Raw genomic sequence first — 56053 nt, 5'->3', positions numbered from 1 at the left:
TGCACTGCGCACCGAGCGACGCAGGCCCGGGGTCAGGATCTGGTAATCGAAACGCCAGCCCAGATTGAGCATCTCGGCCTGTTCGTTATCCGGCCACCAGCTGTACTGGTCGCCTTCGCGGCTGACTTCGCGCAGCGCATCGACATAGCCCATGTTGCCGACAATCTCGTCCATCCAGGCGCGTTCCGGCGCCAGGAAGCCTGGAGATTGCTGGCTGTCGCGCCAGTTCTTGATGTCGAGTTTCTGCTGCGCAACGTACAGCGAGCCACAATAAATGTACTCGCGACGTTTGCGTCGCTGTTTGTCCAGGTACTTGCCGAAATCGTCCATGAGCTTGAACTTCTGGTTCAAGTCTTCATCGCCGTTCATCCCCGAAGGAAACAGCAAGGTGGCAATACTGACTTTGTCGAAATCTGCTTGCAGGTAGCGCCCGTAGCGGTCGGCCGTCTCGAAACCGAGACCGCTGATGACAGCCTTCGGTTGCAACCGCGAATACAAAGCCACGCCGCCTTGGGCAGGGACTTCAGCATCGCAGGCATAAAGGAAGTAGCCATCCAGTTGGAAGGCTGGGTCATCCAGTTCAAAGGCGGAGGCACGGGTGTCCTGCAGGCAGATGACGTCGGCATTCTGGGCTTGCAGCCAACTGAGCAAACCGCGCTCGACTGCCGCCTGAATACCATTGACGTTCACACTGATGATCCGCATAAATGGCCCCAAAAATCGCGTGCGTGTATGATACACGGCGTCAAGCTAATTAGCTAAATCCGTGGTATTTGGGGTTTTTTTCATGCAAGCGTATCAGCGCGATTTCATTCGTTTTGCCATCGATCGCGGCGTTTTGCGCTTCGGTGAGTTCACCCTGAAGTCCGGGCGCACCAGTCCCTACTTCTTCAACGCCGGCCTGTTCAACTCGGGTTCGGCCCTGGCGCAGCTGGGGCGTTTCTACGCCGCCGCCATCGCCGAGAGCGGCATTTCCTTCGACGTTCTGTTTGGCCCGGCTTATAAAGGCATTCCGCTGGCGGCCACGACCGCCGTTGCGCTGGCCGAACATCACGGCCGTGACCTGCCATGGTGCTTCAATCGCAAGGAAGCCAAGGCCCACGGCGAGGGCGGCAGCCTGGTTGGCGCACCGCTGACTGGCGAAGTCTTGATCATCGACGACGTAATCACCGCCGGCACCGCCATTCGTGAAGTGATGCAGATTATTGCTTCCCAGGACGGCGCCAAGGCCGCCGGTGTGCTGATCGCACTGAACCGCCAGGAGCGTGGCAACGGCGAATTGTCGGCCATCCAGGAAGTCGAGCGCGACTTCGGCATTCCGGTGATCAGCATCGTCTCGCTGAATCAGGTGCTGGAATTCCTCGCCGATGATCCGCAGCTCAAGCAGCATTTGCCAGCCGTGGAAGCGTACCGCGCGCAGTTTGGCGTGTGACCAATGTGGGAGCGAGCCTGCTCGCGAATGGCCGTCACCTGTCAGCGATGTGAGGCACATTACGCTTTCGCGAGCAGGCTCGCTCCTACAGAAAAAAGACCCGGTTCAGGCAGGCTGAGTTGGGTCTTTTTTGTTGGTGATCAACGCAGTTTTTGCCATTTCATCAGCAGTCTCAGCGCCAATGCAGCGTTCACTAGCGCAAACACCAGCAGCGCAACCACCACCATCACGTACAACGTGCGATCCACATCGAAATCCCAAAGGTCCAGCGTGCTGCTGCGCATGATCCCGACTGCTGCCGGCAAGTTAACGTAAAACAGCGCCACGAACGTGCACGTCAATGGCAATGCTCGCCAGTAGAAAGCAGCCATCACCTTGTCTCGACTGCGCTTGCGGCCCTGCGAACCTTTTTGAAATTCATCCTCAGCCAGCGCTTCATTGAGCGCCGGCCACGCCAGATTGAACATGAACGTGGTCAGGGTCAGCAGCAAGCCACTGACCGCGACGATGTCACTGAACGGCATTCAGACCCAGCGTTGCAGAGAGCAATGCGTGGGAATCTTCGCTGATCTCGAATTGTCCGGCGCTGCCCTTGCGTTTGGTGATGGGTTTGAAGGTCGGCTCGTTCTGGGTGATGAGCATGTTCAATTCATCGCGGATCACGTCCGAGCTGATCACCACCAGAAACACGTTTTGCGCATGCTCGGCGGACTGGATTACGGCGCGCATGCTGTGCTGCAGGATGTCGTCGAGCTGGTTGCGAAAACGCGAAACGGTGTTTTTCAACAGGGTTTTGCTTTGGCTCTGGGTCAGCTGAAAGATCGTCGAGATCTGCGATTCGGTCGGCAGGGTTTGCCCGAAGTAACTCTGAATCAGATACAGCAGGCGATCTTGCTTGGCTTCGTCGGCCCGGCTGGGCATGCCGCCCTCGACCAGCATTTTCAGGTATTCGGTCAGGCTGGCTTTGGCGATGCGCTCCAGCGCATGGGCGATTTCAGCGTCGCCGATGCGCAAGGTCTTTTTTACCGGTTCCTTTTGTTCCTGCTCGAAAGCATCGGCGTCGATCGTGAACGAGATCTGCATGAGTCGCCGCTCCGGTTATTTGACACTGGCGGCTGGGTAGGGATCCTGGGGTGCATCTCCTTGGCCGGTGAGTACTTTCCAGCCCTTGAGTGGGTGAGAGGCTTCGGTGAAGTCAGGGCAGGGCGGCATCGAAGTCTGCGAAGGGGCTGAATATTCTCGGCCGCAGTCCACGCAGGCGTAAGTGCCAGCCGAAATGTCACTGCCGTAAGGAACGCTGTTTTTTTGCATGGGAAGATCTCCGTTGGATGAGGGGAAGATCCTATGGAGATTTATTCTGAAGGGATGTCGGACGTTTCGCTGTGTGGAGTCAGGCTTTTCCTGCGCGCATAAAAAGATCGCAGCCTTCGTCAGTTCCTACAAAAGCGGATTCTCGCGTGTGCGAAATCCCTGTAGGAGCTGTTGAAGGCTGCGATCTTTTGCTTTCAGCTATTAGCGATCAAGGACGCTTGCGATTGCTGATCAGCGTGCCCACACCGGTATCAGTGAAGATTTCCAGCAGAATCGCGTTCGGTACACGGCCGTCGATGATCAACGAACTGCCAACCCCACCCTGAACCGCTTCCAGTGCGCAGCGGATCTTCGGCAGCATGCCGCCGTAGATCGTGCCATCGGCGATCAGGTCGTCGACCTGCTGCGTGCTCAGGCCGGTCAGCACGGTGCCCGACTTGTCCATCAGGCCGGCAATGTTGGTCAGCAGCATCAACTTTTCAGCTTTCAGTGCTTCGGCAACCTTGCCCGCTACCAGGTCGGCGTTGATGTTGTACGACTCGCCGTTCTCACCGACGCCAATCGGCGCGATGACCGGGATGAAGTTGCCTTTGACCAGCAGATTCAACAGCTCGGTATTGATGCCGACGACTTCGCCGACATGGCCGATGTCGATGATTTCTGGTTGGGTCATCTCCGGGGTCTGGCGGGAGACGGTGAGCTTCTTCGCCCGGATCAGCCCGGCATCCTTACCGGTCAGGCCGATGGCGCTGCCGCCATGGCGGTTGATCAGATTGACGATGCTCTTGTTGACCTGACCGCCAAGGACCATTTCCACCACGTCCATGGTCGCCGCGTCGGTGACGCGCATGCCGTCGACGAAATGGCTTTCGATCGACAGGCGCTTGAGCAGATCACCGATCTGCGGGCCGCCACCGTGCACGACCACCGGGTTGATGCCCACGGCTTTCATCAGCACGATGTCGCGGGCGAAGCCGGTTTTCAGCTCCTCGCTTTCCATCGCGTTGCCGCCGTATTTGATCACCAGGGTCTTGCCGACATAGCGTCGGATGTAAGGCAGCGCTTCGGACAGGACCTTGGCAGTGTTGGCGGCGGCTTCGCGTTCGAGGGTCATTCAGGGCTCCGGGTGGATCAGAACGGTAGTTGGAGATCAGGTGCAACGCGTTTCAGTTGGGCGTGGAACACATCCTTGATGCGCTGCAATTCAGCCTCGTCATCGGCCTCGAAGCGCAGCACCAGCACCGGTGTGGTGTTGGACGCGCGCACCAGGCCCCAGCCTTTGGCGTAATCGACCCGCACGCCGTCGATGGTGGTCAGGTCGGCGCCTTCGCCCCACTGAGCATCGTGCAGTGCATCAATGATGCTGAATTTGCTCTCTTCGGTCACATGGATATTGATTTCCGGCGTGGAAATATCGTTCGGGAAGGTCGCAAACAGCTCTTCCGCGGTGGATTTTTCCTTGCTGAGGATCTCCAGCAGACGTGCGGCGCTGTAGATGCCGTCGTCGAAACCGAACCAGCGCTCCTTGAAGAAGATGTGCCCGCTCATTTCGCCGGCCAACAGCGCGCCGGATTGTTTCATTTTCTTTTTGATCAACGAGTGACCGGTCTTCCACATTAGCGGCCGACCGCCGTATTCCTTGATCAATGGCACCAGGCGACGGGTGCATTTGACGTCGAAAATGATTTCCGCGTCCGGGTTGCGTGCCACCACATCGCGGGCGAACAGCATCAGCAGACGATCCGGGTAGACGATACTGCCGGTGTTGGTCACCACGCCGACGCGGTCGCCGTCACCGTCGAAGGCCAGGCCGATATCGGCGTTGGTTTCCTTGACCTTGGCGATCAGGTCGACAAGGTTTTCCGGTTTGCCCGGATCCGGGTGATGGTTAGGGAAGTTGCCGTCGACTTCGCAGAACAGCGGGATGACTTCGCAGTTCAGCGCTTCGATCAGTTGCGGGGCGATCACGCCGGCCGCGCCGTTGCCGCAGTCGACCACGACTTTCAGGCGACGAGCGAGTTTGATGTCCTGGACGATTTCGGTGTTGTAGCGGTCGAGGATTTCGACCTGAGTGACGCTACCCTGGCCGCTGCTCAGGTCATTGTTCTTGATGCGCTCGTGGAGCACTTGAATCTGCTCGTTGGCGAGGGTGTCGCCGGCGATGACGATTTTGAAGCCGTTGTAGTTCGACGGATTGTGGCTACCGGTGAGCATCACCCCGGACTTGCCGGCCAGCACGTTGGCGGCGTAATACAGCGCAGGCGTTGGCACCAGACCGACATCGCTGACGTGGCAACCGCTCTCGGCGATGCCGCGAATGAGTTCCGCGACCAGCTCCGGGCCGGACAGGCGACCGTCACGACCGACCGACACGTTCGGTTCGCCCTGTGCCAGGCTCTGCGAGCCGATGGCACGGCCGATCCAGTAAGCGGTTTCACCATTGAGGAATTCCGGCACGGTGCCACGAATGTCGTAGGCGCGGAAAATGCTGTCAGGCAGCTTCGGGGCGATCTTGGCGGGGGTGCTCATCTGTGGACATGCTCCATCTCGAAAAGGGCGGGACAGACCGGCGAATGATTCGACGGCAGGCTCAAACTGAAGGGTATGACGGCGTTTTCCACAGAGAGTTCGTGCTATGAAAGGGCCATGACGCCCCGGCTGGCGTGGCTTTGGGCCGGCAAAACCTTGATTTACGGTGTTAAAACCTGCTGCCGATGTAGCGCATTTTTTGTGGTGAGGGGATAAATCCCCTCACCACCATAATTTCTGTCCGGTTATTTGGTGCCAGTGTGGCCAAAGCCGCCGGTACCGCGCTCGGTCTCGACAAACTCTTCAACCATTTCGAAATGTGCTTGCACTACCGGTACCAGCACCAATTGCGCCAGGCGTTCGCCGACGGTCATGGTGAAGTCGCTCTGGCCGCGGTTCCAGCAGGAGACCATCAGCGGACCCTGGTAATCGGAGTCGATCAGGCCGACCAGATTGCCCAGCACGATGCCGTGTTTGTGGCCCATGCCCGAGCGAGGCAGGATCAGTGCGGCGAGATTCGGGTCGCCGATGTACACCGACAGGCCGGTGGGAATCAGCACGGTTTCACCCGGTTTGATCACGATGTCCTGTTCCAGCATGGCGCGCAGGTCGAGGCCGGCGGAGCCCGGCGTGGCGTATTGCGGCAGCGGGAATTCGGTGCCGATGCGTGGATCGAGGATCTTGGCTTGCAAAGCGTGCATGTAAATTAAACCTGGTTCAGACGTTCGGCGATAAAAGTGACCAGTTGGCGAGCGATCTTGCTCTTGCTGGTCTGGGCGAAAACCGTGGCGTGCAGCTCACGGTCGATGACGCTGCAGGCGTTTTCTTCGCTGTTGAAACCGATGCTCGGGTTGGCGACGTCGTTGGCGACGATCAGATCGAGATTCTTGTCCTTCAGCTTGCGTGCAGCGTAGTCGAGCAGGTGTTCGGTTTCGGCGGCGAAGCCGACACTGAACGGACGGTCGGGACGGGTCGCGATGGTGGCCAGGATGTCCGGGTTGCGCACCATTTGCAGGACGAAGCCGTCACCGCTCGTAGGATCTTTCTTGAGTTTATGCGGAGCTACTACTTCCGGGCGGTAGTCCGCCACCGCTGCCGACGAGATGAACACGTCGCAAGGCATGGCCGATTCGCAGGCGGCGAGCATGTCGCGGGCGCTGACCACATCGATCCGCGTCACGCGATCAGGCGTCGGCAAGTGCACCGGGCCGCTGATCAAAGTGACACGGGCGCCGGCTTCCACGGCTGCTTCGGCGAGGGCAAAACCCATTTTGCCGGAGCTGTGGTTGGTGATGTAGCGCACCGGGTCGATGTTTTCCTGAGTCGGGCCGGCGGTGATCACCACATGCTTGCCGGTCAATGCCTGGCGCTGGAAGCAATCGGCGGCGAGCAGTGCCAGATCGGTGGCTTCCATCATGCGGCCCATGCCGACGTCGCCGCAGGCCTGGCTGCCCGAGGCCGGGCCGAAAGTCTTCAGGCCACGGCTCTCCAACAGTTGCAGGTTGGCCTGGGTCGCCGGGTCGCGCCACATCGCCTGGTTCATCGCTGGTGCGACGGCAACCACGGCATCAGTGGCCAGCACCAGCGTGGTCAGCAGATCGTTGGCAATGCCTTGGGCCAGACGGGCGATCAGGTCGGCGGTGGCCGGGGCGATCAGCACCAGATCGGCCCATTTCGCCAGCTCGATATGGCCCATGGCGGCTTCGGCGGCAGGGTCGAGCAAGTCGAGGTGAACCGGGTGGCCCGACAGGGCCTGCATGGTCAGCGGGGTAATGAATTCGGCGCCGCCATGGGTCATGACCACGCGCACTTCGGCACCCTGGTCGATCAGGCGGCGAACCAGATCGGCGCTCTTGTAGGCCGCAATGCCGCCGCCGACGCCCAGAACGATGCGTTTCCGATACAGCCGCTGCATAGGTCTGCCTTTCATTTCGTTGATGACGGCGGTGCGATGCCCCTCCCCAGGGTTGAATCGACCGCCAAAAAGATGGGCTACGATATCACAGCGACCGCTACGGAACAGCGGCGCCCACAGACAAGGAGGTGCTATGAGTATTCGCGATTGGCCGGCGGCGGAACGGCCGCGGGAAAGGCTGTTGGAACACGGCGCAGGGAGTCTTTCGGACGCTGAGTTGTTGGCGATTTTTCTGCGCACCGGATTGCCCGGAAAAAGCGCTGTCGACCTCGCCAGACATCTGCTGACGCAATTCGGTGGCCTGCGTTTGCTGCTCGAGGCCGATCAGGACGCATTCAGCAAACAATTGGGCCTCGGCCCGGCCAAGTTCGCCCAGCTGCAAGCCGCGCAGGAAATGAGCAAGCGCCATCTGGCCGAGCGCTCACGGCAGAAACCGGCGCTGGAGAACCCTCAGGTCGTCCGCGATTACCTCAAGGCGATGCTGCGGCATGAGCCGCACGAGGTGTTCGGCTGCCTGTTTCTCGATTCAAAGCACCAGGTGCTGAATTTCGAGGCGCTGTTTCGCGGCTCGATCGACAACACCAGCGTGCATCCTCGGGAGGTGGTGAAGCGCGCGCTGGCCAATAACGCCGCAGCGGTGATCCTGTGTCACAACCACCCGTCCGGCAACACCGATCCGAGTCAGGCCGATCGGCTGCTGACCAAGCGCCTGCAGAAAGCGCTGGAGCTGATTGACGTGCGAGTGCTCGATCACTTCATCATCGGCGACGGCGAACCGCTGTCGATGGCGGAGTGTGGCTGGATGTAAAAGAGCAGCGGCAAGCCTCTAGCTGCAAGCGGCAAGCTGGAGCTGCGCGCGGAGTGCTCTAGCTTGCCGCTTGCCGCTTAGGGCTTGAGGCTGATCTTGGAGTAATCCTGGCGGCCGAACGGGCTGACGGAATACCCCTGAACATCCTTGCGCGTCAAAGCGTAGGCCGTCGGGTGCGCCAGTGGCAGCCACAACGCCTGCTGCTGGATCTGCGCCTGTGCCTGTTCATACAGCTTGGTGCGTACGCCTTGTTCGCTGGTGGTCTTGCCGGCGCTGATCAGCTTGTCCAGATCGGCGTTGCAGTACCGCGCGAAGTTGGTCCCGGATTTCACCGCCGCGCAGGAAAACTGCGGGGTGAGGAAGTTGTCCGGGTCGCCGTTGTCGCCGGCCCAGCCCATGAACAGCAGGTCGTGTTCGCCGGCCTTGGCGCGGCGAATCAGTTCGCCCCACTCGATCACGCGGATCTCCGCCTGGATGCCGATCTCGGCCAGATCCGACTGCAACATCTGCGCGCCGAGACTCGGGTTCGGGTTGAGCAGGCTGCCTGATGGACGCGTCCAGATTGTGGTCTGGAAGCCATCCTTCAAGCCGGCCTTGGCCAGCAGCGCCTTGGCTTTGGCCACGTCGTGTGGATAGCCCGGCAGGTTCTTGGCATAGCTCCAGGTGTTCGGCGGGTACGGGCCGTTGGCCGCTTCGGCGGTGTCTTCGAACACGGCTTTGATGTAGTTGGCCTTGTCGAAAGCGAGGTTGATCGCCTGGCGCACTTCCGGTTTGTCCAGTGGCGGATGCTGGCTGTTGATGCCCACGAAAGCGGTCATGAAGGCGTCAGTCTTTTCGACTTTCAGCGTCGGCTCCTTCAGCGCAGCCTGTACGTCCAGTGGTTTTGGCGACAGGGCGATCTGGCATTCGTTGCGCCGCAGCTTTTGCAGGCGAACGTTGGCGTCCGGCGTGATGGCGAAAATCAACGGGTCGATGGCAGGCTTGCCACGGAAATAGTCCGGATTGGCCTTGTAGCGAATCGCCGCGTCTTTCTGGAAGCGATTGAACACGAACGGGCCGGTGCCGATTGGCTGGCTGTTGAGTTTGTCGGTGGCGCCGGCCTTCATCAGTTTGTCGGCATATTCGGCGGAATAGATCGAGGCGAAGCCCATGCTCAGGGTCGCGAGGAAGGTCGAATCCGGATGGTCGAGGGTAAAGCGCACGGTCAGCGGGTCGAGGGCGTCGATCTTCTTGATCAGGGTCGGCAGTTGCATCGACTGCGCATGGGGGAAGCCGCTCTGGGCGACTTTGTGCCAGGGGTTGGCCGGGTCGAGCATGCGGTCGAAGCTGAACTTGACGTCTTCAGCACTTAGTTCGCGGCTCGGCTTGAAATAATCGGTTGTATGAAATTTCACCTGCGGGTGCAGCTTGAACACGTAGGTCAGGCCGTCGGTGCTGACTTCCCAGCTGTCGGCCAGGCTCGGGATGACCTTGCCACTGGCGGTGTCGAAATCCACCAAGCGGTTCATCAGTACGTCAGCCGAAGCATTGGTGGTGGTCAGCGAGTTGTACTGCACCACGTCGAACCCTTCGGGACTGGCCTCGGTACACACGCTCAACGCAGCGGCCTGGGCGAGGGGGCTCAGCAACAGCGGAGCGAGTAACAGGGGTAGGGCAGCGAGGCGCATGGTCGGTTTCCTTTACAGATCGAAGGCCCATCTGCAAGTGCAGTCTGGAAAAGTCCTACCCTAGAGCTCTGAATTGCAAATGACTATCCCCTTTTTGCATTTTCAGGCGCACTCTTGCGCGGTTTCGAGCGTGGGCAGGGGGATGAAAAGTCTGAATCGCCTGTAGGACGGGATTTCTGCGACGAGTGGTCAAAACTGGCCGCAGCCTTTGTCCAAGGCGTCTGCGGCGGAAAAAATCGCCCTTTTGCCGATTGATTGCACACCGATTGTTGTTGCACCCCGGTCTTTCTGGTATAAAGCAGCGCTCTTTTCTAGGGGCCCGGTTCCTTCACTGTAGGTGTAGCCGGTAAGACCTCTAAAGAAACGCGGCGCCTGGCGCCAAATGACTGAGAGATTAAGCGGCCAACCCATGCCGGGTTGGGCATGTGGTTTTAGAGGGCTGAGGCATGTCGAGAGTATGTCAAGTTACCGGTAAGGGTCCGGTGACTGGGAATAACATTTCCCACGCAAACAACAAAACCCGTCGTCGTTTCCTGCCGAACCTGCAGCATCACCGCTTCTGGGTTGAAGAAGAGAAACGTTTTGTGCGTCTGCGCGTATCTGCCAAAGGCATGCGTATCATCGACAAGCGTGGCATCACTGTCGTGCTCGCCGAACTTCGCCGCGATGGCAAGATTTAAGGGAGCTAATCATGCGTGAATTGATTCGTTTGATCTCGAGCGCCGGTACTGGTCACTTCTACACTACCGACAAGAACAAGCGTACTACCCCGGACAAAATCGAGATCAAGAAATATGATCCGGTTGTTCGCAAGCACGTGATGTACAAGGAAGGCAAAATCAAGTAATTGATTTTTCCTGACTGCGAAAAAGGCCCGTATCGTGAGATGCGGGCCTTTTTTGTTTGCCTCGGATTTGGTGTTGCCTGTCCTGCGCTCCCACAATGGAATGCGTTCGAATGTGGGAGCGAGCCTGCTCGCGAAGGGGCCGCTAAGGTCAGCGCGAAGACTCAAGCCTTCTGTTCAAAGATCACATAAACCTTGCGGCAAGCCTCCAGCACTTCCCAAGTGCCGCGAAACCCCGCCGGAATCACGAAGCGATCACCAGCGCGCAAGGTCTTGGCATTGCCATCGCTGTCACGCAATACCGAAACCCCCTGCAGAATCTCGCAGTACTCATGCTCGGTGTAATTCACCGTCCACTGACCTACCGCGCCTTCCCACACGCCCACGCCCATTTGCCCACAAGGGCTTTCGTATTGATGAAACACCGCCTGCTCAGGATCGCCCTTCAGCACTTTCGCCGGGTCCGGCCGATAGCGCTCGGCTTCGCTGCTGGCGAGGCTGATGTCGACGACGTTCTGGATGTTCATTGTTGTTTTCTCCGCTAATGACGGCGCGTGGGCTGGAATGGGCCAAAGTCTATGTTTATTAAAATGAACACCGCAAGGCCGTATGGCCAGCTTATGTCAAATATATTGAAACAAACCCGGCCGCTGGTTTAGGGTGGCGGGTGCCTCGGGCCGAAAGTGCAGGCTGGCCGGGCAGAATTCTTGAACAGCGCCGCAGCGCTTGCGGTGCTCGTATTCAATAAGAGGAGGACACCCGAATGACCACCCTGACTCGTGCCGACTGGGAACAACGCGCCCGCGATCTGAAAATCGAAGGCCGCGCCTTCCTGAATGGCGAATACACTGACGCCGTCTCCGGCGAAACCTTCGAATGCATCAGCCCGGTCGATGGCCGCCTGCTCGGCAAGATCGCCAGCTGTGACGCCGCCGACGCCGACCGTGCTGTAGAAAACGCCCGCGCTACTTTCAATTCCGGCGTCTGGTCGCGCCTGGCGCCGACCAAGCGCAAAGCCACCATGATCCGCTTCGCCAGCCTGCTGAAACAGCACGCGGAAGAACTGGCACTGCTGGAAACTCTCGACATGGGCAAGCCGATCAGCGATTCGCTGTACATCGACGTGCCGGGCGCGGCGCAGGCGCTGAGCTGGAGCGGCGAGGCGATCGACAAGATCTACGACGAAGTCGCCGCGACCCCACATGATCAACTGGGCCTGGTAACTCGTGAGCCGGTCGGCGTGGTCGGCGCTATCGTGCCGTGGAACTTCCCGCTGATGATGGCCTGCTGGAAACTCGGCCCGGCGCTGTCGACCGGTAACTCGGTGATCCTCAAGCCGTCGGAAAAATCGCCGCTGACTGCCATCCGCATCGCTGCGCTGGCCATTGAAGCCGGTATTCCCAAAGGCGTGCTCAACGTACTGCCGGGCTATGGCCACACCGTCGGCAAGGCGCTGGGTCTGCACAATGACGTCGACACGCTGGTGTTCACCGGTTCGACCAAGATCGCCAAGCAACTGATGGTCTACGCCGGCGAATCGAACATGAAGCGCGTCTGGCTGGAAGCCGGCGGCAAGAGCCCGAACATCGTCTTCGCCGATGCGCCGGATCTGCAGGCCGCCGCTGAATCCGCCGCCAGCGCCATCGCCTTCAACCAGGGCGAAGTCTGCACCGCCGGTTCGCGTCTGCTGGTCGAGCGCTCGATCAAGGACAAATTCCTGCCGATGGTGATCGAAGCGCTGAAAGCCTGGAAGCCGGGCAATCCGCTGGACCCGGCGACCAACGTCGGTGCGCTGGTCGATACCCAGCAGATGAACACCGTGCTGTCGTACATCGAATCCGGCCATAGCGATGGCGCCAAACTGGTCGCCGGCGGCAAGCGCATCCTCCAGGAGACCGGCGGCACTTACGTTGAGCCGACCATTTTCGATGGTGTGAGCAACGCGATGAAGATTGCCCAGGAAGAGATTTTCGGCCCAGTGTTGTCGGTGATCGCTTTCGACAGCGCCGAAGAAGCCATCCAGATTGCCAACGACACGCCATACGGTCTGGCCGCAGCGGTGTGGACCCAGGACATCTCCAAGGCGCACCTGACCGCCAAGGCCTTGCGCGCCGGTAGCGTGTGGGTCAACCAGTACGATGGCGGCGACATGACCGCGCCGTTCGGTGGCTTCAAACAGTCGGGCAACGGTCGCGACAAATCGCTGCATGCCTTCGACAAGTACACCGAGTTGAAGGCGACGTGGATCAAGCTGTAAGCCGCTGACGGGAGCCCGCTACTCCGGGCTTCCTGACCAAACAGAGATCCCCTGTGGGAGCTAGCCTCTGTGGAGAGGGGATTTATCCCCGTTCGGCTGCGAAGCAGTCGCTAAACCATTGCACGCGGTGTACCTGGTACATCGTGGTTGCAGGTTTTGGGGCCGCTGCGCGACCCAACGGGGATAAATCCCCTCGCCACAGGGGCTCGCTCCCACAGTGATTTTGTGGTGCATATAAAAATATCCACAGGAGCGTGGAACATGCGGTGGGCGACGTATTTCGCCGTGTTGGCGTCTGTCTTGAGTGTCGGTCTGGCCCTGGGGGTCAGCATGCCGCTGGTGTCGTTGCGCCTGGAAGGCTGGGGCTACGGCTCGTTCGCCATCGGTGTGATGGCGGCCATGCCGGCAATCGGCGTGCTGCTGGGGGCGAAGATTTCCAGCCATCTCGCCGCGTATTTCGGCACGGCGAACCTGATGCGACTGTGCCTGTGGGCCGGGGCATTGTCGATCGGCCTGCTGGCGCTGCTGCCGAGTTACCCGATCTGGTTGCTGCTGCGCCTGCTGATCGGTGTGATCCTGACCATCGTGTTCATCCTCGGCGAGAGCTGGATCAATCAGCTGGTGGTCGAGCAGTGGCGCGGGCGTCTGGTGGCGCTGTATGGCAGCAGCTATGCGCTGAGCCAGCTGTCCGGTCCGTTGCTGCTGGGTGCGCTGGGTACCGAGCATGATTACGGTTTCTGGGTCGGGGTCGGTCTGCTGACGCTCTCGCCTTTCCTGCTGCTGGGGCGCAGCGGCGCGCCGAGCAGCGAGGCCAACAGCGTCACGTTTGGTGATCTGTGGGGCTTCGCCCGTGAGCTGCCGGCGATTGCCTGGGCGGTGTCATTGTTCGCCGCGTTCGAAGCGATGATCCTGACGTTGCTGCCGGTGTACTGCCTGCAACAGGGGTTCACCGCCGAAATCGCGCTGGCCATGGTCAGCACCGTGGTGGTCGGCGATGCGCTGCTGCAATTACCGATCGGCGCGTTGGCCGATTACCTGTCGCGGCGCACGCTGTTCGCCGGATGCGCGGTGGTGTTGATGCTGTCGAGTCTGGCCATTCCGATGTTGCTCGACACGCTGCTGATCTGGCCGTTGTGGGTGCTGTTCGGCGCCAGTGCCGGCGGCTTGTTCACCCTGTCGCTGATTCTGATTGGCGAGCGTTATCGAGACGATGCGCTGGTTCGCGCCAATGCGCACATCGCGCAATTGTGGGGTGTCGGTTGTCTGGTCGGGCCGCTGGCGGCGGGGGCGGGGAGTCAGTGGATCAATGGGCATGCGTTGCCACTGTTGATGGCGGCTGGGGCGTTTGGTCTGGTGCTTTTGTTGTTGCGCCAAGGCGCCTTTGGCACAACAGCAGAAGCAGCCTGAGCGCATCCCACAAGGGATCATTGACAGACGGACTTACAACATCCGCTCCAGGCCGACGCTGGTGCTGAACCATGAGTTGAAGCGCCGCCACCAGCTCCCCGGTTCCTTGGTCAGGGTGTGCATCTGGCCGTTGTCCTCGGTGACCCAGACGACCTTGCCGTCCTCGAGTTTCGCCTGATAACTCAAGGTCGGCGCCATGCCTTGCAATGCCAGTGCGCGCACATGCTCGGCCAGTTCCGGGCTGTCGACGAGCACGCCGACTTCGGTGTTCCACAGCACCGAGCGCGGGTCGAAATTGAACGAGCCGATAAACGATTTGCGTCGATCAAAGATCATCGCCTTGCTGTGCAGGCTGGAATCCGAGCCGCGAAACGACTTGCTGTAGAACACGCGTGGCCCGCTGCCGTAGTTATCCCCAGGCTGGCGGCGCAGTTCATAGAGTTTCACGCCGTGTTCGAGCAACGCCTTGCGATAGGGCGCGTAACCGCCATGCACCGCCGGCACGTCGGTAGCCTCCAGCGAATTGGTCAGCAGGCTCACGGAGACCCCGGCATCGGCGCGCCCGGTCAGGTAAACCAGCCCTGGCTGGCCCGGCACAAAGTAGGCGGAAATCATGATCAGCTCTTTGCTGACGCCGGTCAGCTCCGGTGCCAGTTGCGTGGTCAGCAGCAGATGCGGATCCGGTTCGCCCTTGGACAGCACCTTGCTCGGCGCGTCCCACAAGGCCTGGTTCCAGGCCCAGATCAGCTCCTTGCGCCAGATGTCCATGCGCGGGTCCGTGGTGAACTTCATCAACTGCTGATACAGCGCGTGGTTCTGCTTGCGGGTTTCTTCCAGCGACTCTTCCAGGCGCGTGCGCGTGTTTTGCAGGTCGGCGGCGGTCGGTTGGCTGGAGAGGAATTCGTCGATCGGCTTGCTCAGCGCGCTGTTCCAGTACTGGTCGAAACTGTGCCCGAGCTGCTCGGCCACCGGGCCGATGCTGAGCATGTCGATGTCGGTGAAATTCAGGTTGGCTTCGGCATCGAAATATTCATCGCCCAGATTGCGCCCGCCGACGATGGCCGCGCTGTTGTCCGCCAGCCACAACTTGTTGTGCATGCGCCGGTGCTGCACGGACAGATTGAACAGTCGCCCGGCCGCGCGTGTTACGCCGGTGCTGCGCCCCAGGTGCAACGGATTGAACAAGCGAATCTGGATCTGCGGATGTGCCGCCAGCGTCGCGATGATCTGGTCGAGGCCGTCGCTGGTGGTGTCGTCGAGCAGGATGCGCACGCGCACACCACGGTCGGCAGCCTTGAGCACTTCCTCCACCAACATCCGCGTGCTGATGCCGTCGTGGACGATGTAGTACTGCAAATCGAGGCTGACCTGGGCATGGCGAATCAGCTCGGCCCGGGCGGTAAAGGCCTCACCGCTGTCCGAGAGCAGACGAAACCCCGATTGCCCTTTGTAGGGTGCGGCCTGAGCCTGGATCGAGCGGCCGAAGCTGGAGTCCGACGCCGGCAGGGCCTGGCTTGGTTCGCGCGGCACATCGAGGCTGGCGCAGCCGCTGAGGAACGAGGCGAGTATCAGTGAAGCGAGTAAGGGCTGTCTGAAGCTCACGTAGGATCGTTCCGGTTGGCGGCTGAGGTCGGCAATTTGGACGCCGGGCGCGCAAAAAAGGTCAGTCGGTCTCGGCGAGTAATTTGATTGCCGCAGCGCCGACCTTGCGCACCGCTTCTTCGATCTGCGCTGTTGGTTTGGCAGCGTAGTTCATCCGCAGACAATTGCGGTACTTGCCGGAGGCGGAAAAGATGCTGCCAACGGCAATCTGTACGCCCTGATCGTGCAGCGCGCGATTCAGTTTCAGCGTGTCGAAGCCCTCCGGCAGTTCCACCCAGAGCATGAAGCTGCCCTGCGGGCGACTGGCGCGGGTGCCGGCCGGGAAATAGCGCGTCACCCAGTCGATCATCGCGTCACGATTGCGTTGGTACTGCATGCGCATACGCCGCAAGTGCGGCTCGAAATGGCCGGCCTTGATGAATTCGGCGATGGCGATCTGCGGTTGTGGCGCGGTGGAGCCGGTGCTGATGTATTTCATGTGCAGCACCCGCTCGAGATATCGGCCCGGCGCCACCCAGCCGATGCGCAGCCCCGGCGCCAAGGTTTTGGAGAACGAGCTGCACAGCAACACGCGGCCGTCTTCATCGAAGGATTTGATCGTGCGCGGGCGCGGATAGGTGTAGGCAAGTTCGCCATACACATCGTCTTCAATGATCGCCACGTCGAAACGCTGGGCGAGCGTCAACAGCGCGCGTTTGCGCGACTCGGGCATGACGTAGCCGAGCGGGTTGTTGCAGTTGGGCGTGAGCTGAATGGCCTTGATCGGCCACTGCTCCAAGGCCAGTTCCAAGGCGTCGAGGCTGATCCCGGTGAGCGGGTCGGTGGGGATTTCCAGGGCTTTCATGCCCAGGCCTTTGAGGGTCTGCATGGCGCCGTGGAAGCTCGGCGAGTCCACCGCGACGATGTCGCCCGGCTCGCAGATCGCGTGGATGCTGGTGGACAGCGCTTCGTGGCAGCCAGTGGTGATGACCAGATCGCTGGCGCTTAACTGACAGCCGGAATCGAGCATCAGCCGTGCGATCTGTTCGCGCAGTTCAAGGTTGCCGTGGATGTTGTCGTAATACAGGCCGGGCATGTCCTGCCGCCGGCTGATTCGCGCCAGTCCGCGCAGCAGCGGCTTCATGGTAGGTGAGCCAACATCGGGCATGCCACGGCCCAATTGCACGACATCCTTGCGTGGCACCGCGCGAATGAGTTCCAGCACCTGATCCCATTGCGAAATCTCCACTGGCCGCTGCGCCGGGCGGCCTACGGCGGGGAGCTCCGGCAACTCGCGGCCGACTGGGACAAAGTAGCCAGACTTGGGTTTCGGCGTGGCGAGGCCGCTGTCTTCAAGCACGCGATAGGCCTGCTGCACCGTGCTCAAACTGACTCCGTGCTCGACACTCAAGGCGCGCACCGACGGCAAGCGATCGCCGGGGCGATAGAAACCTTGTTCGATGCGGGTGCCGAGCAATTCGGCGAGGTTTACATACAGAGTCATGGCAGCCTCGGTGCGTCTTGGTGGAAACCAGTACAGATTCGGCAAAAATCAGTCATTCAGTCGACGAATCGGCAAATCTGTATGGAGTTAATACAGGTTCGTTGAGTCTGTAATGGTTTTGCTCGCCCGCGCATCATGGAATCTCTGGCTACCCAAGTAAACAGGAGCAACGAAAATGAACGGCTTGAGCGATGTGCGGCTGACGTTACACAGTCAGGAACTGGCGGCAGGGCAGAAGGACAACGCGCGCAATCTGCTGCGTAACGCGCCGTCCGGCCTCAGTCGCTGGGGTCTGTTCTGGCATCGTCTGCACACGCGCAAGGCGTTGTTGGGACTGACGCCGGAGCAGCTCAAGGATGTCGGGCTGACGCTGGAGCAGGCAAGGGAGGAGGGGTTGAAGCCGTTCTGGCGGATATGAATACCACAGAGCGTTCCCACGCTCTGCGTGGGAACGCCGCCCCGCACGCTCTGCGTCCGCTGTGACGCAGAGCGTCACTGGATGCATTCCCACGCGGAGCGTGGGAACGATCCTGATTCGTCAGACCAACTCTTTCAGCCGATGCCACAACATCCCCAACGCCAACAACGGCGAGCGCAAGTGCTTGCCGCCGGGGAAGGTGATGTGCGGCACCTGGGCGAACAGATCAAAGCCGCCGCTGTGCTGCCCGCTGATCGCTTCGGCCAGCAGCTTGCCGGCCAAGTGGGTGGCATTCACCCCATGTCCGGAATACGCCTGGGCGTAATACACGTTCGGCTGCTCGGCGAGCCGGCCAATCTGCGGCAGGCGGTTGGCACCGATGCCGATCATTCCGCCCCACTGATAATCGATTTTCACCCCGGCCAGTTGCGGGAACACTTCAAGCATCTTCGGCTGCATATAGGCGCCGATGTCTTTCGGATCGCGTCCCGAGTAATGACACGCGCCGCCGAACAGCAAACGTCGATCCGCCGAGAGCCGGTAGTAATCCAGCGCCACCCGCTGGTCGCAGACCGCCATGTTCTGCGGCAGCAGGTTGTGCGCCTGCTCTGCGCTCAGCGGTTCGGTGGCGATGATGTAACTGCCGGCAGGCAGGACCTTGCCGCTCAGTTGCGGGTTGAGGTCATTGAGATAGGCATTGCAGCCCAATACCAGAGTTTTGGCCCGCACCGAGCCTTGCGCGGTGTGCACCTTTACTTCGGGGCCGTAATCGATGCGCGTCACGGCCGAACGCTCGAACAACTGCACGCCCAGTTGCTGCGCCGCTGCCGCTTCGCCCAGCGCCAGATTCAGCGGATGCAGATGTCCGGAGCCCATGTCGATCAAGCCGCCGACATAGCGCTTGGAACCGACCACGGTGTGCATTTCACTGGCCTGCAACAGACGGGTTTCGTAGCGGTAACCCAGGCTGCGGAGTTCTTCGGCATCTTCGGCGAAACCGTCGAGATCGGAAGGCTTGTTGGCGAGGTCGCAGTAGCCCCAGGTCAGGTCGCAGGCAATGCCGAAACGCTCGACGCGCCGGCGGACAATCTCCACCGCTTCCAGGCCCATGAGTTTCATCTCGCGCACGCCTTCGGCACCGATGACATTGGCGAACTGATCAAGGCCGTGACCGACGCCGCGAATCAACTGCCCGCCGTTGCGACCGCTGGCGCCCCAGCCGATCCTGTGCGCTTCCAGCAGCACCACGCTGAAACCGCGTTCGGCCAGTTCCAGCGCCGTATTCAGCCCGGAAAAGCCGCCGCCGACCACGCAGACATCCGCCACCACCTCGCCTTGCAGCACGGGATGGTCAGGCTGCGGCAGGCTGCTGGCGGCGTAATAAGAGGCAACGTGGGGTTGGCTCGCGGTGGTCGGGGCGCGGGCGGTCATGGGCATCATCCAACGGCTGAGTGTCGAGAAAATTTGACGGAGCATAAGCCGCCCGCCCGAACGTGGGCAACATCGGTCGGCCTGCGGTGTCTGGATCCGGGCTTTTGCGGCACAATCATCAGCCCGCCACTTTGGTCACCGTTTCGATGAGCTGCAACAGCCAGAAAATCCGCAACCTGCGTCAGCAGATCCCCACGTTCGACTGCGTGCCGGGCTGCCACGACTGCTGCGGGCCGGTGACCACTTCGCCCGAGGAAATGGCCCGGCTGCCGCGCAAGACCCGCGCCGAGCAGGATGCCGCGCTGGAAGAACTCAACTGTGTGCACCTGGGGCCGAATGGCTGCACGGTGTATGAAGAGCGGCCGCTGATCTGTCGATTGTTTGGTACGACCAAGACCCTGCCGTGCCCGAACGAGCGGCGGCCGGTGGAGTTGATACATCCACGGGTCGAGAAGCAGATTTTCGAGTACATGGCGGCGAATCGGCAGGTGTTGGTGTAAGCGATCGTTCCCACGCTCTGCGTGGGAATGCCTCTTCGGACGCTCCGCGTTCGGCCTTTGAGACGCAGAGCGTTCCGGGCTGCATTCCCACGCAGAGCGTGGGAACGATCATTGCGGTGATCAATCCGGAATCGGCAGGCACAGGCTCTCTTTCACCTCTTCCATGACGATATAGCTCTTCGATTCACGCACATGCGGCAGCTTCAACAGAATGTCGCCGAGCAGTTTGCGATACGAGGCCATCTCGGAAATCCGCGCCTTCACCAGATAGTCGAAATCCCCTGACACCAAATGGCACTCCAGCACATGCGGCAGCTTCAGCACCGCGCGTCGGAACTCTTCGAATGTGTCACCGGATTTGTAGTCGAGGCTGATCTCGACGAACACCAGCAGGCTACCCTTCAAATGCTGCGGATTGAGCCGGGCGTTGTAGCCCATGATGATCCCCTCGCGCTCGAGACGCCGCACGCGCTCGGTGCACGGCGTGGTCGAGAGGCCGACCTTTTCGCCCAGTTCGGTGAAGGAAATCCGCCCGTCCGCTTGCAGGATGCGCAGGATGTTGCGGTCGATCTTGTCCAGCTCACGTTTGGTCTGAGTGTTGGTACGCATAGGGGATGCGCCTCCGTGAAAAGGGTTTTTGCCGAGAATTGTCGCCAAATATAGGCGCTTATATAGTGAAAAGCACTGGCATTTCTTTTTTACACTGCGCCCATCATTGCTCTAACAAACAGTTCGGCGAAAAGCCGCGATGAGGGATTGAAAATGCGCGTCATGGTCTTGGGTAGCGGCGTCATCGGTACCGCCAGTGCTTACTATCTGGCCCGTGCCGGGTTTGAAGTGGTGGTGGTCGACCGGCAGCCTGCTGCGGCCATGGAGACCAGTTTCGCCAACGCCGGCCAGGTATCGCCGGGTTACGCCTCGCCGTGGGCTGCGCCGGGCGTCCCGCTCAAGGCCATCAAGTGGCTGCTGCAACGCCACGCGCCGCTGGCGATCAAAGCCACTGCCGACATCGATCAGTACCTGTGGATGGCGCAAATGCTGCGCAACTGCACCGCCAGCCGTTACGCGGTGAACAAGGAGCGCATGGTGCGTCTGTCCGAGTACAGCCGCGACTGCCTCGATGAATTACGCGCCGAAACCGGTATCGCCTACGAAGGCCGCAGCCTCGGCACCACGCAGTTGTTCCGTACTCAGGCGCAACTGGATAACGCCGCCAAAGACATCGCCGTGCTGAATGAATCCGGCGTGCCGTTTGAAGTCCTCGACCGCGCCGGCATTGCCCGCGTCGAACCGGCTCTGGCGGGCGTGACTGACATTCTCGCTGGGGCCCTGCGTCTGCCCAACGACCAGACCGGCGACTGCCAGATCTTCACTACCCGTCTCGCCGAAATGGCGCGCAAGCTCGGTGTGGAATTCCGTTTCGGCCAGGACATCCAGAAGCTCGATTACGCCGGTGATCGCATCAACGGTGTGTGGATCGACGGCAAGCTGGAAACCGCTGACCGCTACGTGCTGGCGCTCGGCAGCTACTCGCCGCAACTGCTCAAGCCGCTGGGCATCAAGGCTCCGGTGTATCCGCTCAAGGGCTACTCGCTGACCGTGCCGATCACCGATCCGGCGATGGCGCCGACTTCAACCATTCTCGACGAGACCTACAAGGTCGCGATCACCCGTTTCGACAACCGCATCCGCGTCGGCGGCATGGCCGAGATTGCCGGTTTTGACCTGTCGCTGAACCCGCGTCGGCGCGAAACCCTGGAGATGATCGTCAACGACCTTTATCCTCAGGGCGGCAATCTGGCCGAAGCAAGTTTCTGGACCGGCCTGCGCCCGACCACGCCGGACGGTACGCCGATCGTTGGCGCCACGCCGTTCAAGAATCTGTTCCTCAACACCGGTCACGGTACGCTCGGCTGGACCATGGCCTGTGGTTCCGGCCGTTTGCTCGCCGACCTGATGGCGAAGAAAAAGCCGCAGATCAGCGCTGAAGGCCTCGATATTTCCCGTTACGGCAACCAGACCCAGGAGTCCGCAAAACATGTCAATCCAGCGCCAGCTCACCAATGAGCGCATGAGTCAGATCGTCAGCCACAACGGCACCGTGTATCTGGCCGGGCAGGTCGGCGACGACTTCGACGCCGGAATTGAACAGCAGACCCGCGACGTGCTCGCCAATATAGAACGTCTGCTCGATCTGGCCGGGACGGACAAACAGCATCTGTTGTCGGCAACGATCTATTTGAACGACATCGAAGCGCACTTCGCCGGGATGAATGCGGTGTGGGACCAGTGGCTGCCAAAAGGCGCCGCGCCGGCCCGCGCCACCGTCGAAGCGAAGATGGCCAAGCCGAGCATTCTGGTGGAGATCTCCATCGTCGCCGCGCTGCCATAACGTTCCCAAGATCCCTCTCCCGGTGCTGTTGGCGGTTCACGTCGTCAGTCAGCGCCGGTTTTTCTTCCCATGACCGCCCAGAAGTCTGCCGCCATGCGTCCTGCCCGTGCCCTGATCGACCTTCAAGCCCTGCGTCACAACTACCGAATTGCCCGTGAAGTCACCGGCGCCAAGGCGCTCGCGGTGATCAAGGCGGACGCCTATGGCCATGGCGCGGTACGTTGCGCCCAGGCGCTGGAAGCCGAGGCTGACGGGTTTGCGGTGGCCTGCATTGAAGAAGCACTGGAGCTGCGTTCCGCCGGGATTCGCGCGCCGGTATTGCTGCTGGAAGGCTTCTTCGAAGCTGACGAGCTGGCGTTGATCGTTGAGCATGATTTCTGGTGCGTGGTGCATTCGCTGTGGCAGCTCGAAGCGATCGAGCAGGCAGTCCTGAGCAAACCGATCACGGTATGGCTCAAGCTCGATTCCGGCATGCACCGCGTCGGCCTGCATCCGAAAGATTATCCAGCGGCCTATCAGCGTCTGCTGGCCAGCGGCAAAGTGGCAAAAATCGTGTTGATGAGCCACTTCGCCCGCGCCGATGAACTGCATGCGCAAAGCAGTGCCGAGCAGGTCGCGGTGTTCGAAGCGGCGCGTCAGGGGCTGGCGGCGGAAGTCAGCTTGCGCAACTCGCCAGCGGTGCTCGGATGGCCAGAAATCCAAAGCGACTGGGTACGTCCGGGCATCATGCTCTACGGCGCGACCCCGTTCGAAGAAGCCAACGCCGTCGCTGAACGCCTGCAACCGGTGATGACTCTCGAATCGAAAGTCATCAGTGTGCGTGAATTGCCGGCCGGCGAACCGATCGGCTATGGCGCCAGATTCATCACCGACAAGCCGATGCGCATCGGCGTGGTCGCCATGGGTTACGCCGACGGCTACCCGCGCCAGGCGCCGACCGGCACGCCGGTGCTGGTGGCTGGCAAACCCAGCCGCTTGCTGGGGCGCGTGTCGATGGACATGCTCTGCATCGATCTGACCGACGTAGCGGAAGCGGGGCTTGGCTCGACCGTCGAGTTGTGGGGTAAGAACATCCTCGCCAGCGACGTGGCAAAGTGGGCCGATACCATCCCGTATCAGATCTTCTGCAACCTGAAGCGGGTGCCAAGGCTCTATTCCGAGGGTTGACGCCGCTGCGGGGGCCAGCTGTTGTAAATACTGAACGCTGTCGCCATGATAACGCTCAATATTCTTACAACATCAGGAGGCTCCCGCCTTGGACGTCGGTGAACGACTGCAATCGATCCGCAAGCTCAAAGGGCTTTCCCAGCGTGAACTCGCCAAACGCGCGGGCGTCACCAACAGCACCATTTCGATGATCGAAAAGAACAGCGTCAGCCCTTCGATCAGTTCGCTGAGAAAGGTGCTCGGCGGGATTCCCATGTCGATGGTCGAGTTCTTTTCCGAAGAGATCCTGCAGGACCAACCGACCCAGATCGTCTACAAGGCCAATGAGCTGATCGACATCTCCGACGGCGCCGTGACCATGAAACTGGTCGGCCGCGCCCACCCGAGCCGCGCCATCGCCTTCCTCAACGAAATCTACCCGCCGGGCGCCGACACCGGCGAAGAAATGCTCACCCACGAGGGCGAGGAAACCGGGATTCTGGTGGAAGGCCGCCTCGAACTGGTGGTGGGTCTGGAAACTTTTATCCTCGAAGCCGGCGACAGCTACTATTTTGAAAGTACCAAGCCGCATCGTTTCCGTAACCCGTTCGACGTGCCGGCGCGACTAATCAGCGCAGCCACGCCGGCGAATTTTTAAGCAGAAGGCGCCAGGCCGATATGGCAAAGGCCCCAGAACCGTTTTACCGATGGGCAACAAGACCCCTCTAACCATGGGGTTGTTTCAGTACAGCGGCCTACCCGCTATACTTGCGCCCGCCTGCGAACCGTGGCCGCAGGCGTGAATAGCCACCATTGAGGGTGAACGCGTGAACCTAATTATGAAAATGCTGGCTGCACCAGCAACCGTACTGGCCCTCTGGGCTGTCAGCGCTCAAGCTGCGACAAATGACGACATCGCCAAACGCCTCGAGCCCGTCGGCCAGGTGTGTGTTCAAGGGCAGGAATGCAAGGGTATGGAAGTGGCCGCGACGGCTGGCGGCGGTGGCGGGGCGAGAACCCCGGACGAGGTGATTGCCAAGCACTGCAACGCTTGTCACGGTACCGGCCTGTTGGGCGCGCCGAAAATCAAGGACACTGCAGCCTGGAAGGAGCGCGCTGACCATCAGGGTGGCCTCGACGGCATCCTCGCCAAAGCTATCACCGGCATCAACGCCATGCCGCCAAAAGGCACCTGCGCCGATTGCACCGATGAAGAGCTCAAGGGTGCGATCAAAGAGATGTCCGGTCTGTAATCAGCGCCGGCTTTGAAAAAAACCGTCTTCGGACGGTTTTTTTGTGTCTGTGGTTTCTGGTTTCCCGATTCATCCAGGCCTTGGTCCCTCCGAACCAAACGCTGTCCTTTGCAGCAAACTCAAGGCAATCTCGGTCTACCCCTATCAACGGAACGGGCGGGAGGCTTCAGATGGTGCAGTTGTGTTCGATCGAACAGGCGGTGGACGACGTGCTGGCGCGTTTGCCTGCGCACATCCACATGGGCCTGCCGCTGGGGCTGGGCAAGCCGAATAACTTCGTCAACGCGCTGTACCGGCGCATCCAGGACCTGCCCGAGCGGCAGCTGACGATCTATACCGCGCTGTGCCTCGGTCGGCCGAATCTGGGCGATGGCTTGCAGAAGCGCTTTATCGAGCCCTTCGTCGAGCGCGTGTTTGGTGATTATCCGGAGTTCGATTTCCTCGCCGATCTGCAGCGCGACAGCCTGCCCGCCAACATCCGTATCCAGCAGTTTTTCATGCAGCCGGGCAGTCTGCTCAACAGCGCGCCGGCGCAGCAGGATTACGTCAGCAGCAATTACAGCCATGCCGCTCGCGACATCAACGCAGCGGGTCTCAATCTGGTGGCGCAATTGCTCGCCAGCAGCAGCGAACACCCTGATCGCTTAAGCCTGAGCTGCAACCCGGACATCACCCTCGACCTGTTGCCGATGATCGCCAAGCGCCGCGAGGCGGGGGAGACCATTGTGCTGGTCGGCCAGGTGCATACGGATCTGCCGTACATGCCCGGCGATGCGGAAGTCGACATCGACACGTTTGATTTGCTGATCGACGAAAAGGACAGCAGCACGCTGTTTTCCACGCCGAACATGCCCGTGGGCTTTCAGGATCATTTCATTGGCTTGCACGCCAGTACGCTGGTGCGCGATGGCGGCACATTGCAAATTGGTATCGGCTCGATGGGGGACGCGTTGACTGCTGCGCTACTTGCCCGTCAGGCCGATAACGCCGGTTATCAGGCGTTGCTCGATGACATCAACCTCAGCCAATGGGCGCAATTGATCCAGCGCGAGGGCGGCACCGCGCCATTTGCCAAAGGCCTTTACGGTTGCAGCGAGATGTTCGTCAACGGGCTGTTGGTATTGGCGGATGCCGGGATCATTCGGCGCAAGGTCTATCCGGATGTGCCGACTCAGGAGCAGGCCAACGCCGGTACCCTCGACGAAGCCGCGCAGCCCGACGGTATCTCGGTGCACGGCGGCTTCTTCCTTGGCCCGCGCAGTTTTTATGAGCGGCTGCGCGAGTTGCCGCAAAGCAAGCTGCTGGAATTCAACATGACCCGCATCAGCTACATCAACGAGCTGTACGGCCAGGAAGAGCTCAAGCGCTTGCAGCGCATCGATGCGCGCTTCATCAACACCGTGTTCACCATGACTCTGCTCGGCGCCGGCGTGGCTGATCAATTGGCGGACGGACGCGTGCTCAGCGGGGTTGGCGGCCAGTACAACTTTGTTGCTCAGGGCCACGCGCTGGAAGGCGCGCGATCGATGTTGATCCTGCGCAGCTGGCGCGAATCGGGCGGCGAGGTCAGTTCCAATATCGTCTGGGACTACGGCCACTGCACGATCCCGCGGCACCTGCGCGACATCGTCGTCACCGAGTACGGCATCGCTGATCTGCGCGGCAAATCCGACGCGGCGGTGATCGAAGCGTTGCTCAATATCAGCGACTCGCGGTTCCAGCCGGGACTGATCGAAAAGGCGCAGACAGTCGGCAAGCTGCCGAAGGACTTCCGTCTCGATCCACGATTTGCCGACAACACACCGCAACGCTTGCAGGCGATTGCCGCACGGCATCCGAATCTGTTTCCGGAGTATCCGCTGGGCTGTGATTTCACCGCCATCGAACGGGATCTGCTGCGGGCGCTGAACTGGCTGAAGAGCAAGTTCAAGCTGACCGAGATTCTCGACTTGGGCAAGGCAGCGCTGGATGCGCCGGAGGCCTCAGTGTTCCCGGAACATCTTGAACGGATGCAACTGACGAATCCGGAGGGCCTGAAGGAGGACCTTTTCCAACGCCTGCTGCTCACAGGCCTGAAAGCTACCGCACAGTAACTGCCCCCACAAAACCGAATGCGGGAGCTTGCTCGCGATGATGGTGTATCAGAGCCGAATATGTTGGCTGTTACTACGCCATCGCGAGCAGGCTCATTCCTACCGTCAAATACATGCGCGTGAGCAGACAGGGATGACATTTACTCCTGGGCTCAAAAAGTCTATGTGGTAGCCAGATGAACCATCCCCGATAGCCAAGTGAACCCCGCTGATACCTTCATTCAGTTGAGAATTGACTCCGTAATCGATAACGCTTGAAATCGATTCGTTCACGCCGATAGCAAATTCCGTAAGTTTCAACCCACGAGTACCCGCCGCGAAATCCAGAAGCTTTATCTGCTCCGTATTATTTACTATTAGTGAAGTTAAGTTGTTTTCTCTGACTGTGAGCCTTGCTCCCTCTTCTGCTATCCGGTCACTAAGCCATTTCAGCGAGGTTCTTAGGCCCTCGGGAAGTTGGGGGTTGGGTTTTCGGAGTACGGTCAGTATTCCGGAGATTTTCAAAGTGCCAGAGAACTCAAACGGACAACGCTCTAGTGGATTCATATGTGCGTAATGAACTTCAAAAAACTCTGCGACAGACTGCACGAAGTTCTCAGTCACGTCTTCACTAAGCAGTGCGTAAGGCTGTGCCCATGAAGGAATGGATACGGTTGCATCTGATTCATTGCCTGATAAACAAAATGTCTGGTTTGAATTAAGCATATTCAATACTGCTCTCTGAGCAGACAGGGACTGCGTAAAATCGCTTCTAAGTAAAAGGTCGAGACTGTAGATTGCCGCTCTTACAGAGGGCTCAAATACTTGGGTCGCGCAGAAAATGATTTTATTGCGCAGCGGTTTCTTGGCGATTTCGAACGTTTTTTTCGCAGCCTCGTTAGTGAAAGAAAAAACTATACAGTTCGCAGGGAATTCCTTTAGCAGAGAAATATTTGCCGTGTCGAGACCCAAGAGTTTACATTCTTCAAGAAAGTCATCTGAATCGGCAATAATAGAATAGCGGTGATCGTCGAAGAGTGCGGAGATGTTGTTTGGCGGTGACATAGACCCTCCTTGTTCTGAAGTCCGCGGCAACGAGCGTTGCCGCGGACTGATAGGGATTAATCGTCTGTATATGCCCAAGCCAGAGGTGCCCATCCAAAGTTGTTTGGATCAGAAGCGATGCGGCTGAGATTTTCTTTGATGACTTTTTCAGATTTCATTTTTGGTTCCCTTTTTTTGATTTTTTTGTGAACCCCCATTTGGATGGAGGTGAGTGGATTAATGCATATGTAGATAACTGGTTGAATCGTTATTTTAATATTTTAAGAATTAATTCTTCTGTGGGTTTTGCCTGCTATGTGGTTCGGTTATTTGAGTGGTTTCTATCTGTAGTACTGTTCCGAAAATTGTAAAATTCATACTTCATCGGTTGTGGTTGCGAGCTCTAGTTGAGTAGGTTTTATTTATGGGCTCTATGTTTTGCGTGCTCATGCCAACTCTAATTACGGGAGAACAAAGTGCATACATCAAAGAAATATCTGACAGACGCGTCTGTCCACCAAGCATTGCTCCTGACTGATTTGACCGAAAAGAGCCAACCCGATCACGCTGTCCGGTTGTTGCTGAATGAAGTACTTACAGGGCTCGCAGAACGGGGGTGGCCCGAAGCACAACTGCAAATTGGACCAAGGATTGTGTCGGCAGAAGAAAACTACGGGTTGCTCGGTTACGACCCGGCCGAAATTACTCTCGGCAGTGAGCACACACGTTGGGTTGATGAGCACTCGCTATTGCGCACACAGACCACCAGCCAAATTCCTGCAGCGCTTCAGCAGGCCGCGAAGATTCGCCAGCCGGGGCAGACCATCTTGCTGGCAGCGCCGGGAATAACGTTCAGGCGTGACAGTCGCGACCGCTGGCATTGTGCTGAACCGCATCAAATGGATATTTGGGTACTCGGCGATCCCGATCTGGCCTCGCACGAGCATTTACTGCGTCTTGTCAGCGATATCTTGCAGTCAGCTGTCCCTGGCAAATCCTGGGTCTACGGCGACAGCCCGCATCACTACACCGAAGGTGGGATTGAAGTGAATGTGTTGAATGATGGCGTGCCGGTCGAGGTTCTGGAGTGCGGGCGTATCGCGAAGTCGCTATTACAGCGTTTGCAGATTGATCCGATGCGCCATGGTGGGCTTGCTCTTGGGATGGGGCTGGATCGCTTGACGATGTTGCGCAAAGGCATACCTGATATCCGTTTGTTACGCGATCAGAATGTGCGCGTGCAGGCTCAGATGCATGATCTGGACACTTGGACTGCGGTGTCTCGTTTGCCATCGATTGCACGCGACATCTCGCTGGCAGTGACGCCGGGATTGAGTGAAGAGGTATTGACCGAGAGGATGTTGCAGGCGGCAGGGGATTGCTCAAACTGGATCGAGGAGATGCGAATCAAAGGGCGTTGGCAGCGTTCGGATTTACCACCGCAAGCCATTGAGCGACTCGGAATGCTGCCGGGTCAGGAGAACGTGCTTTTACATGTGGTGCTGCGGGATTGTTCACGCTCAATTACTACCGGCGAGGCGAATGCCTTGTATGCGGAGATTCAAGCTGCGATGCATGAAGGGGTGCCGGGGGCAGGGTACAGAATGGATTTCTCGAAGGCTTGAGACTCACCTCTGGGAGCGGGCTTGCTCGCGAAAGCGCCGGATCAGTCAAAGATTATTTTGACTGACACAATGCATTCGCGAGCAGGCTCGCTCCCACAGGGGTAACTCGGTGCCGCTGGTTACTCGATGAAGGTGACGACGCCATCCTTCAGCGATTGCACGCGAGCCAGCGACTCGACGCGGTAGCCCTGCGAGTCCAGTTCGGCGCGGCCGCCCTGGAACGACTTCTCGATGACGATGCCCAGACCGGCAACGGTGGCGCCGGCCTGTTTGATGATCGAGATCAGCGCTTGCGAGGCCTTACCGTTGGCCAGGAAATCGTCGATGATCAGCACGCGGTCGCTGCTGGTCAGGTGGCGCGGGGAGATGGCCACGGTGCTTTCGGTCTTCTTGGTGAACGAGTAGACGGTCGCCGAGAGCAGGTTTTCAGTCAGGGTCAGTGACTGTTGCTTGCGGGCGAAGATCACCGGCACGCCGAGGTTCAGACCGGTCATGATCGCCGGGGCGATGCCCGAAGCTTCGATGGTGACGATCTTGGTGATCCCGGAATCCTTGAAGAGCGCGGCGAATTCGTCACCGATCAGCTTCATCAGGGCCGGGTCGATCTGGTGGTTCAGGAAAGCGTCGACTTTCAGGACCTGATCGGAAAGCACGATGCCTTCTTCGCGGATTTTTTTGTGCAGTGCTTCCACAACAGCTTCCTCTGTTGGCGCGATGGGCGCCGAAGGTAGATTAAAAAGTAGTCGATTCTAGCGCTTTAACATCGCGCGTATGTCGGCCAATGCGCTATTGCCACGCACGGCTTTGACTTCAGTCGGGGTGTCGTCGTTGCCTTCCCAGGCCAGATCGTCCGGCGGCAGCTCATCCAGAAAGCGACTCGGCGCGCAGTCGATGATTTCACCGTACTGCTTGCGCTTGGCTGCGAAGGTGAATGCCAGGGTCTGGCGGGCGCGGGTGATGCCCACATAGGCCAGGCGGCGTTCTTCTTCGATGGTGTCGGCTTCGATGCTGGAACGGTGCGGGAGTATTTCCTCTTCCATGCCCATGATGAACACGTAGGGAAATTCCAGCCCTTTGGACGCATGCAGCGTCATCATCTGCACACCTTCGGCGCCGTCCTCTTCTTCCTGCTGGCGCTCGAGCATGTCACGCAGCACCAGTTTGCCGATGGCGTCTTCGACGGTCATTTCGCCGTCTTCGTCTTTTTCGAGGGTGTTTTTCAACGCCTCGATCAGGAACCAGACGTTGCCCATGCGGTAGTCCGCCGCCTTGTCGCTGGAGCTGTTGGTACGCAGCCAGTTCTCGTAGTCGATGTCCATGACCATGCTGCGCAGCGCCGAGATCGGATCTTCGCCGGCGCACTGCTCGCGGACCTTGTCCATGAAGCGCTTGAAGCGCGCCAGACGATCGGTGAAGCGGCTGTCGAGATGTTCGCCGAGGCCAATTTCGTCGGTGGCGGCGTACATCGAGATCTTGCGCTCGGTGGCGTAGTTGCCGAGCTTTTCCAGGGTGGTCGAGCCGATCTCGCGACGCGGCACGTTGATCACGCGCAGGAAGGCGTTGTCGTCATCCGGGTTGACGATCAGGCGAAAGTAGGCCATCAGGTCCTTCACTTCCTGGCGACCGAAGAAGCTGTTGCCGCCGCTCAGGCGATACGGCACCTGATGGTGCTGCAGCTTCAATTCGATCAGCTTGGCCTGGTAGTTACCGCGATAAAGAATGGCGAAATCGCTGTACGGGCGGTCGGTGCGCAAGTGCAGGCTGAGGATTTCCATGGCCACGCGCTCGGCTTCGGCGTCCTCGTTGCGGCAGCGAATCACGCGGATCTCGTCGCCGTGGCCCATCTCGCTCCACAGCTGTTTTTCGAATTCGTGCGGGTTGTTCGAGATCAGCACGTTGGCGCAGCGCAGGATGCGGCTGGTGGAACGATAGTTCTGCTCGAGCATCACCACTTTCAGGGACGGATAGTCGTCCTTGAGCAGCATCAGGTTTTCCGGGCGCGCGCCACGCCAGGCGTAGATCGACTGGTCGTCGTCGCCGACCACGGTGAACTGGTTGCGCTTGCCGATGAGCATCTTCACCAACAGATACTGGCTGGCGTTGGTGTCCTGGTATTCGTCGACGAGCAGGTAACGGACCTTGTTCTGCCACTTTTCGAGAATGTCGGCGTGTTCTTCGAAGAGCTTTACCGGCAGCAGGATCAGGTCATCGAAGTCCACCGCGTTGAACGCCTTGAGCGTGCGCTGATAGTGGGTGTAGACGATCGCGGCGGTCTGTTCCTTGGGATTGCGCGCGTTTTCCAGGGCCTGGGCGGGCAGGATCAGGTCGTTTTTCCAGGCGCCGATCATGTTCTTGATCTCATCGACGCCGTCGTCGCCTGCGTATTCCTTCTGCATGATGTCGGTCATCAGGGCCTTGACGTCGGTTTCGTCGAAGATCGAGAAACCGGGTTTGTAGCCCAGCCGCGCATGCTCCTTGCGGATGATGTTCAAGCCCAGGTTGTGGAAGGTGCAGACGGTCAGGCCACGGCCTTCGCCGGCACGCAACAGGGTGCCGACCCGCTCTTTCATCTCGCGCGCGGCCTTGTTGGTAAAGGTCATGGCGACGATGTACTGGGCGCGGATGCCGCAGTTCTGGATCAGGTGCGCGATCTTGCGCGTGATCACGCTGGTCTTGCCGGAGCCAGCACCGGCGAGCACCAATAGAGGGCCGCCGACGTAGTTCACGGCTTCTTGCTGCCGGGGATTGAGTCGGGACATACGAAAATTCGGGAGTCGTTGACGAAATGGGCCGGCATTTTAACAGGCTCAGCGATTTCTGCTGCTCTGTCCGACTTGTGACGCAGCACGCGATTCAGATTTGCCGCTTTTGTTACTTTCACGCAGGATACGCGGGGATTTTGCGGCTAATGTTCTCATTCGTGACACAAAATAACGTTTCGATGCCGTTGTCATCAGACAACGCATTGGTCATTGTTCAGCACAACGGCATAATGCCCCGCCTACATCATTGCAGAGTCTAGGGAGTCAGCTTGTCTACGCCTGTCGAACCCTTGCGTTTGCTGCTACTGGCCGAAGAGCCAGCGTGGACAGCGTTGTTGCGTGAGTGTCTGGCTCCGATGGGGAGCGCGGCGGTGCTGATCAGCGCGCCGAACTGGGATTCGGTCAGCCGCCTGTTCGAGGACAACCGCCACGCGGTACTGCTGACCCTGCCAGCGTTGCAACCGCCGCCCGGGCGCTGCAGCCTGCCGACCGTTCTGCTGCTGGAGCACGAGCCGGCCACCGCGCCGGTCGGTGTCAGCGACTGGCTGGTGTTCGACGCCCTCGACGCCGGCATGCTCCAGCGTTGCCTGCGCCATGTGCGCGAGCGCGGCGTGCTGGAAAACACTCTTCAGCGCCTCGCCGAACAGGACCCGCTGACCGGTATCGCCAACCGTCAGGGCTTCCAGACCCTGCTCACGGCGCGCCTTGCCGAAGGCGACGGTCGCGGTCTCGCCCTCGGCCATCTCGATCTCGACAACTTCCGCCATGCCAACGATGCCCTTGGTCATCAGGCCGGCGATCGCTTGATCCTGCAAGTTGTCGCGCGGCTGAAAAGTCAGCTGGAGGCCGGCGATCAACTGGCACGGCTGGGCAGCGATGAATTCGCTCTGCTGATCGATACCCGTCGTGCACCGCAACGCGCCGAGTGGATGGCCGAACGCATTACTGAGGCGTTGGCCGAACCTTATTGGGTCGACGGCGAGAGCCTGCTGATCGGTTCCAGCCTCGGCATCGCCCATGCCCGCGCCAATGGCGGTGCCGATCCACTGATGTGGCACGCCCATATCGCCATGCAGCAGGCCAAGAGCACGCAGGGCTGCACCTTTCATATCTTCAACGAACGCATCAACCGCAACGCGCGGAGCATGGCCGACCTCGAAAGCGAACTGCGCCGGGCGTTGCGCCGCGATGAGCTGGAACTGCATTACCAGCCACGCCTGAATCTTGAAGACGGCCGGATTGTCGGCCTCGAAGCGCTGGTGCGCTGGCGTCATGGCGAGCGCGGTCTGTTGCCACCGAGCGAGTTCGTCCCGCTGGCGGAGCAGAGCGGTCTGATCGTGCCATTGGGTTACTGGGTGATTTCCCGCGCCTTGCGCGATATGCAGGCCTTGCGCGAGCAAGGTCTGCCGGCGCTGCACATGGCGATCAACCTGTCGTTCCGCCAGTTTCAGGACAGCCAGTTGCTGCCGACGCTCAGCCGCCTGATTGCCGAACGTGGGGTGGAGGCGCAGTGGCTGGAATTCGAACTGACCGAAACCGCCGTGATGCGGCGTAGCGATCTGGTCAAACAGACCATGGATGCGCTCGGCCGCCTCGGTGTGCGCTTCTCGCTGGACGATTTCGGCACCGGGTTTTCGTCGTTCGTGCACCTCAACAGCCTGCCGATCACCTTGTTGAAGATCGACAAGAGTTTTGTCGGCGGCATGGAACAGCGCGAAGAGAACCGCAAACTGGTGCACGCGATGATCAACCTCGCGCACAACCTGCACCTGGAAGTGGTCGCCGAGGGCGTCGAGACGCCGGAGCAACTGGAATTGCTGCGCGGGTTCGGCTGCGATCAGGTACAGGGTTATCTGATCAGCCGGCCGTTGCCGCTGGATGAGTTGGTGGAATATCTGACCTTTGGAGCCAGTCAGCAGGCTTCGGTGGAAGCCATTTAAAAGATCGCAGCCTTCGGCAGCTCCTACCTTGGAATGTGTTCCCTCGTAGGAGCCGCCGAAGGCTGCGATCTTTTGATCTTAATCCGCGCCGATGGCCTCGAACCTCTCTGCAACTGGCTCGCGCCGAATCATCCGCTGCATCTTCCATTCAAACGCCAGCGTCAGGCTCACCGCCGCGCAGGCCAGGCCCAACGCCAGACCCCACCAGACACCCGTCGGCCCCCAATTGAGATGGAACGCCATCCACCACGCCGCTGGCGCGCCAATCAGCCAATAGCAAGCGAGCCCCACGAGAAACGTAGTCTTGGCATCCTTGAGCCCACGAATACAGCCCATGGCAATCGTCTGCGTGCCGTCGAACAGCTCGAACCACGCCGCTACTGCCAACAGGCTCACCGCCAGACGGATCACTTCGGTAAACGCCGGATCGTTGTGGTCAAGGAACAGGCCGACCAACTGGTTCGGCCACAGCCAGAACACCAGGGCAAAGCCGAGCATCACCACCGCACCGAAAGTGATGCCGACACGCCCGGACATGCGCGCATCGACCAGTTGCCCGGCGCCATAGTGTTGGCCGACGCGCATGGTGATGGCGTAAGACATCCCGGCCGGGACCATGAAGGCCACCGACACGATCTGCAGGGCGATCTGATGCGCACCCATTTGCGTACTGCCCATGGTGCCCATGCACAGCGCAGCGAAAGCGAACAACCCGACCTCTACCGCATAGGTGCCACCGATCGGCAGGCCCAGGCGCCAGAGTTCTTTCAAGTATTGCCGGTTCGGCCGCGACAGGCCGGCGCGCAACGGATAAGCGTCATACGCCGGATGCCGACGGATATGCCAGGCCAGCGCCAGTGCCATGCAGTTGGCGACAATCGCCGTGACCAGACCGATGCCGGTCAGACCCAGCTGCGGCAGGCCGAACATGCCGGTGATCAGCGCGTAGTTGAGCAGGAAGTTGGCCACCGTACCGGCGAGGCTGATGACCATCACTGGCGTCGCCCGGCCGATTGCACTGGTAAAGCCGCGCAGAGCCATGAAGCTCAGATAACCGGGCAGGGCGAAAGGCAGGGCGATGAGGAATTGCCCGGCGGCGTTGACGTTGGTTTCGGTCTGGCCGAACAGCAGCAACACCGGTTTGAGGTTCCACAACAGCAGCCCGGCGCCGAGGGCCATAAGCCAGGCCAGCCACAACCCGGCCTGCGTCAGCCTCGCCGCGCCGATGATGTCGCCGGCACCCTGACGAATCGCCACCAGTGTGCCGACCGCTGCAATCACGCCGATGCAGAAAATCGACACGAACGAGTAGCTCGCGGCACCGAGGCCGCCACCGGCCAGCGCTTCGGGGCTGAGGCGCGCCATCATCAGGGTGTCGGTCAGCACCATCAGCATGTGCGCCAACTGCGAAGCAATCAGCGGCCCCGCCAGCCGCAGAATGGCCCAGAGTTCGGTACGCACAGGATGCTGCATGGTCATCACCACCCAAATATCAGAGGAAGCAGAAGAGCGTCGATTCTCGGCGCTTGGCAGGCTTTGCACAAAGGGATAAAAAGGATGGGTGGCATGATTAATACTCATCCTGAAACGTACCCGCCGGATTGGCTATATCCGCGCTATTGGAGCTTTTTGCATGTCCCGACGCCTTCCGCCGTTGTATGCCCTGCGCGCATTCGAAGCGGCAGCGCGACACAGCTCGTTCACCCGCGCGGCGGAAGAGTTGTCGATCACCCAGAGCGCGGTCAGTCGGCACATGCGCACCCTTGAAGAACACTTCGCCTGCCGGCTGTTTCATCGCAGCGGGCGCAACCTGCAACTGACCGAATCGGCGCGGCTGCTGCTACCCGGAATCCGCGAAGGCTTCGCCGCCCTTGAGCGCGCCTGCAATACCTTGCGCGCCGAGGACGACATCCTGCGCATGAAAGCGCCATCGACCCTGACCATGCGTTGGCTGCTGGCGCGGTTGAGTCGCTTCCGCCATTTGCAGCCGGGCAATGAGGTGCAATTGACCAGCGCATGGATGGATATCGATTCGGTGGACTTCAACAATGAACCGTTCGATTGCGCGGTGTTGCTCAGTGACGGGCATTTCCCGCCGGACTGGGAAGCGAGCCTGCTGTTTCCCGAGGAATTGATCCCGGTCGGCGCGCCGAACCTGCTCAATGACCAACCATGGGACGTAGCGCGTCTGGCGGCTGCTGAACTGCTGCACCCGACCCCGGATCGCCGTGACTGGCGCAGTTGGCTGGAGCGCATGGGCCTGTCCGATCAGGTCTCGCTCAAGGGCGGACAAGTGTTCGATACGCTGGAGCTGGGCATGATCGCCGCGGCGCGCGGCTACGGCGTTTCGATGGGTGATCTGTTGATGGTCGCCGAAGATGTCGCGCAAGGGCGCTTGAGCCTGCCATGGCCGACCGCCGTCGCCAGTGGCCTGAATTATTACCTGGTGTGGCCGAAACCGCGTCCGGGAGGTGAACGTTTGCGCCGTCTCAGCGATTTTCTCCAAGGCGAAGTCCGCGCCATGCAATTGCCGGCGGTAGAGCGCTTGAGCTGAAACGTTCGAGCCGGCACAATGCCACCACTGCGCCATACCCACGCAATGCGCTCAAGTATTCGGTTTTACCGCCGACTACGAGCTTGTGGAACCGTCGTGCCGGTTTCGCGTTACACCCCACTATTAGAATATTTTCCGGGCAATTACCGCGATCAAGGAGGATTCGGTGGCTCGGCCAGGAGCTGTTCATGTCTCAACCTCGTGCTCGGATCGCCTCGCAGCTGGGCCTTGCCCTTGCTGTGATACTGGCGATAGTCATCAGCGGCAGTACGGTGTTCGCCTTGCGTTCGCTGGATTCCGCCAACCTCGCCACCCGTGAAGAGCATCTGGCCAGTGAGGCCCGGCTGCTGGCCGATCAGCTGAGTACCTTCCACGGTACGCTGCGCGAAAGCACCCTGCGCCTGAGCGGGCTGTTCGAAAAGCGCTTCGGCGGTGGCTTGAGTGTGCACCCCGATCAGCCAGTGACCGTGGCCGGCGTGCAGACTCCGGGCCTGCATCTGGGCAACGAGGTGCTGAACAACAACTTCAAGGAAGTTGACGAGTTCAAGCAGATGACCGCTGGTGTGGCCACGGTATTCGTGCGCAGCGGCGAAGACTTCATCCGCGTCAGCACCAACGTCAGCAAGCAGGACGGCACCCGTGCCATCGGCACCGTGCTCGATCATGCCAACCCGGCGTACGCGAAGTTGATGGCGGGGCAGAGTTATGTCGGCCGCTCGTTGCTGTTCGAGCGCTACTACATGTCGCAGTACACCCCGGTGCGCGATGCGGGCGGCAAGATCATCGCCGTGCTGTACGTCGGCTTCGACTACACCGATGCGCAGAACGCGCAGTTCGCCAATCTCAAGCGCTTCCGCATTGGCAAGACCGGCTCGCTGGCGCTCCTCGACGAGCAGAACAAATGGCTGGTGCCGATTGCCGGCGTCGAAAACCTGGATCAAGCCGCCCCGACCATCAACAACCTGGTGAAAACCCCGGGCAAGGGTGAGTTCTGGAGCGACAAGGGTGAGGACTTCTACAGCATCGCCGTGCCGTTCGAAGGTGGCCCGTGGTCGGTGGTGGCGAGCATGCCGAAAGCCGAGATCCGCGCGGTGACCTGGAGTGTCGGTACGCAACTGGCGATCGGCAGCCTGCTGGCGATGTTGCTCGCGGTCGGTTCCGTGGTCTGGCTGCTGCGCAGCAAACTTGCACCGCTGGGCGATCTGGTGCGTCAGGCCGAAGCCTTGGGCGCGGGTGATCTGAGTGTGCGGCTGAACGTATCGAGCCACGATGAAATCGGTCAGCTGTCCCGCGCGTTCAACCAGATGAGCCAGGCGCTGTCGACCATGGTCGAGCACATCCGCCGCGCTTCGGAAGAAGTCAATAGCCGTGCGCAGGCGCTGTCCGGTTTGTCCGGTGGTGCTTACGAAGGCATGGAGCAACAGTCGGGCGAAATCACCAGCATGGCCGGTGCCGTGGAAGAGTTCAGCGCGACGTCGTTGAACATCGCCGACAACATGGGCGCGACCCAGCGCTTGGCGCAGGAAAACGCTCAGCAGACCCAGATCGGCCGCAGCTCGATGGAAGAAGCGTCGTCGTCGCTGGAGCAGATCGCTGGCGCGCTGAACAGCACCGCCAGCGTGATCAACACGCTGGGGCAGCGCTCTCAGGAAATCGGCGGGATTGTCGGCGTGATCACTTCGATCGCCGAGCAGACCAACCTGTTGGCACTTAACGCTGCCATCGAAGCCGCTCGTGCCGGTGAACAAGGTCGCGGTTTTGCCGTGGTCGCGGACGAAGTGCGCAGCCTCGCCTCGCGTACCCGTCAGGCGACCGATGAAATCTCCAGCATGATCCACAGCATCCAACAGGAAACCGGCAACGCGATCAGCACCATGGAACAGGGCAATGTGCTGATGCAGGAAGGCCTGTCGCGCAACGCCAATGTCGCCTCGGCACTGGCGCGGATCGATGAGCAGAGCCGTTCGGCAGGCCAGCAGTTCGCCGCGATCACCACCGCCACTCAGGAACAAAGCAGCACTGCGACGTTGCTGAGCAGCAATTTGCAGAGCATCGCACTGGCCAACAGTGAGCAGCGTGAGGTTGTGTCGAACCTGGCTGTCACCGCGAAAGAGCTGGAGAAGCTGGCGGCGGATCTGCGCTCCGAGGTTGATCGCTTCCGCTGATGTGTCGTTGAAACAGTTTTCGCGAGCAAGCTCGCTCCCACAGTTTCCACGGTCGTTCACAAATCGTGTGAGCAGCCGAAAATCCGGTGGGAGCGAGCTTGCTCGCGAATGCTCCGGCACAAACCGGTTTTTGCACTTGCTGAAACGTTTCCGCAGCGCTATAAAAATGGCACAACTCCAATAAAGGCTGCTGCCATGACCCCGCTCAAACTCCTCGTCGCCCTCGGCGCATTCTCTGCCGCTTCTCACGCCATGGCCTGGGACTATGTCCTGCTCGACGCCAATACTCCGGCAAAAAACCGGACGATCACCAGTGAGCAACTCGGCGTAAAAACCGCCAAACCGTTTTCCGTGACCCTGCGTACCCTGCATGGTGGTCGTCAGGAGGGCGTCAGCATTGTCGACATCGATAACGGCACGATGAAGCTGTCGGTCGTGCCGACCCGTGGCATGAATGTGTTGCAGGCTTCGGTGGGCGACGTGCGCATGGGCTGGGACTCGCCGGTCAAGGACGTCGTCAACCCGGCGTTCATCGAACTCAACGGTCGCGGTGGCCTGGGCTGGCTCGAAGGTTTCAATGAACTGGTCACCCGTTGCGGTTACGAGTGGGTTGGCCATCCCGGCATGGACAACGGCGAATTGCTGACCTTGCACGGTCGCGCCGCCAACATCCCGGCCAGCACCGTCACTTTGCACATCGACGAGAAGCCGCCGTATGCCATCACGCTGCGTGGCGAGCTGAAAGAGCAGGCATTCAAGAAAGTCGATTTCTCGGTAGCGACCGAACTGGTCACCGAACCGGGCAGCGCCAGCTTCGCCCTCAACGACACCCTGACCAACAACGGCGACTATGCGAAGGAATATCAGGCGCTGTATCACAGCAACTTCAGCACGCCGTTTCTTGAGCAAGGGGCAAAATTCGCTGCGCCGGTGAAGCAGGTGTCGCCGTTCAACGAGAAGGCCAAGGGCGATCTGCCCGACTGGCAGACCTATCGCGGGCCAACCAAGGACTACGACGAAACTGTCTACAACGTCGTGCCGTATGCGGACGCCAAGGGTGAGACCCTCACCGTGCTGCACAACAAGGCCGGTAGCCTCGGCGTATCCGTTGGCTTCAACACTCAGCAGTTGCCAGTGTTTTCGCTGTGGAAAAACACCGACACCCAAGGGCAGGGCTACGTCACCGGGCTGGAGCCGGGAACCAGTTTCTCCTACAACCGTCGCTATCAGCGGCCGTTGAATCTGGTGCCGACCATTGCCCCAAAAGAACATAAACAGTTCCAGATCAGCTACAGCCTGCTGGCCGACAAAGGGGCGGTGGACAAGGCCCTCAAGCGCGTGACCGAGATTCAGGCCGGTCGCGACACTGAAGTGCGTCAGGCACCGCTGGTTGATCTGACTGAGCATTAAGGTGTCGCCGGCCGGTATTGCAGTGCCTCGGCCAGATGCTCGCGGGTAATCGCATCGGCCTGTTCAAGATCCGCCAGCGTGCGCGCGACCTTGAGCAGGCGATGCGCCGAGCGCAGCGACAGGATCAATCGCTCGCAGGCCGCTTCCAGCCATTTTTCATCGGCTGTGGATAACGTGCAGTGACGCTTGAGCCCCGGCAGATCGAGAAACGCATTGGCACAGCCCTGACGTTTCTGCTGACGCTCCCGCGCTTCGGCCACCAACGCCGCAGCGCTGGCGCTGTTTTCGCCGGGCTTGGCTGCCGGATTCAATGCGGTTGCCTCCCGCGCGACGGTCAGGTGCAGATCAATCCGATCCAGCAGCGGCCCTGACAGCTTGTTGCGATAGCGCTGGACCATGTCCGGTGTGCACGAGCATTTGCCGCTGGGTTCGCCAAGATATCCACAGGGACATGGATTCATCGCTGCCACCAATTGAAATCGCGCGGGGAAACGTACGCGATCCTTGGCCCGGGCGATGACGATATGCCCGGACTCCAACGGCTCGCGCAGCACTTCCAGAACCTTGCGATCAAACTCCGGCAACTCATCGAGAAACAGTACGCCATGGTGGGCGAGGGTGATTTCGCCGGGTTGCGGTTTCGAGCTGCCACCGACCAATGCCGGCCCGGACGCCGAATGGTGCGGTTGCCTGAACGGCCGCTGCGGCCAGTGAGTCAAGGGAACCCCGCTGGCGACCGATTGAATCGCTGCCACTTCCAGCGCCTCGCATTCGGATAGCGGCGGCAGTAATCCTGGCAGACGACTGGCCAGCAGCGTCTTGCCGGTTCCCGGTGGCCCGCTGAACAACAAATTGTGCGCGCCCGCTGCGGCAATCAGCAGTGCGCGTTTGGCGGCTGTCTGCCCCTGCACCTCGTTAAGGTCGGGATAGGGTTTGGCAGCGTGCATCAAACCATCGGAAACGTAAGGCTCGACCGGTGTGTGCCCATTGAAATGCGCCACCGCTTCCAGCAAGTGATCGACTGCGAACACTTTCAGCCCCGAAGCCAGGCACGCCTCTTCCGCATTCGCTCGAGGCACCACCAACGCCCGCCCGGCCTTGCGCGCCGCCAGTGCTGCCGGCAGCACGCCACGCACTGGTCGCACGGCACCGGACAATGCCAATTCACCCAGACATTCCACCTCGTCCAGGGTCAGGCAGGGCACCTGCACACTGGCCGACAAAATCCCCAAGGCAATCGCCAGATCGAAGCGTCCGCCATCCTTGGGCAGGTCCGCCGGCGCCAGATTCAAGGTGATCCGCCGCGCCGGAAATTGCAGCCCGGAATTGATGATCGCACTGCGCACCCGATCCTTGCTCTCCTTCACCGCCGCCTCGGGCAGGCCGACCATGGTCAGCGACGGCAGACCGTTGGCCAGATGAACTTCGACGGTAACAGCGGGGGCTTCCACGCCAATCTGGGCGCGACTGTGGACGATGGAGAGGGACATGGTCGTTCCTTGAGTTGAATCGGGGAGCCGCTTCATGCGGGTTTTTGAAGGGTAGTTGAGCCGGGTTTCAGTGCTGAAATAGAGGTTTACAAGACGTATCAAGACCCGATGGGCTGTCATTGCTTGCCTGAATTGGACCGTTGACTCTCGACCGGCATTGACGGATCATCCCGTTCGAGGACTGCAACTGCGCATTCGTCGGGACTGGGCACCAGCAAAAGCTCCCCCGCATTTTTGGCAGCAGAGAAAGCTGGTTTCTCTGAAGTAGTGACGACGGGCTAGCCTGTCGGATTCTGAACCCAAGGCTGTGAAGCCCGGAGCTAAAGAATCGCTGCGACTACTCCTCAAAAAATACTTAAAAGGCGTCCATCGGACGCCTTTTTTTATTTCTGATTTGGTGGTGCTCGTGGTATCTGCCCCACTAACGTGCCATGTGCACGTTTTTGCGGGTACCAAGTCACCACGAAGTAACCAAATCCTGTGGCGCGCTCGTGTCGCGGTTCAAGAATCAGTGTTCCCATAGATGTCCTCAGTACCGCGACCCTGTTTCCACATCGCTGTTCTTTGAACTCACAATAGATTTGTGCCCCCGGGACGATCATTTTCGCAACAATCGCTGCTACCCCATCGGCAGTCTGGCAACCATGCTTGAGCAAATCGGCACTATGGGCTTCCCAAATGTGCACTACGCCAAAACCACTATTCGCTCGACGGTGAATACCTACCCGCAGATAAATCTTCCCGCCTGGCAAGCCGAATTTTGGCATATCGGGGATCGTGCCAAAGATGTAACCACCATCTGGATGCTGAACCAGCGTGTTTTCTTTGAGCTTGAGCAAATGAGACAAGAGGGATCCAGAACCAGAGTGTCTGGCGATCAATGTGTATCGCCTGGAACTCGACGAATAGGATCGACCAGCGCAGGCGAAAGCCACCAGCCTAATCACAGCCAAGAACTCACGGAATCAGGCGCAGACGCTGATTCTCGTAGGGTTATGCCCTATTAGTTGTAGGACGCCGGCCAAACGGTTTTGATGGTCTTGTTTTCCTGAATCGGATGCTCCAGTTTGGTCACTCAACGCAGCCTCTGGAGGCGAAAAATGAACCGCAATGGTATGCGCCCGATTCATCCGGGCGAGGTTCTGAATAAGGAGTTCATGGAGCCGTTGGGCATGACTGTCATGGATCTGGCCATGCCCACGAACTGGCCCGAAAGTGAGATCGAAAAGCTTGTGAAATGCCAGCTCAGGATCTGCGCCGATCTGGCAATCAGCCTTGCCACTCATCTCAACACTACGCCTGAGTTCTGGATGAATCTTCAGTCGACTTACGATTTGCGCAGAGCCCAGCTCCGGCATGCGGGCTCATAGCGATTGCAGCATCCGCGAAGCCCTTTTCCACCATGGCCCTGCCCGGGTCGCCCAACCCTCTGCTGAACATTCAGCATCAGATGAGCTTAGAAACCTGGGCTTTTTTGGCGCAATCGGACGGCGGTCATTTAAGGTTTTAGGACGTTGCCGGGATGGTCGAAGGGCTATCGATCAAAAGATCGCAGCCTTCGGCAGCTCCAGGAGGCGCGAATTATTCCGCGGGCGGTGTCAGTTTCGCTTCCATCTCGGCGACTTTGGCTTCGAGGCTTTCGAGGCGGGCCCGCGTGCGAGCCAACACCACCATCTGACTATCAAACTCTTCCCGGCTGACCAGATCGAGTTTGCTGAAGGCACTTTGCAGCAGCATTTTGAACTGGCTTTCGATTTCGGCTTTCGGCAGCGGGGTGTCGCCGTTGAAGAGGCGGGAGGCGGTGCCGCTCAGGGCGTCGAGGAAGTCTTTGGGCGCGAGCATGGGGAATGTCCTGGAAACAATGGCCGGCAGTGTATCACGCAGTGTCTATAGTCAATCCCGTTGCACGGATGCACGCTTTTCGCGCAGGGGGACGGACGGTGGCGCACCGTTGTTGTGCGTATCGGCAAAAGCTTTTCTGCCCGAGCGCGTGCAACAGGTGCCAAGAGATTGAAATGCAGGGTTTTTGCCGAGCTGGCAAGGTTTCTGCTTAGTCACCCTCGACCCATGCACTGATGCAGTCGCTGTGACGAATGCAGTGCGGCAGACGAAGCGGGGAGTTTCGTCTGATGCGGTTAGCTGGCGTCAACGATGCGTTACAAAGCCAGGCACTGCGCTTAGACTTGAGACGGGTTTGTTTTCCTGGGGCAAGTCCACCAATTCGGGAGAGAGTTTCATGAAGCTAGTCACTGCCATCATCAAGCCGTTCAAGTTGGACGACGTGCGCGAGTCGCTGTCCGAAATCGGCGTGCAGGGCATTACCGTCACTGAAGTCAAAGGCTTCGGCCGGCAGAAGGGTCACACCGAGCTGTATCGCGGCGCGGAATATGTGGTCGATTTTCTGCCCAAGGTGAAAATCGACGTGGCCATCGACGACAAGGATCTGGATCGGGTTATCGAGGCGATAACCAAAGCGGCCAACACCGGCAAGATCGGTGACGGCAAGATCTTCGTGGTCAATCTGGAACAGGCGATCCGCATCCGTACCGGCGAAACCGATACCGACGCGATCTAAGCGCCGCCACAAACCCAACGCCCCAGGAGAAAACAATATGACTCTGCGTAAATTCGCAGGGCTAGGCGCCCTGTTGTCCATCGTAATGCCCGGCATCGCCATGGCGGCAGACGAAGTGGCAGCGCCAGTCCTCAATTCCGGCGACACCGCCTGGATGCTCACCTCGACAGCGCTCGTGCTGTTCATGACCATTCCCGGCCTGGCGCTGTTCTACGGCGGTATGGTTCGCTCGAAAAACATTCTTTCCGTGCTGATGCAGTGCTTCGCCATTACCGGTCTGATCAGCATCCTGTGGGTCATTTATGGCTACAGCATTGCCTTCGACACCACCGGCATGGAGCAGGGCGTCGTCAACTTCAATTCGTTCTTCGGTGGCATGGGCAAGGCGTTCCTCGCCGGTGTCACGCCTTCGAGCATCACCGGCCCGGCGGCGCTGTTCCCTGAGGCGGTGTTCATCACCTTCCAGATGACCTTCGCGATCATCACCCCGGCGCTGATCGTCGGTGCGTTCGCCGAGCGCATGAAGTTCTCCGCGATGCTGATCTTCATGGGTATCTGGTTCACTCTGGTTTATGCACCGATCGCGCACATGGTCTGGTCTGGTAACGGCGGCCTGATGTGGGACTGGGGCGTGCTCGACTTCGCTGGCGGCACCGTGGTGCACATCAACGCCGGTATCGCCGGTCTGGTCGCGTGCCTGGTGCTGGGCAAGCGCAAAGGCTTCCCGACCACACCAATGGCTCCGCACAACCTCGGCTACACCCTGATGGGCGCGGCGATGCTGTGGGTCGGCTGGTTCGGCTTCAACGCCGGTTCCGCTGCTGCTGCCAACGGCACTGCCGGTATGGCCATGCTGGTTACCCAGATCGCCACTGCCGCTGCGGCACTGGGCTGGATGTTTGCCGAGTGGGTCACCCACGGCAAGCCAAGCGCACTGGGTATTGCTTCGGGTGTGGTCGCCGGTCTGGTCGCGATCACTCCGGCCGCTGGCACTGTAGGCCCGATGGGTGCACTGGTGATCGGTCTGGCCGCAGGCGTGGTGTGCTTCTTCTGCGCCACCACCCTGAAACGCAAACTCGGCTATGACGACTCCCTGGATGCCTTCGGCGTGCACGGTATCGGCGGTATCCTCGGCGCGATCCTCACCGGTGTGTTTGCCGCACCGGCACTGGGCGGCTTCGGCACCGTGACTGACATCGGCGCGCAGGTCTGGATTCAGATCAAAGGCGTCGGCTTCACGGTGATCTACACCGCGATCGTGACTTTCATCATCCTCAAGGTGCTGGACGCCGTCATGGGTCTGCGCGTAACCGAGGAAGAAGAGTCGGTCGGCCTCGATCTGGCACAACACAACGAACGCGGCTACAACCTGTAAGTACGCGCGATAAAAAAACTGCCCGGTTCGCCGGGCATTTTTTTGTCCGGGATTTGTCATTCAAGGTGCGGCTGAAAGGATTTTTCTTACGGCTTTGGTCGTCTTTACGACGAGGCTTTTTCTGCGGGCAATCGCTTACATCGCTGCAGGAATATTAGGGCCTTTGTTTTTTTTCAGAGCACGCTAGAATGCGCCCCGAACGAGCGGAGAACTGTATGTGGCAACAGACTCTGATAACCCTGCGGGCAAGGCCCCGGGGCTTTCATCTGGTGACGGACGAGTTGCTCGCAGGCTTGCCTGAACTCAAGACCTGTCGGGTCGGTCTGTTGCATTTGTGGCTGCAGCACACGTCGGCGTCGTTGACCATCAACGAGAACGCCGATCCGGCAGTTCGTCGCGACTTCGAACGATTTTTCAATCGTCTGATCCCACAAGGAACAGACGGCTACGAGCACAACGACGAAGGCCTGGACGACCTCCCGGCGCACTTCAAGGCCAGCGTGCTCGGTTGCCAGATCAGTCTGCCGGTTGCGGCAGGGCGGCTGGCACTGGGTACCTGGCAAGGGATTTATCTGGGCGAGCACCGTGATCATGGCGGTGCACGTAAAGTCCTCGCCACCTTGCACGGTGAACAGGCATGAGCCGCTGCCGGGCAGCGGCAGAAGATTTTTCAACGGCGGCTTCGACAGTCGCCAAAGCTGGTCTATAACTAATCTGCTTTTGGCAAGTCATGAGGTAGAACATGAGCGACGATGATCTGGAAAACGACGACCTCGAAGTAGGCGACGAAGACGAGGCCGAGGAAGGCCTGGAAGCGGCAGCGGAAGACGTTGCCGAAGACGATGGCGGTGACGACACGCCGGCCCCGGCTGCCAAAGGCAAAGCCAAGGCTGCGGTATCGGTCGACGAGTTGCCGAGCATCGAAGCCAAGAACAAGGAGCGTGACGCCCTGGCCAAGGCCATGGAAGAATTCCTTGCGCGCGGCGGCAAGGTGCAGGAAGTTGAGGCCAACGTGGTCGCCGATCCGCCCAAGAAGCCGGATAACAAGTACGGCAGCCGCCCTATCTGAGGCGCGTCGCTCGCTTGCTGAAAAAGCCCGCCGTCGCTGCGGGCTTTTTTATGCCTGGAATAAATGCGTTGAAAACAAATGCAGTCCCCTGTGGGAGCGAGCCTGCTCGCGAAGAGGGCATGTCAGCCGACATACATGTTGGATGACACACCGCATTCGCGAGCAGGCTCGCTCCCACAGGGCTGTAGATCAGTTCGAGGAAGCATTCCAGCGGGAGAGGACGGCTGGCAGTTCAGTGAGGCTGCGAATTTCCGCATCCGGCAAGCGCTCCGCTTCCCAGACCTTGCCCGTCGGGTTGAACCACACCGCGCGCAAGCCTGCCTGCTGAGCGCCGGCAATGTCATCGCCAGGATGATCGCCGACATGCACCGCCGCTGCGGGGCTTACACCGCCGCGCTGCAACGCTTCATGAAACAGCCGCGCATCCGGTTTGGCGATGCCGATGTCTTCGGCGCACAAGGCGAACTTGAAGTAATCCGCCAGCCCCAGCCGACGCACGTCGGCATTGCCATTGGTGACCACGCCGAGGGCGTAATGATTGGCGAGCAGCTCCAGCAGCGGCTCGACCTCCGGGAACACTTCGATCTGATGCCGCGCATGCAGGAACACTTCAAAAGCCTTGTCAGCCAGCTCCGACGCCTCGCCGTGGGCATACCCGGCTTCTTCCAGCGCGTGGAACAGCACACGTCGACGCAGCGCGCTGATGCGGTGCTTGAGCCCCGGTTCGCCCGCCAGCACTCGCTCGCGAATCGACCACAAATGCTCCACCGGCACCGCGCCCAGACTCGACGCATGTTCGCTCAGCCATTCGCGCAATACGGTTTCGGCGCTGGCGATCACCGGAGCGGTGTCCCACAGGGTGTCGTCGAGGTCGAAGGTGATCAACTGAATGCTCATGAATCATCGCCTTTCATGCGTTTGGCCCGGGGATGGGCGCTGTCGTAGACCGCCGCCAGATGCTGGAAGTCGAGGTGGGTATAGATCTGTGTGGTTTTGATATCAGAGTGACCGAGCAATTCCTGCACCGCGCGCAGATCCTGTGAAGACTCGAGCAAATGGCTGGCGAACGAGTGCCGGAGCATGTGCGGATGCAGGTTCTGCCCCAGCTCGCGCTCGCCAGCCAGTTTGACCCGCACCTGAATCGCCCGGGGGCCGAGACGCCGACCTTGCTGGCTGACAAAAACCGCATCGTCCGCCGGGTTGGTCATGGCTCTAAGCGGCAACCAGTGTTCCAAGGCTTCGCGGGCCTTGGTGCCAACCGGCAACAGTCGGGTCTTGCTGCCCTTGCCGAGCACCTGAACCATGCCGTCGGCGAGGTCGAGTTGATCGAGATTGAGCCCGGTCAGCTCGGACAGGCGCAGGCCAGAAGAATAGAACAGCTCAAGAATCGCCTGATCGCGTCGGGCGAGAAAATCGTCCTCGACCGCACCTTCAAGCAGCTGCAATGCGCGATCGGTATCAAGGGTCTTCGGCAGGCGCCGTTCGCCTTTCGGCGGGGCCAGGCCGGTGGCCGGGTCGTGGTCGCACAGGCCTTCGCGATTCAAGTAGTGATAGAGCCCGCGCACCGCCGAGAGCAGGCGGGCGAGGCTGCGCGAGGACTGGCCTTGCGCATGCAACCGGGCGATCAGGCTGCGCAGGCGCTGGATGTCCAGCGCGGCCCAGCTGCCGATGTTCTGCTTGATGCACCAGCCGAGGACTTTATCGAGGTCGCGGCGATAAGCCGACAGGGTGTGCGGCGACACCTGTCGCTCACTGCGCAGATGTTCGCAGTAAGCGTCCAGTTGTCGTTCCATGGTCAGCGTACCGAGCGCAGCGAGCTGTTGACCCGTGGCAGCACGCGGCCCATGACCTCGGCGATGTAACTGAGGAACAGGGTGCCGACCGAGCTCTTGTAATGCTGCGGGTCACGGCTGGCGATGGCCAGAATGCCGTGAATGCCCTGATGGCTGACGGCAACCACGGCGGTCGAGCCGATCTGCTGGCGCTGTTCTTCGCCGAAGAGGAAATCCAGCTCATGTTCACGCAGGCTGCCGCTGACGCTTTTGCCTTCGGTGAGCAGGCCGCCGATCGCGGTTTGCGCATCGGCGTGGGTAACCCAGCGGCCGACCGGGGCCGGGTTGTCGCCGAGCAGGATCAGGCTGACGAAGGGCACCTGGAAATCCTGACGCAGGCTGTCTTCAACGCTGATGACCACGTCTTCCAGGGTCGATGCATCCATCAGCGCGAGAATCAGGCGGCGGGTCTTTTCGAACAGGCGATCGTTGTCGCGGGCCACGTCCATCAGATGCGAAAGGCGATGGCGCATCTCGATATTGCGGTCGCGCAGGATGGTCATCTGCCGCTCGACCAGCGACACGGTGTCGCCACGTCGGTGCGGAATGCGCAGCGACGGCAGCAGCTCTTCGTGCTCGACGAAGAAGTCCGGATGAGCCTCCAGGTAGGCGGCAACCGCGGCTGCCTCGAGGCTCTCGGACGCTGATTCGTCGGCTGGTCGGGCGGGTACCTGTGGCTTGTCGGTCATGATTTCTGCTCGCTCAAAGACGCACTTGTCCTTCGTATACACGCACTGCCGGACCGGTCATCAACACCGGTTCGCCCGGGCCGGCCCACTCGATGGACAGACGCCCGCCGGGCAGGTCGATCAACAGCGGCGAATCCATCCACCCCTGACTGATAGCCGCCACCGCCGCCGCACAGGCGCCGGTGCCGCAGGCCTGGGTTTCCCCGGCGCCGCGTTCCCAAACACGCAGTAGCGCGCGATGGCGGTCGATGACCTGAAGGAAGCCGACATTGACCCGCGCCGGGAAGCGCGGATGGTGCTCGATCTTCGGCCCCAGTTCATGCACCGGTGCGCTGTTGATGTCGTCCACGCGGATCACTGCATGGGGATTGCCCATCGACACGGCGGCCAATTCGACCGTAGTGCCATCGACGTCCAGCTGATAGCTGCTGGCCTGCGCTGGTGCCTGGAATGGAATGTCCGCCGGCACCAGGCGCGGCGCGCCCATGTTCACGCCGATCTGGCCGTCGTTACGCACGTCCAGTTCAATGATGCCGCCCTTGGTCTCGACGCGGATCTGCCGTTTCGCAGTCAGACGCTTGTCGAGCACGAAGCGGGCGAAGCAGCGCGCACCGTTGCCGCATTGCTCCACTTCCGAGCCGTCGGAGTTGAAGATCCGGTAGCGGAAATCCACATCCGGGTTACTCGGTGCTTCGACGATCAGCAACTGGTCGAAACCGATCCCGGTGTGGCGGTCGCCCCATTGCTTGGCGTGTTTGGGCTGAATGTGCGCGTGCTGGCTGACCAGGTCGAGGACCATGAAGTCGTTGCCCAGGCCGTGCATTTTGGTAAAACGCAGCAGCATGGGTTACTCCGGCAGCAGGCTTTCGCCGGCAAACAGCTCGGCCACGGTTTCGCGGCGACGCACTTCAAAAACCTGATCACCATCCACCAGCACTTCAGCGGCACGGCCGCGAGTGTTGTAGTTGGAGCTCATCACAAAACCGTAGGCGCCAGCCGAATGCACTGCCAGCAAGTCGCCTTCTTCCAGCGCCAGCTCGCGGTCCTTGGCGAGGAAGTCGCCGGTTTCGCAGATCGGGCCGACGATGTCGTACTTGCGTGCAGCGCTGTCGCGCGGTTTCACCGCCGTGACGTCCATCCACGCCTGATACAGCGCCGGACGGATCAGGTCGTTCATCGCCGCATCGACGATGGCGAAATCCTTGTGCTCGGTGTGTTTGAGGTATTCGACCTGTGTCAGCAACACGCCGCCATTGGCAACGATGAAGCGACCCGGTTCGAACACCAGCGCCAGGTCACGCCCGTCGAGACGCTCGCGCACGGCTTTGATGTAATCAGCAGCCAACGGCGGCTCTTCATCGCGATAACGCACGCCCAGGCCGCCACCGAGATCGATGTGGCGCAGGTGAATCCCGCAATCGCCCAGACGGTCGACCAGATCCAGCAGGCGATCCAGGGCGTCAATAAATGGTGGCAGCGTGGTCAGTTGCGAACCGATGTGGCAGTCGACACCGATCACTTCCAGGTTCGGCAAATGCGCGGCGCGTACGTACACGTCTTCGGCGTCGGCAATGGCGATGCCGAACTTGTTCTCTTTCAGACCGGTGGAAATGTACGGATGGGTGCCGGCATCGACGTCCGGGTTCACGCGTAGCGAAACGGGGGCGCGAACACCCAGCTCGGCGGCGACCACTTGCAGGCGCTCAAGCTCATCGGTGGACTCGACGTTGAAGCAGTGCACGCCGACTTCGAGCGCGCGGCGCATGTCGTCACGGGTCTTGCCGACGCCGGAGAAAACGATCTTGTCGGCGCTGCCACCTGCGGCCAGTACACGTTCCAGCTCGCCACGGGAAACGATGTCGAAACCGGCGCCGAGACGGGCCAGGACATTCAGTACACCGAGGTTGGAGTTGGCTTTGACCGCGAAGCAGACCAGATGCGGCATACCGGCCAGCGCATCGGCGTAGGCCAGATACTGCGCTTCGATGTGCGCGCGCGAGTAGACATAGGTGGGCGTGCCGAAGCGGTCGGCGATGGCGGACAGCGCCACACCTTCCGCGAACAGCTCCCCGCCACGGTAGTTAAAAGCGTCCATGGCGATCCCTTAGTAAACGTCGTGCTTGTGAGCCTTGGATGGCTGCTTCTGCGAAGACTGGGCTTGTTCGGCCGGGTCCTGGTCGTCATCGGGCAGGTACAGCGGGCCTTTTTGACCACAGGCCGAAACCAGGCAGGCAACCGCGACGAGCGCAGCAAGGGAAGAGATCAGGCGCTTCATGGCGAAATCCTTGAAAATGCGTTAATTGCGCCGGAGTATACCGGCCACCCGGCAGCTTGCCTATGCGAGGGGGTTCCCGTCCGGCGGGGCTTGCTGGATACCGGATGGATACCTGCAATACCTGTGGGAGCGAGCTTGCTCGCGAAGAGGTCGTCACATTCGATATGTTTGTTGCCTGACACACCGCTTTCGCGAGCAAGCTCGCTCCCACAGAGGGCGATGTTGGATGGAAACTGGTGCTTGGTCGTTAATCTTTGCAATCGGCCGGCAGCGTCCGTATCTTTCGGCGCTTGAGCCTGATCAGACATTTTTGAGGTTGCCGCAATGAGTTTGTCCGAAGCCCGTTTCCACGATCTGGTCGATGAAACCCAGGAAAAACTGGAAGACATATTTGACGAAAGCGATCTGGACATCGATCTGGAAAGCTCGGCAGGTGTCTTGACCGTCAAGTTCGAAAACGGCTCGCAGCTGATCTTCAGCCGCCAGGAGCCATTGCGCCAGCTGTGGCTGGCGGCCGTGTCCGGTGGTTTCCACTTCGACTATGACGAAGAAAGCGAGCGCTGGATGTGCGACAAGAGCGAAGAGCAATTGGGCGAAATGCTTCAGCGTCTCGTCAAGCAGCAGGCTGGCGCCGAGTTCGATTTCGAAGGTCTGTGATTCGTGACTGATGCCGCGCCTGTTCGCCCGCCGAAACCGCTCTACAGCAACGTCAGCCCGGCGGTGCCTTCGCCGTGCACGGGCGTATGTCGGCTGGACGAACAGAAAGTCTGTCTCGGCTGCGCGCGTCACGTCGAAGACATTCGCGAATGGCGCTCGGCCGATGATCAGCGGCGCCGGGTGATATGCCAGCAGGCTGCCGCACGAAAATCCCAAGCCTGTTGATATCGTGGCGAGGGGATTTATCCCCGTTGGGTCGCGTAGCGGCCCCAGAATCTATACGGCTGCTGCGCAGCCGAACGGGGATAAATCCCCTCGCCACAAGGGTTTCACCCAGGCAAAAAAGGGCGTGACTTGTATATTTTTTGAGCTGTGATAGTGTCCGCGAACGCCTCAAACCACCGAGGCACGGTGAAAACCCCGTCTTTTTTGGCGGGGTTTTGCTTTTTTTGTGCAGAAGAAAGGAGTCTGCCTGGATCATGACCGCACCTTCCATCACCCTTACCCGTCTGGACGTGCAACGTCTGCAGCGCCTGATCGACAACCTGATCGATAAAGACCAGGCAGCGCCGGGCGTGATTGCGCTGCAAACCGAGCTGGACCGCGCCGATACCGTGGTCGGCCACGATGAAGTGCCCGCCGATGTCGTGACCATGAATTCCCGCGTGCATTGCCGCGAAGAAGGCAGTGGCAAGGATTACCACCTGACGCTGGTCTATCCCAAGGACGCCAACGCCGATGAAGGCAAGATTTCCATTCTCGCGCCGGTCGGCAGTGCGCTGCTGGGTCTGAAGGTCGGTCAGCACATCGATTGGCCGGCGCCGGGTGGCAAGTCGCTGAAGCTGACCTTGCTGGAAGTGGAATCGCAACCGGTCAACGGCGGCGCCTTCCCCGAATAACTCCCCGCTTCAAACCTGTTCGAGCGCTTCATTCAACGAGCGCTCCAGGTCCGCCTTGTAGCGCAGATACAGATTGCTTGAACTGTGCCCGTCACCGAGCAGCCCCGAGAGATCGAGGTCGGTGATGTAGCAGCGATAGCGCTCGGTCTCGCGGCGCTGCTCGACGATCTCCCGGGCGACCACGCTGAACAACTGGTCGCCATGCTCCAGCTCGCTGAATTCGCGCTGATTGCAATACAGGGTGACCTGCACTTCGCCCGGTGCGGCTTTGCCGATGATCGCCTGCACATCGTAGAACGGTTTGTTCACCGGGGTCTGCGGTGCTGGTCGGGTTTCGACCCTGCGCGAGCGCCCCGGGCCTGACGGCAACAGCTGGTAATACAAAGTCTCGGGGCTGCCTGCAGGGCCACCGTCCATCGGCAATTGCGCTTCACGGCGGTACTGGATCGATTGCAGAAAACGCTGCAGCGGTACCAGCAGACTCTGCTCGTCGTGGTACGGCAGTTGCTGCTGCCACAGCGCATTGAATTCATCCAGCACGTACAGCTCCGCCTGCTGCTCGCTGATGCGGTAGAAGACCTGAATGCATTCCGGCTGACCCATCGGCAGGATCAGCGCGAGGTCATGGTCCTCCAGCGCCATCGGGTCGAGGTGCAGCGGGCTGTAGCGCGGTTGTTCTTCGCCCAGATAATCGAGCAGTGCCGGCAGAGTGGCGAGGGCGACATGGTTGACCTGACCCGGCACCAGCTCCAGCACGTGATAGTGCTGCTGCACCTGAATCAGGTAGCGGTGATTCAACTCGCTGAGCAACAGGGTCTGTGCGGTGTCGACGATTTCCTCGACGCGGCGGGCAATGAATTGCGCGCGGTTGTGGCAGAAACAGCGCACCTTCAGCGACGGCTGCATCGGGCCGCGCGGCAGGTTGTTGAGGTAATCGCGTAGGCAGTCGAGCAGCGCATGCGGGCCGTCGAAACGATTGACCAGCACTTCGTTCCAGCTGTTGAGCGTGACCTGATCGAGGGTCAGCACCAGGTTCTCGCGCACACCGGCATAGCTCAGCGAGTCGGTGCGTTCGGTGGTCATCAGGATGTTCAGATCACGGTGATGCTTGAGCGGGTCGACGCCGACGTTGATCAGCAGCAGTACTTCGCTGGGCACAGCGGCACGTAGCAATGGCTCTTCGGCAACGGTGGGCAAGGGCAGGGCGATGCACTGCTGCAGGCTGCCGAGCAGGTTGAACAGTTCGAACTCGCTCAAGTCGCTGGTGCCCGGATGCAGGGCCAGGCGGGTGCTGCTGTCGATCACGCCGTTGCGGTGGCACCAGGTCAGCAGTTCAAGCAGCTCGCGACTGCGCTTGATCGGTGCGAAATGTTCCCACTCCAGCGCCGTCAGGCTGCCGTTGTACAGGCCCCACTGGGTCTGCCCCGGCTCCTTTTTGTTCGGCGACTGCACCAGGGTCAGGGTGTCTTCGGCCAGATCCGGGGCAATGCCCGGATTGATGAACTCGACCTTGTCGGCCTTGCGCTCGAACGCTGCGTACAGGCGCCGGCCGAGGACATTGAGGTCGCGCTTGTTGATCAGGCTGACAGTCTGTTCGCTGCGGGCGAACTGGGTCAGGAAGCGATAGCTGTAATTGAGTTCGTTGACCAGCGCGCGGCGCTCGGCGCTGACCTGGCGGACTTTCCACTGACTGCGGCTGTCGAGCAGCGCCAGTTGCCGCTGATCCCAGTGCCACTCGCCGGCCAGGCGTTCGAGCAGTGCGCGTTGCCAACCCTGACTGCGGCTGTTGCCGGTGAGCTTGCGGTTGACCTTCAGATACAGCGCGCGGCGCACCAGCTCAAGACGTTCCGGTTCGTTGCGGGCGATCAGGTATTCCTCGATACGCCGGTACACCACCATGTACGGGTCAAGCTCATCGAGATCGAGCTGATTGGCGAACACGGCTTTCTTGAAGCGTAGACTCAGGCACTGCACGTGCGGGTGTTCACTGGCGTACACCTCGGTCAACAGCAGTTTGAGCACCGATTTGTAGGGCGACTCGATGCCTTTGAACAACTGCCACAACCCGGCGCCGATGAATTCTCCGGGCGGAATGGTCGCCATCGGCCCGAGGTCGAGGGTTTCGTCGGCGCGAATAAAGCGTTTGGACAGCAGGGTGTGGGTGTAAGCGTCGTAGGCCGTTTCTTCATAGACCGGCACCAACCACCAGATCGGCGTGCGCCCGGCCAGCCAGATCGCCGTGCGATAAAACTCGTCGAGCAGCAGATAGTGCTGGGTGCTGCCGCAGTTGTCCGAACTGAGCTTTGAATCGCGTTCGCCTTTGACGAAGCGCGCCGGGTCGATCAGGAAGAAATGCGCTTCGGCACCCTGGCTCGCAGCCCAGGCTTCCAGCAATTGGCACTTCTTGCTCAGCTCGGCGAGGTCGCTTTCGCTCAGATCCGGCCCATGGCAGACCCACACATCCATATCGCTCTGATCGGCCTGTGCCAGTGTGCCGAGGCTGCCCATCAGGAACAGGCCGTGGATCGGTCGCGGCGGGTTACTGCCATGGCGCGGCCTGTAAGAGAACGAGCGAGTCAGGCGCTGCGCCTCGGTCAGCGCATTGGCGTCCGGCTCATAATTCGAGAGACCGGCCGGCGTACTGCCCGAGACATAGCCGGGCAGCAACGGATGATTGACGTGAAAGAACAGCGGCAACAGCGTCAACACGCTTTGCTGGCGCGTCGACAAGCCTTCGAGAGCGCGGCCGAGGCGGCCTTCATTGAGTTTGAGAAAACGTGCGCGCAGTTGGCTGAGTACCTTGCGGTCGATGCCTTCGTCCAGGTCGGGGCGGATTTCGTGTGTGCGGGTCATATCAGCTCAAACCGGCTTGCAGGCTCGGACGTAGAGGGTCTCGGAATGGCCGCAGTTTAGCCGCTGCTCGGCAGGACGTTTAAGCTGAATTTGTTTTTTGACGTCAGATTTTTATCGACAGCGATCGGGCGGGCCCGCGGAAATCCCGTGGCAGGAGTTCCCGTGGGCAAAGTCAGAGAAATCAGGCGGTTTCCTGTTCTTTCAAAATCGTCAGTACGGTCTGCACGCTTTGCGCGGCATCGCGACCGAGGCTGGTCAGATAACCGCCATCGGGCTGGTCGGTGAGTTCTTTTTCAAAGAGGCGCTGGGCAGCAGCGATATGTTTCGGGGCAGCGGTCTGGTGAATTTTCAGACCTTCCTGGGAACTGTCCA

54 protein-coding genes and 1 pseudogene (2 of these 55 only partly in view) are annotated in these 56053 nt (G+C 60.1%); 27 read left to right on the top strand and 28 right to left on the bottom strand.

The genetic code is table 11. The features are described from left to right. Positions 1–705 carry the 5' portion of a catabolite repression control protein Crc gene (gene crc, locus AAEZ10_RS05860; protein WP_016772543.1) on the bottom strand. It extends 75 nt beyond the left edge of the window, so only the first 705 of its 780 coding nucleotides appear in the window; it begins with the start codon at positions 703–705; its stop codon lies off the left edge, out of view. 82 nt (positions 706–787) lie between these two features. Here crc and pyrE point away from each other — a divergent pair, with 82 nt between their 5' ends. Further along, entirely contained in the window at positions 788–1432 is a 645-nt protein-coding gene (gene pyrE, locus AAEZ10_RS05855) for an orotate phosphoribosyltransferase (RefSeq protein WP_016772544.1), read from the top strand. A gap of 140 nt (positions 1433–1572) precedes the next feature. Here the strand turns inward: pyrE and AAEZ10_RS05850 are convergent, their stop codons facing one another. The 6 genes and pseudogenes from AAEZ10_RS05850 to coaBC form a co-directional block, all read right to left on the bottom strand. Beyond that, positions 1573–1956, bottom strand: coding sequence for a hypothetical protein (locus AAEZ10_RS05850; RefSeq protein WP_110644510.1), 384 nt, complete (start codon positions 1954–1956; stop codon positions 1573–1575). Further along, entirely contained in the window at positions 1943–2515 is a 573-nt protein-coding gene (locus AAEZ10_RS05845; RefSeq protein WP_350568364.1) for a hypothetical protein, read from the bottom strand. Before AAEZ10_RS05845 ends, AAEZ10_RS05850 begins: the two co-directional genes overlap by 14 nt. A gap of 436 nt (positions 2516–2951) precedes the next feature. Continuing rightward, a complete protein-coding gene (gene argB / locus AAEZ10_RS05840) occupies positions 2952–3857 on the bottom strand; it encodes an acetylglutamate kinase (RefSeq protein WP_016772548.1) in 906 nt (301 codons plus the stop codon). A 17-nt stretch (positions 3858–3874) separates the two neighbouring features. Then, positions 3875–5278, bottom strand: a pseudogene (locus AAEZ10_RS05835) (phosphomannomutase/phosphoglucomutase); the annotation flags it as partial. A 239-nt stretch (positions 5279–5517) separates the two neighbouring features. Continuing rightward, positions 5518–5973, bottom strand: a complete 456-nt coding sequence (gene dut / locus AAEZ10_RS05830; RefSeq protein WP_016772550.1) for a dUTP diphosphatase — start codon at positions 5971–5973, stop codon at positions 5518–5520. A gap of 5 nt (positions 5974–5978) precedes the next feature. Then, complete coding sequence (coaBC, locus tag AAEZ10_RS05825; protein WP_016772551.1) at positions 5979–7187, bottom strand: bifunctional phosphopantothenoylcysteine decarboxylase/phosphopantothenate--cysteine ligase CoaBC; 1209 nt, start codon at positions 7185–7187, stop codon at positions 5979–5981. A gap of 133 nt (positions 7188–7320) precedes the next feature. Here coaBC and radC point away from each other — a divergent pair, with 133 nt between their 5' ends. Beyond that, positions 7321–7995 (top strand): RadC family protein, encoded by a 675-nt coding sequence (gene radC / locus AAEZ10_RS05820; protein WP_056791587.1) that lies wholly within the window; start codon positions 7321–7323, stop codon positions 7993–7995. A 77-nt stretch (positions 7996–8072) separates the two neighbouring features. Here the strand turns inward: radC and AAEZ10_RS05815 are convergent, their stop codons facing one another. After that, complete coding sequence (locus AAEZ10_RS05815) at positions 8073–9662, bottom strand: ABC transporter substrate-binding protein (RefSeq protein WP_282382668.1); 1590 nt, start codon at positions 9660–9662, stop codon at positions 8073–8075. 446 nt (positions 9663–10108) lie between these two features. Here AAEZ10_RS05815 and rpmB point away from each other — a divergent pair, with 446 nt between their 5' ends. Together rpmB and rpmG are read left to right on the top strand one after the other, a co-directional pair. After that, entirely contained in the window at positions 10109–10342 is a 234-nt protein-coding gene (rpmB, locus tag AAEZ10_RS05810) for a 50S ribosomal protein L28 (protein ID WP_007920377.1), read from the top strand. Between the two features lie 11 nt (positions 10343–10353). Next, positions 10354–10509: a 50S ribosomal protein L33 gene (rpmG, locus tag AAEZ10_RS05805; protein ID WP_016772554.1), complete on the top strand. Its 156-nt coding sequence runs from the start codon at positions 10354–10356 to the stop codon at positions 10507–10509. 161 nt (positions 10510–10670) lie between these two features. Here the strand turns inward: rpmG and AAEZ10_RS05800 are convergent, their stop codons facing one another. Then, positions 10671–11033, bottom strand: coding sequence for a cupin domain-containing protein (locus AAEZ10_RS05800; protein WP_073470919.1), 363 nt, complete (start codon positions 11031–11033; stop codon positions 10671–10673). Positions 11034–11269: 236 nt separating this feature from the next. Between AAEZ10_RS05800 and AAEZ10_RS05795 the strand changes: the two genes are divergently transcribed. Together AAEZ10_RS05795 and AAEZ10_RS05790 are read left to right on the top strand one after the other, a co-directional pair. Next, entirely contained in the window at positions 11270–12763 is a 1494-nt protein-coding gene (locus AAEZ10_RS05795; protein WP_016772556.1) for an aldehyde dehydrogenase, read from the top strand. 261 nt (positions 12764–13024) lie between these two features. Further along, a complete protein-coding gene (locus AAEZ10_RS05790; protein ID WP_016772557.1) occupies positions 13025–14170 on the top strand; it encodes an MFS transporter in 1146 nt (381 codons plus the stop codon). Between the two features lie 33 nt (positions 14171–14203). Here the strand turns inward: AAEZ10_RS05790 and AAEZ10_RS05785 are convergent, their stop codons facing one another. Next, a complete protein-coding gene (locus AAEZ10_RS05785) occupies positions 14204–15772 on the bottom strand; it encodes a phospholipase D family protein (protein WP_151551988.1) in 1569 nt (522 codons plus the stop codon). A gap of 61 nt (positions 15773–15833) precedes the next feature. Then, entirely contained in the window at positions 15834–17255 is a 1422-nt protein-coding gene (locus AAEZ10_RS05780) for an aminotransferase-like domain-containing protein (RefSeq protein WP_041476641.1), read from the bottom strand. 175 nt (positions 17256–17430) lie between these two features. Here AAEZ10_RS05780 and AAEZ10_RS05775 point away from each other — a divergent pair, with 175 nt between their 5' ends. Beyond that, a complete protein-coding gene (locus AAEZ10_RS05775; protein ID WP_130928426.1) occupies positions 17431–17673 on the top strand; it encodes a DUF1127 domain-containing protein in 243 nt (80 codons plus the stop codon). A 120-nt stretch (positions 17674–17793) separates the two neighbouring features. Here AAEZ10_RS05775 and AAEZ10_RS05770 read toward each other — a convergent pair whose 3' ends face one another. Beyond that, on the bottom strand, positions 17794–19104 hold the full coding sequence (locus AAEZ10_RS05770; RefSeq protein WP_073470923.1) for an NAD(P)/FAD-dependent oxidoreductase: 1311 nt from the start codon (positions 19102–19104) through the stop codon (positions 17794–17796). 146 nt (positions 19105–19250) lie between these two features. On the opposite strand from AAEZ10_RS05770, the gene AAEZ10_RS05765 reads away from it, so the two are divergent. After that, complete coding sequence (locus AAEZ10_RS05765; protein ID WP_123441968.1) at positions 19251–19604, top strand: YkgJ family cysteine cluster protein; 354 nt, start codon at positions 19251–19253, stop codon at positions 19602–19604. A 120-nt stretch (positions 19605–19724) separates the two neighbouring features. Here AAEZ10_RS05765 and AAEZ10_RS05760 read toward each other — a convergent pair whose 3' ends face one another. Next, a complete protein-coding gene (locus AAEZ10_RS05760) occupies positions 19725–20213 on the bottom strand; it encodes an Lrp/AsnC ligand binding domain-containing protein (RefSeq protein ID WP_010465173.1) in 489 nt (162 codons plus the stop codon). 153 nt (positions 20214–20366) lie between these two features. Here AAEZ10_RS05760 and dadA point away from each other — a divergent pair, with 153 nt between their 5' ends. From dadA to AAEZ10_RS05730, 6 genes are all read left to right on the top strand, one after another. Further along, on the top strand, positions 20367–21671 hold the full coding sequence (dadA, locus tag AAEZ10_RS05755) for a D-amino acid dehydrogenase (RefSeq protein ID WP_350568351.1): 1305 nt from the start codon (positions 20367–20369) through the stop codon (positions 21669–21671). After that, positions 21643–21996, top strand: a complete 354-nt coding sequence (locus tag AAEZ10_RS05750) for a RidA family protein (protein WP_016772564.1) — start codon at positions 21643–21645, stop codon at positions 21994–21996. Before dadA ends, AAEZ10_RS05750 begins: the two co-directional genes overlap by 29 nt. A 93-nt stretch (positions 21997–22089) precedes the next feature. Beyond that, positions 22090–23163, top strand: coding sequence for an alanine racemase (gene alr, locus AAEZ10_RS05745; protein WP_051600813.1), 1074 nt, complete (start codon positions 22090–22092; stop codon positions 23161–23163). Positions 23164–23251: 88 nt separating this feature from the next. After that, positions 23252–23800 (top strand): cupin domain-containing protein, encoded by a 549-nt coding sequence (locus tag AAEZ10_RS05740; RefSeq protein ID WP_016772566.1) that lies wholly within the window; start codon positions 23252–23254, stop codon positions 23798–23800. A 181-nt stretch (positions 23801–23981) separates the two neighbouring features. Continuing rightward, positions 23982–24395 (top strand): c-type cytochrome, encoded by a 414-nt coding sequence (locus AAEZ10_RS05735; protein WP_073470925.1) that lies wholly within the window; start codon positions 23982–23984, stop codon positions 24393–24395. A 170-nt stretch (positions 24396–24565) separates the two neighbouring features. After that, positions 24566–26488, top strand: a complete 1923-nt coding sequence (locus AAEZ10_RS05730; RefSeq protein WP_282382630.1) for an acetyl-CoA hydrolase/transferase C-terminal domain-containing protein — start codon at positions 24566–24568, stop codon at positions 26486–26488. A 105-nt stretch (positions 26489–26593) separates the two neighbouring features. On the opposite strand, the gene AAEZ10_RS05725 is transcribed toward AAEZ10_RS05730, so the two are convergent. After that, the gene (locus AAEZ10_RS05725) at positions 26594–27532 is read right to left on the bottom strand and encodes a CgnE/CgnB domain-containing protein (RefSeq protein ID WP_350568345.1); all 939 of its coding nucleotides are present in this window, start codon (positions 27530–27532) and stop codon (positions 26594–26596) included. 455 nt (positions 27533–27987) lie between these two features. Between AAEZ10_RS05725 and srmL the strand changes: the two genes are divergently transcribed. Continuing rightward, on the top strand, positions 27988–29136 hold the full coding sequence (srmL, locus tag AAEZ10_RS05720; RefSeq protein ID WP_071172125.1) for a PheS-related mystery ligase SrmL: 1149 nt from the start codon (positions 27988–27990) through the stop codon (positions 29134–29136). A gap of 119 nt (positions 29137–29255) precedes the next feature. Here the strand turns inward: srmL and AAEZ10_RS05715 are convergent, their stop codons facing one another. Further along, positions 29256–29828: a xanthine phosphoribosyltransferase gene (locus tag AAEZ10_RS05715; RefSeq protein ID WP_016772573.1), complete on the bottom strand. Its 573-nt coding sequence runs from the start codon at positions 29826–29828 to the stop codon at positions 29256–29258. A 57-nt stretch (positions 29829–29885) separates the two neighbouring features. Continuing rightward, the gene (gene rep, locus AAEZ10_RS05710) at positions 29886–31895 is read right to left on the bottom strand and encodes a DNA helicase Rep (protein ID WP_016772574.1); all 2010 of its coding nucleotides are present in this window, start codon (positions 31893–31895) and stop codon (positions 29886–29888) included. A gap of 272 nt (positions 31896–32167) precedes the next feature. On the opposite strand from rep, the gene AAEZ10_RS05705 reads away from it, so the two are divergent. Further along, positions 32168–33838, top strand: a complete 1671-nt coding sequence (locus AAEZ10_RS05705; RefSeq protein WP_336341937.1) for a putative bifunctional diguanylate cyclase/phosphodiesterase — start codon at positions 32168–32170, stop codon at positions 33836–33838. Between the two features lie 78 nt (positions 33839–33916). Here AAEZ10_RS05705 and AAEZ10_RS05700 read toward each other — a convergent pair whose 3' ends face one another. Next, positions 33917–35311, bottom strand: a complete 1395-nt coding sequence (locus AAEZ10_RS05700; RefSeq protein ID WP_073471074.1) for a NorM family multidrug efflux MATE transporter — start codon at positions 35309–35311, stop codon at positions 33917–33919. Between the two features lie 160 nt (positions 35312–35471). Between AAEZ10_RS05700 and AAEZ10_RS05695 the strand changes: the two genes are divergently transcribed. From AAEZ10_RS05695 to AAEZ10_RS05685, 3 genes are all read left to right on the top strand, one after another. Beyond that, on the top strand, positions 35472–36392 hold the full coding sequence (locus AAEZ10_RS05695; RefSeq protein WP_016772577.1) for a LysR substrate-binding domain-containing protein: 921 nt from the start codon (positions 35472–35474) through the stop codon (positions 36390–36392). A 188-nt stretch (positions 36393–36580) separates the two neighbouring features. Continuing rightward, positions 36581–38557 (top strand): methyl-accepting chemotaxis protein, encoded by a 1977-nt coding sequence (locus tag AAEZ10_RS05690; protein WP_350568338.1) that lies wholly within the window; start codon positions 36581–36583, stop codon positions 38555–38557. Between the two features lie 195 nt (positions 38558–38752). Continuing rightward, positions 38753–39967 (top strand): aldose 1-epimerase family protein, encoded by a 1215-nt coding sequence (locus AAEZ10_RS05685; protein ID WP_073470931.1) that lies wholly within the window; start codon positions 38753–38755, stop codon positions 39965–39967. Here AAEZ10_RS05685 and AAEZ10_RS05680 read toward each other — a convergent pair. Both AAEZ10_RS05680 and AAEZ10_RS05675 read right to left on the bottom strand, forming a co-directional pair. After that, on the bottom strand, positions 39964–41457 hold the full coding sequence (locus AAEZ10_RS05680; RefSeq protein ID WP_110644495.1) for a YifB family Mg chelatase-like AAA ATPase: 1494 nt from the start codon (positions 41455–41457) through the stop codon (positions 39964–39966). The genes AAEZ10_RS05685 and AAEZ10_RS05680 overlap by 4 nt on opposite strands. 383 nt (positions 41458–41840) lie before the next feature. Continuing rightward, positions 41841–42305, bottom strand: coding sequence for a hypothetical protein (locus tag AAEZ10_RS05675; protein ID WP_073470953.1), 465 nt, complete (start codon positions 42303–42305; stop codon positions 41841–41843). 252 nt (positions 42306–42557) lie between these two features. Here AAEZ10_RS05675 and AAEZ10_RS05670 point away from each other — a divergent pair, with 252 nt between their 5' ends. Further along, a complete protein-coding gene (locus AAEZ10_RS05670; RefSeq protein WP_073470954.1) occupies positions 42558–42827 on the top strand; it encodes a HigA family addiction module antitoxin in 270 nt (89 codons plus the stop codon). 211 nt (positions 42828–43038) lie between these two features. Here AAEZ10_RS05670 and AAEZ10_RS05665 read toward each other — a convergent pair whose 3' ends face one another. Next, positions 43039–43299, bottom strand: coding sequence for an accessory factor UbiK family protein (locus tag AAEZ10_RS05665; protein WP_008086041.1), 261 nt, complete (start codon positions 43297–43299; stop codon positions 43039–43041). Between the two features lie 394 nt (positions 43300–43693). Between AAEZ10_RS05665 and glnK the strand changes: the two genes are divergently transcribed. From glnK to sutA, 4 genes are all read left to right on the top strand, one after another. Further along, a complete protein-coding gene (gene glnK / locus AAEZ10_RS05660) occupies positions 43694–44032 on the top strand; it encodes a P-II family nitrogen regulator (RefSeq protein WP_002555808.1) in 339 nt (112 codons plus the stop codon). Between the two features lie 37 nt (positions 44033–44069). Then, the gene (locus tag AAEZ10_RS05655) at positions 44070–45407 is read left to right on the top strand and encodes an ammonium transporter (protein WP_041476939.1); all 1338 of its coding nucleotides are present in this window, start codon (positions 44070–44072) and stop codon (positions 45405–45407) included. A 215-nt stretch (positions 45408–45622) separates the two neighbouring features. Further along, the gene (locus AAEZ10_RS05650; protein WP_071172132.1) at positions 45623–46048 is read left to right on the top strand and encodes a secondary thiamine-phosphate synthase enzyme YjbQ; all 426 of its coding nucleotides are present in this window, start codon (positions 45623–45625) and stop codon (positions 46046–46048) included. 101 nt (positions 46049–46149) lie between these two features. Next, a complete protein-coding gene (gene sutA / locus AAEZ10_RS05645) occupies positions 46150–46476 on the top strand; it encodes a dormancy-specific transcriptional regulator SutA (protein ID WP_016772583.1) in 327 nt (108 codons plus the stop codon). 189 nt (positions 46477–46665) lie between these two features. On the opposite strand, the gene AAEZ10_RS05640 is transcribed toward sutA, so the two are convergent. The 6 genes from AAEZ10_RS05640 to lptM are packed head-to-tail and all read right to left on the bottom strand — an operon-like array spanning position 46666 to position 51272. Then, complete coding sequence (locus tag AAEZ10_RS05640; RefSeq protein WP_073470956.1) at positions 46666–47373, bottom strand: HAD family hydrolase; 708 nt, start codon at positions 47371–47373, stop codon at positions 46666–46668. Next, positions 47370–48269: a tyrosine recombinase XerC gene (gene xerC / locus AAEZ10_RS05635; RefSeq protein WP_024014773.1), complete on the bottom strand. Its 900-nt coding sequence runs from the start codon at positions 48267–48269 to the stop codon at positions 47370–47372. The genes AAEZ10_RS05640 and xerC overlap by 4 nt, the downstream gene beginning before the upstream one ends. Before the next feature lie 2 nt (positions 48270–48271). Continuing rightward, positions 48272–48997, bottom strand: coding sequence for a DUF484 family protein (locus tag AAEZ10_RS05630; RefSeq protein ID WP_042607115.1), 726 nt, complete (start codon positions 48995–48997; stop codon positions 48272–48274). Between the two features lie 13 nt (positions 48998–49010). Further along, positions 49011–49841 (bottom strand): diaminopimelate epimerase, encoded by an 831-nt coding sequence (gene dapF / locus AAEZ10_RS05625; RefSeq protein WP_350568326.1) that lies wholly within the window; start codon positions 49839–49841, stop codon positions 49011–49013. Between the two features lie 3 nt (positions 49842–49844). Next, positions 49845–51092 (bottom strand): diaminopimelate decarboxylase, encoded by a 1248-nt coding sequence (gene lysA / locus AAEZ10_RS05620; RefSeq protein WP_071172135.1) that lies wholly within the window; start codon positions 51090–51092, stop codon positions 49845–49847. 9 nt (positions 51093–51101) lie between these two features. Beyond that, on the bottom strand, positions 51102–51272 hold the full coding sequence (lptM, locus tag AAEZ10_RS05615) for an LPS translocon maturation chaperone LptM (RefSeq protein ID WP_016772589.1): 171 nt from the start codon (positions 51270–51272) through the stop codon (positions 51102–51104). Between the two features lie 324 nt (positions 51273–51596). Between lptM and cyaY the strand changes: the two genes are divergently transcribed. From cyaY to rnk, 3 genes are all read left to right on the top strand, one after another. Next, entirely contained in the window at positions 51597–51929 is a 333-nt protein-coding gene (gene cyaY, locus AAEZ10_RS05610) for an iron donor protein CyaY (protein WP_041476930.1), read from the top strand. Positions 51930–51932: 3 nt separating this feature from the next. After that, positions 51933–52154: a DUF1289 domain-containing protein gene (locus AAEZ10_RS05605; protein ID WP_110599860.1), complete on the top strand. Its 222-nt coding sequence runs from the start codon at positions 51933–51935 to the stop codon at positions 52152–52154. Between the two features lie 254 nt (positions 52155–52408). Continuing rightward, a complete protein-coding gene (gene rnk, locus AAEZ10_RS05600) occupies positions 52409–52828 on the top strand; it encodes a nucleoside diphosphate kinase regulator (protein ID WP_110644490.1) in 420 nt (139 codons plus the stop codon). A 9-nt stretch (positions 52829–52837) separates the two neighbouring features. Here rnk and AAEZ10_RS05595 read toward each other — a convergent pair whose 3' ends face one another. Further along, the gene (locus tag AAEZ10_RS05595; RefSeq protein WP_339100881.1) at positions 52838–55681 is read right to left on the bottom strand and encodes a class I adenylate cyclase; all 2844 of its coding nucleotides are present in this window, start codon (positions 55679–55681) and stop codon (positions 52838–52840) included. A gap of 181 nt (positions 55682–55862) precedes the next feature. Beyond that, positions 55863–56053 carry the 3' portion of a TIGR02647 family protein gene (locus tag AAEZ10_RS05590; protein WP_130928437.1) on the bottom strand. The gene runs 55 nt beyond the window's last position, so only the last 191 of its 246 coding nucleotides appear in the window; its start codon lies off the right edge, out of view; its stop codon occupies positions 55863–55865.

It is taken from the genome of Pseudomonas sp. H26/SER47-MNA-CIBAN-0231 (assembly GCF_040310465.1).
GTDB classification, from domain to species: Bacteria; Pseudomonadota; Gammaproteobacteria; order Pseudomonadales; family Pseudomonadaceae; genus Aquipseudomonas; species Aquipseudomonas atacamensis.
The sequence above is the reverse complement of the archived record's forward strand: the minus strand, read 5'-3'. Positions and strand labels throughout refer to the sequence as shown.

Coding starts and splice junctions, on each gene's coding strand:
- pyrE (WP_016772544.1), top strand. CDS start 788: ATGCAAGCGTATCAGCGCGATTTCATTCGTTTTGCCATCGATCGCGGC.
- AAEZ10_RS05850 (WP_110644510.1), bottom strand. CDS start 1,956: ATGCCGTTCAGTGACATCGTCGCGGTCAGTGGCTTGCTGCTGACCCTG.
- AAEZ10_RS05845 (WP_350568364.1), bottom strand. CDS start 2,515: ATGCAGATCTCGTTCACGATCGACGCCGATGCTTTCGAGCAGGAACAA.
- argB (WP_016772548.1), bottom strand. CDS start 3,857: ATGACCCTCGAACGCGAAGCCGCCGCCAACACTGCCAAGGTCCTGTCC.
- dut (WP_016772550.1), bottom strand. CDS start 5,973: ATGCACGCTTTGCAAGCCAAGATCCTCGATCCACGCATCGGCACCGAA.
- coaBC (WP_016772551.1), bottom strand. CDS start 7,187: ATGCAGCGGCTGTATCGGAAACGCATCGTTCTGGGCGTCGGCGGCGGC.
- radC (WP_056791587.1), top strand. CDS start 7,321: ATGAGTATTCGCGATTGGCCGGCGGCGGAACGGCCGCGGGAAAGGCTG.
- AAEZ10_RS05815 (WP_282382668.1), bottom strand. CDS start 9,662: ATGCGCCTCGCTGCCCTACCCCTGTTACTCGCTCCGCTGTTGCTGAGC.
- rpmB (WP_007920377.1), top strand. CDS start 10,109: ATGTCGAGAGTATGTCAAGTTACCGGTAAGGGTCCGGTGACTGGGAAT.
- rpmG (WP_016772554.1), top strand. CDS start 10,354: ATGCGTGAATTGATTCGTTTGATCTCGAGCGCCGGTACTGGTCACTTC.
- AAEZ10_RS05800 (WP_073470919.1), bottom strand. CDS start 11,033: ATGAACATCCAGAACGTCGTCGACATCAGCCTCGCCAGCAGCGAAGCC.
- AAEZ10_RS05795 (WP_016772556.1), top strand. CDS start 11,270: ATGACCACCCTGACTCGTGCCGACTGGGAACAACGCGCCCGCGATCTG.
- AAEZ10_RS05790 (WP_016772557.1), top strand. CDS start 13,025: ATGCGGTGGGCGACGTATTTCGCCGTGTTGGCGTCTGTCTTGAGTGTC.
- AAEZ10_RS05780 (WP_041476641.1), bottom strand. CDS start 17,255: ATGACTCTGTATGTAAACCTCGCCGAATTGCTCGGCACCCGCATCGAA.
- AAEZ10_RS05775 (WP_130928426.1), top strand. CDS start 17,431: ATGAACGGCTTGAGCGATGTGCGGCTGACGTTACACAGTCAGGAACTG.
- AAEZ10_RS05770 (WP_073470923.1), bottom strand. CDS start 19,104: ATGACCGCCCGCGCCCCGACCACCGCGAGCCAACCCCACGTTGCCTCT.
- AAEZ10_RS05765 (WP_123441968.1), top strand. CDS start 19,251: ATGAGCTGCAACAGCCAGAAAATCCGCAACCTGCGTCAGCAGATCCCC.
- AAEZ10_RS05760 (WP_010465173.1), bottom strand. CDS start 20,213: ATGCGTACCAACACTCAGACCAAACGTGAGCTGGACAAGATCGACCGC.
- dadA (WP_350568351.1), top strand. CDS start 20,367: ATGCGCGTCATGGTCTTGGGTAGCGGCGTCATCGGTACCGCCAGTGCT.
- AAEZ10_RS05750 (WP_016772564.1), top strand. CDS start 21,643: ATGTCAATCCAGCGCCAGCTCACCAATGAGCGCATGAGTCAGATCGTC.
- alr (WP_051600813.1), top strand. CDS start 22,090: ATGCGTCCTGCCCGTGCCCTGATCGACCTTCAAGCCCTGCGTCACAAC.
- AAEZ10_RS05735 (WP_073470925.1), top strand. CDS start 23,982: ATGAAAATGCTGGCTGCACCAGCAACCGTACTGGCCCTCTGGGCTGTC.
- AAEZ10_RS05730 (WP_282382630.1), top strand. CDS start 24,566: ATGGTGCAGTTGTGTTCGATCGAACAGGCGGTGGACGACGTGCTGGCG.
- AAEZ10_RS05725 (WP_350568345.1), bottom strand. CDS start 27,532: ATGTCACCGCCAAACAACATCTCCGCACTCTTCGACGATCACCGCTAT.
- rep (WP_016772574.1), bottom strand. CDS start 31,895: ATGTCCCGACTCAATCCCCGGCAGCAAGAAGCCGTGAACTACGTCGGC.
- AAEZ10_RS05700 (WP_073471074.1), bottom strand. CDS start 35,311: ATGCAGCATCCTGTGCGTACCGAACTCTGGGCCATTCTGCGGCTGGCG.
- AAEZ10_RS05695 (WP_016772577.1), top strand. CDS start 35,472: ATGTCCCGACGCCTTCCGCCGTTGTATGCCCTGCGCGCATTCGAAGCG.
- AAEZ10_RS05690 (WP_350568338.1), top strand. CDS start 36,581: ATGTCTCAACCTCGTGCTCGGATCGCCTCGCAGCTGGGCCTTGCCCTT.
- AAEZ10_RS05685 (WP_073470931.1), top strand. CDS start 38,753: ATGACCCCGCTCAAACTCCTCGTCGCCCTCGGCGCATTCTCTGCCGCT.
- AAEZ10_RS05680 (WP_110644495.1), bottom strand. CDS start 41,457: ATGTCCCTCTCCATCGTCCACAGTCGCGCCCAGATTGGCGTGGAAGCC.
- AAEZ10_RS05670 (WP_073470954.1), top strand. CDS start 42,558: ATGAACCGCAATGGTATGCGCCCGATTCATCCGGGCGAGGTTCTGAAT.
- AAEZ10_RS05665 (WP_008086041.1), bottom strand. CDS start 43,299: ATGCTCGCGCCCAAAGACTTCCTCGACGCCCTGAGCGGCACCGCCTCC.
- glnK (WP_002555808.1), top strand. CDS start 43,694: ATGAAGCTAGTCACTGCCATCATCAAGCCGTTCAAGTTGGACGACGTG.
- AAEZ10_RS05655 (WP_041476939.1), top strand. CDS start 44,070: ATGACTCTGCGTAAATTCGCAGGGCTAGGCGCCCTGTTGTCCATCGTA.
- AAEZ10_RS05650 (WP_071172132.1), top strand. CDS start 45,623: ATGTGGCAACAGACTCTGATAACCCTGCGGGCAAGGCCCCGGGGCTTT.
- sutA (WP_016772583.1), top strand. CDS start 46,150: ATGAGCGACGATGATCTGGAAAACGACGACCTCGAAGTAGGCGACGAA.
- AAEZ10_RS05640 (WP_073470956.1), bottom strand. CDS start 47,373: ATGAGCATTCAGTTGATCACCTTCGACCTCGACGACACCCTGTGGGAC.
- xerC (WP_024014773.1), bottom strand. CDS start 48,269: ATGGAACGACAACTGGACGCTTACTGCGAACATCTGCGCAGTGAGCGA.
- AAEZ10_RS05630 (WP_042607115.1), bottom strand. CDS start 48,997: ATGACCGACAAGCCACAGGTACCCGCCCGACCAGCCGACGAATCAGCG.
- dapF (WP_350568326.1), bottom strand. CDS start 49,841: ATGCTGCTGCGTTTTACCAAAATGCACGGCCTGGGCAACGACTTCATG.
- lysA (WP_071172135.1), bottom strand. CDS start 51,092: ATGGACGCTTTTAACTACCGTGGCGGGGAGCTGTTCGCGGAAGGTGTG.
- lptM (WP_016772589.1), bottom strand. CDS start 51,272: ATGAAGCGCCTGATCTCTTCCCTTGCTGCGCTCGTCGCGGTTGCCTGC.
- cyaY (WP_041476930.1), top strand. CDS start 51,597: ATGAGTTTGTCCGAAGCCCGTTTCCACGATCTGGTCGATGAAACCCAG.
- rnk (WP_110644490.1), top strand. CDS start 52,409: ATGACCGCACCTTCCATCACCCTTACCCGTCTGGACGTGCAACGTCTG.
- AAEZ10_RS05595 (WP_339100881.1), bottom strand. CDS start 55,681: ATGACCCGCACACACGAAATCCGCCCCGACCTGGACGAAGGCATCGAC.